The organism is Gracilimonas mengyeensis (assembly GCF_900182705.1).
Taxonomy (GTDB): domain Bacteria; phylum Bacteroidota; class Rhodothermia; order Balneolales; family Balneolaceae; genus Gracilimonas; species Gracilimonas mengyeensis.
This window is the reverse complement of record NZ_FXTP01000017.1, coordinates 57,672-110,060: the sequence shown is the minus strand read 5'-3', so window position 1 is coordinate 110,060 and position 52,389 is coordinate 57,672. Positions and strand designations below refer to the sequence as shown.

Genomic DNA, 52,389 nt, shown 5'->3' with positions numbered 1-52,389 from the left:
TAAACTACTTCGTCAGGCATTTGCCGTTGGAAAAAGCGGAGAGGGCTTTGACAAAGAAAAAGCGATGGCCGCTTGACTTTAAGCACAGTTCATTCTGAGGGTACTCCCGAAGAATCTTAGCCAGAAAATGATTATCAACCTACCATTGGCAACAGTGCTTGGGCCACTGGAAATAACGTTCAGGAAATTGGTTAAAGTTGCTCCGCAAAATGCAAGGTCCATCGGGGGTACCCTCTGAATGACCGGGATGATGGGGAGACCGGGACTTTCAGTCTCCAACCAAACCCCTGCACTTTCAGTGCAGGGTGGTTTAGTCACTCAAAGCATAACGGTACGCTGGTTTTCTCCCATCTTCAATAAAATCACGTCAAACAAAAAAGCCATCCAAAGGGATGGCTTTTTTTAATACTAAAATTTTATGCTCACATCAGAACCCGAACAGGCTTGGCAGCCACAGGGTAATTTGTGGGAAGAAGGTGATCAAGATCAAAGCCACAATCATCGCCAGGAACAGCGGCATGAGTGGTTTGATAATCTTGACGATGGTGGTTTGAGCCACCCCGACTCCAACAAATAAGATAGTTCCAACCGGTGGTGTACAAAGGCCGATAGAAAGGTTCAAAATCATAATAATACCGAAGTGAACCGGATCGATGCCCAACTCGGTCACAATAGGAAGGAATATCGGCGTAAAAATCAGTACGGCCGGCGTCATGTCCATAAAGGTACCTACAAACAGCAGGATCACATTTATCAATAACAAGATGATAATGGTATTGTCACTGACCGAAAGCAGGGCTGCGGTAACAGTTTGAGGTATTTCCTCGAAAGACATCACCCAAGACATGGCAATGGAAGTGGCAATCAACAACATCACCACTGAAGTGGTCATTACCGAATCGAAAAAGACTTTCGGCAGTTCTTTCACCGAAAGCTCGCGGTATATGAAGCCGAGCACCAGCGTGTAGATTACTGCGATGGCTGAAGCCTCGGTCGCCGTAAAGATACCAGCAATAATTCCTCCGATTACTACTACCAGCATAGAAAGAGCGGGCAGTGCACGCAGAAAGCTTTTAAAGAGATCTTTGAATTTGGTGCGCTCACCAACCGGGAATTTCTTCCATTTGGCCCAGATGGCGGCTACCGTCATCAACATCAAACCCGTTAAAATACCGGGCAGATAACCCGCGATAAAAAGTGCGGCAATGGAGACGCCTCCACTGGCCAGCGAGTATACAATTAAGATGTTTGAGGGTGGAATCAATAAGCCGGTAGTGGAAGAGGTGATATTCACCGCGGCAGAAAACTCTTTGGAATAGCCTTCTTTCTCCATGCGAGGCCCCAGGATGGAACCAATGGCTGAAGCTGCTGCAACGGCCGATCCTGCGATCGCGCCAAAAAGCATGGCGGCTACAATGTTTACGTGGGCCAGTCCGCCAGGGAGTGAACCCATCATGTCTTTGGCGAGCTTAATAAGCCTCTGGGCAAGCCCGCCTTTATTTATGAGCTGCCCTGCCAATATAAAGAAAGGGATGGCGAGCAGTGTAAAACTATCGAGCCCCGTGCCCATCCGTTGGGCCAGGGTTGTAAAGGCTGCAATTGAGTCTATACTGACCAGCAAGGTAAACAATCCCGAAAGACCGATACTCCACGCAATGGGAACCCCGATACCCAGCAAAACCACAAAACTTAATACTAATATCAATACTTCTGTTAAAACCATGAGATACCTTGTTTAGCTTAGTTATCAGTTTCGTTTGGAGCGGGATAAAGCTCGGCGTTATCGGGTTCCATCACGTTGATATCCCTGATTTTATAATAAATAATCAACAATCCGCTGATAGGCAGGATGGTGTATACAAAGGCTATGGGAATCTGCATAGCAGCTGATGTTTGCCCAAGGCTATAAGTGATGTACACTAACCGGCTTCCTCCAATCACTAAAGTCACCAGTGCGAAGAAGATGATCAGCAAATTAATAACAATAGCCAGCCGGTATTTTGATTTACCTTTGAGCTTGCTTGGCAGCAGGTCGATAGCCAGGTGCATTCGCTGGCCGGCGGCATAGGCGCCTCCCAGCATTCCAACCCAAATAAGCATGTATCGGGCCAATTCGTCGGTAAAGGAACTGGCATCGCCCAGCAGGTAACGAGAGATAACCTGCCAGCTAACACTGATAAGCATCACAGCCATCAGGAAAGCCAGAAAATATTCGAGAAAGCGGTCAAATTTTTTCATGATTCTTGATTCGGGTTTTCGTCTTTAATTCGTTGAATGAGCTCAAAGAACTCGGGTTCTGTTTCCCGGTACTGATCGTAAATCGGTTCGGTAAGCTCAATAAAAGGTTGTTTATCCGGATAGATCACTTCAACCCCGGCTTCCTTCACAATCTCCATCGCCTCTTCTTCGGCTTCGGCCCAAACCTGACGTTGATAGTTTGCTGAGGAGTCAGCGGCTTCCTGTATCCACTTTTGTTCCTGTTCTGATAGGTTGTCCCATTGGAGCGTGCTAATCAGCAACAGGTCGGGAAGCATGAGGTGTTCATCGAGGCTGTAATACTTGGCAACTTCGTAATGACGTGAGCTAAGAAAAGAGGGTGGGTTGTTTTCCGCACCATCCACCACGCCCTGTTGCAGGGCAGTGTAGAGCTCACCAAATGAAATGGGCGTTGGAGAACCGCCTAATTCCCGCACCATATTTACGGACATCTGGCTTTCCATTACACGAATCTTTTGTCCCTGCAGATCTTCTGGCGATTCAACAGGTTGATTTACCGTATAGAAGCTACGGTAGCCGGCATCATAGTAGGTGAGACCGCGCAGCCAGTATTCTTCTCCGGCCAATAACAGTTCCCGCCCGATTTCTCCATTTAGCACATTCAAAGCGTGCTCATCATTTTGAAATAAATAGGGCAGACTGTAAACCCGCAATTCCGGAACGAAATTTTCGAGTGCCGCAGAGGAAACTTTGGTCATCCCGATGCTGCCGATTTGAAGCAGCTCCAGGGTTTCCCGTTCTGAGCCTAACTGCTGGCTTGGGAAGATGGCAATTTCAAGCTGTCCGTTTGATTTTTCATCCACCAGCTTGGCCATGCGCTCCATCCCGATGTGCACGGGATGCGAGGTACTAAGAGCATGAGCCAGGCGAATGGTTTTTTTGTCGGTATTGCCTTCCGAACAGCCGGCAAAAATAAATACGGCGGCCAGTAGCAGACAACCCAACCAGTGGGTTCGTTTATGCATTTCTGATTTCCTTGATGAGTTCGAGCGTATTTTTAACATGCTTCTCTAATCCGCTGTAGTCTTTGTTTTTTAGAAATTCTTTGGTCACCAATTTAGAGCCCATTCCCACACAGGTTACGCCGGCATTGAACCAGCCTTCAAGGTTTTCGCGCTCGGCAGAAACACCGCCGGTAGGCATGATGCTGGTCCAGGGGCAGGGAGCTTTGATGGCTTTTACAAAACCAGGGCCGAGCTGGCTACCGGGGAATACCTTGATAATTTCAGCGCCCATTTCTTCCGCTTTGGCTATTTCGGTGAGCGAGCCACAACCGGGCGACCACAACACCTTACGGCGATTACATACAATGGCAATGTCTTCCCGGTATACTGGTGTTACCACGAAATTGGCTCCCAGCTGCATATATAGTGAAGCAGTTCCGCCATCGGTTACGGATCCTACACCAAGAATCATTTCGGGTAATTCCTTTTCGGCGAATTTGTTGAGCTCGCCAAATACCTCGTGGGCAAAGTCGCCACGATTGGTAAATTCCAGGATTCGGGCTCCGCCTTTATAGCAGGCAGTCAGCACTTCTTTACAGGTTTCAATATCGTTGTGATAGAAGAGAGGAACCAGGCCGGTTTCTTCCATCTTGGAGGCTACTTGTATGCGGGTAAATCTGGCCATGTGAGTAAGCTATTGGTTGGTTTTAAAGATTTGATGTAATCGATTGCATAAAGAAAATTAAGACGGTTTCAAATTTCAACTTAAAACCGCTTCCATAACATAAACTTTGTTAAAGCCGAATGCATGGGAATTTGTGAATTATGGAAAGACTTGTCAGGTTTTTTAAAACCTGACAGGTCTGTACTTCAAGTCTATGTCAAATTGAAGCGAAGTCCCTGCTCCAAACCTCGTAATTCACTGAGGCCTTTCATTCGGCCAATACAGGAATAGCCGGGATTGGTCTCTTTACCAATGTCATCCAGCATCTTGTGTCCGTGGTCGGGACGGACAGGAATTACATGATTGTTGTCCAGTTTATCTGAATTAATGATTGCATGCATTACTGCTGCAATTTGTGAATCTCCTTTAAGATGATCGGCTTCATAGAAACTCCCGTCTTGTTCACGCTGTACGCTTCTCAGGTGCAGAAAATGAATCCGATCGGCAAATTCAGCCGCCATTTTGGGTAACTTATTTTCTTTAAGGACTCCGTAGGATCCTGTACAAAAGGTGATGCCATTTACTTTGGAATCCACATCCTTAAGTAAACGTTTAATGTCTTTAGCGGTGCTCACCACTCGGGGCAATCCTAAAATAGGATAGGGGGGGTCATCCGGATGGATACACATTTTCACCCGCTGCTCTTCTGCAACCGGTATAACCTTAGACAGAAAGTATTTAAGATTCTTTTCGAGATGACTGGCAGAAATATGCTTATACGTATCCAGCATTTCTTTGAATTCCTCGATAGAATAGCCTTCGTGTCCACCAGGTAAACCTGCTATGATGGTATCAGTTAGTTTGTCCCGGGCAGTGCGGTTCATCGAGTTGTAATACAATTCGGCACGTTGTATTTCAGCATCTGAATAATCTTCTTCAGCCCCTTTTCTACGTAAGATAAACAGGTCAAAAGCTGCAAATGCGTTAGCCTCAAAGCGAAGGGCAAAACTGCCATTTTCAACCTGGTATTGCAGGTTAGTGCGTGTCCAGTCAAGAATAGGCATAAAGTTATAGCAGATAGTGTCAATCTCACATAGAGCAAGGTTACGTATGGTCTGCTGGTAATTCTCAATATACTCGAGGTACTGTCCCTTCCTTTTCTTAATATCTTCGTGTACCGGCACGCTCTCTACTACCGACCAGCGTAAACCGGCCGCTTCAATCTCCTTTTTCCGGTTTTGGATTTCATCAACCGACCAAACTTTCCCAACGGGAATATGATGCAAAGCAGTCACAATGCCGGTTGCTTCGGTCTGCCGGATGTATTTCAGGCTAATCGGGTCATCGGGACCGTACCACCGCCAGGTATATTCAAATTTCATAGTGCCTATATCTTAGAATTCTGTTTGATGTAAAGGTGTGTTTGTTGCAGGTAATTATCGACTCTTTGACCATAATTAGCCGCACTTTGCACTAGGATTTTATAAACCAAACGCCGCAGGGATTTACATTCCCTGCAGGTCTGGTATTCATTTAAGGTCAGGGTGATATCAACTTATCTTGATACACGTCCTGAAGCATCTCCGCCCATCAGCTTCTCCACTTCATCTACGGTAACCAGGTTGGCATCGCCGTAAATGGTGTGCTTCAGGCAAGAGGCCGCAACAGCAAAGTCGAGGGCTTTTTGGTCGTCGTCTTCGTAAGTGAGTAATCCGTAAATAAGGCCGCCCATGAAGGAATCACCGCCACCTACACGGTCTACAATATCTGTGATCTGGTAGGTGCGTGTATCCAGGAATTCATCCCCGTTATACAGAACGCCCGACCAGCTATTGTGCGAGGCGCTAATGGATCCGCGAAGGGTGGTGATTATCTTCTTGGCTCTTGGGAAACGCTCTTTCAGTTTCTTGCAAACCGACAGGTATGCCTGGCTATCCATAGATTCACCCTTAGTGATGTCTACGTTATCCGGCTCAATTCCAAAGTGCTTCTCGGCGTCTTCTTCATTACCAAGGATCACATCACAGCCCTCTACCAGGTCAGGCATCACTTCGCCGGGCTCTTTGCCATATTTCCACAGCTTGGCGCGGTAGTTCAGGTCAGTTGAAACTGTTACGCCCAATTCGTTAGCCGCTTTGATGGCTTCCAAGGTAACATCAGCCGCTCCTTGCGAAAGGGCAGGGGTGATGCCGGTCCAGTGGAACCAGCCGGCGCCGTCAAATACTTTTTCCCAGTCAATGTCTCCTTTTTTGATAGTGGAGATGGCAGAATGAGCGCGATCATACACAACTTTGCTTCCACGGCTAACTGCTCCGGTTTCAAGGAAGTAAATGCCCAGACGTTCGCCTCCGCGGACGATATGGTTAGTGCCCACATTGCGTTTGCGCATTTCCATCAAGGCGCATTCGCCAATATCATTTTGTGGCAGGCGTGTTACAAACTCTACGGGAACGCCGTAGTTTGCCAACGAAACGGCCACATTAGATTCGCCGCCTCCGTAAATAACATCAAAAGAATTGGCTTGAGAAAATCGTAAAAATCCAGGAGGAGATAATCGTAACATGATTTCTCCGAAAGTGACTACTTTTTTCATAATCAGTCAGGTTTTAGGTTGGTTTTAAATTGAAATTCAGTTCAGGCGTTAGTTGGCACCTTCTTTAAGGATGACTTCCGGATAATTAACTCCGGGTTTAAAACGGTTTTGGTCGGGGTATGCTCTTTGCCGCTCTCTTCCTTGTCTTTAATGCGTTCCAGGAAGAGGTTAGCTGTAAATTTCCCCATTTTTTTGCTGTGTTGGTCTACAGTGCTTAAAGCGGGATCTACCAGTTCGGTAAACGCTTCGTTACTAAAGCCGACCAGTGCAATATCTTCAGGAACTCGAATGTCGTGTTTTTTCAGGATTTCCATGGCGCCCATGGCTGCATAATCACTGGCAGAAAAGATGCCGTCCGGCAGTTCGTCCCATCCCGCAATTTCATTACCCAGTCTTTTGCCCGCTTCAAGCTTCAAGTCACTGCTAATGATAAATTCTTTATTGATAGGAATACCATGCTTTTTCAGGGCTTCTTCATAACCTCTTCGGCGATCCCGATAAATGCTAACGTTTTCAGGACCGGAGAAATGCACAATCTTTCGGCATCCCTGATCAATCAAATGCTCTGTGGCTTTGAAGGCTCCAAGATAGTCATCTATAACCACTGCATCCACGTCAAATGCATTTTGCATACGGTCAAATAAAATGAGCGGAATGCCGCTTTTTTGAACGTCTTCGTAGTGACTAAAATCTAGTGTTTCCTTGGCATAAGAAGCGAAAATCCCATCCACACGTGCTTCCAGGAGTGCTTGAATATTTTTCTTCTCCTTCCCTACGGAATCATTAGACTGGCAGATGATGACATTGTAGCTGGTATCATTGAGTACATCCTCAATGCCACGGATAACAGAAGCAAAAAAGTTACGGTCGGCGGTGGGGATAATTACCCCAATCAAGTTGCTGGTTCCACGACGTAATGCCGCGGCAATGCTATTGGGCTGATAGTTCATTTTCTCAGCCATTTCCAACACCGCTTTTTTGGTAGCATCACTAATGCGGGGATGATCTTTGAGCGCCCGCGATACCGTGGAAGCTGTAATATCCAGCTCCTTGGCAATGTCGTGGATGGTAGTTTTCTTGGTACTCATGGCAAAGAGATTTCTTAAAACCCGGGGTATGGTTTATTCGATGATTACAGGCGTGGCAACTTTGCGGGTTTCTTCTGCCATGAAGTTCCTGAAATAGCTGCTGTCGCGAAAGTTTTCATCGCTTACACCCCATCCTGCCACGGCTTCATATTCCAGGCTTTTTTCACCTTCCAGTTCAAACATGGTCAGGAAACTATTGGTTACGCCGGGGCCACTGTCAGGAGCTCTGCGATAGTCCAGATAGGAAGCATCAGGGAAAATCAAACCCATTCCAATATACCACTCGCGATCATAGCCCTGTTGGTCGTGAGTATAAAAAGCGGTGTAGTTTTCGGTCGCATCATCCAATACTACAGGATCTGTTTGATTATGGATATTTACGAGGCCTACTAAAAGCGTATCTACTGGATTCGAACTTTCAAGATGTACGGTATTTGTGTAACGGTATTGGCCGGCCCAAATGGTTACATCATTTACAAGATCTGCTTTGCCTGTACCGGTATTCCATCCTTCATAGCTTAAGCGAAAGGAAGAGCGTACAGGACCTTCGTATAAAAGTTCGTAAGTAGTGGTATCAATATTGCTGCGTTCGTCATCTATCCGGATTCCGAGGCGTACGGGTTTATTATTTCTTAAGATAGCCAGACCCCCAAGGCCAAGAGAATTACCCACGGCCAGGATGTCACGCCCCCAGGGCAACATTACGTGATAATTGTCTTCAAGTCCGCCTTCATCAGAAATGCCAACCGTATCCAGCGCCATTTGGGGTGATTTTTTACCGTAAAGATCGCGACCATTACGTCCATCAATATATTGGCGAAATCCTACTTTATCGTTTTCCCAGGCCGGACCGTCCATCTGAAATCGTTCAAACATACCTACGGGCAATTCATCGGCCGTCATGCTAAGCTGTTCGCGATTGGTAATTTCACCGTCATCCAGCACGCCAAAACGTACATTGGTGCGGGTGGTAAAATCCGGGTAAGCATCTTCTTCAACCAATTGCAGGGTGATGGTTTGTGATGACTCGGCATCAAGATTAACCAGAAAAGCTAATTCATCCCATTCGCCATCGCCGTCAATATCATCTACCTGAGACGAAAGCGCCTTGCCATTGAGGTATGGGACAGGGAGGAGGCCGTCATTGATCTGGGCCTCTCCAACTTTATCGATGATAGCATCTCGGGTAAGCACCACCGGTTCTTCTTCGCGATCAATAGATAAAGAGTTTGTGAGTGTAAATTCGGGATCAGGAGTATCGGTGCTGCATGCGCTGAATAAAAATCCGGCAAGCACAGCTGCAGAAAAGAACGTTCGGGAAAAGGAAGCTGGGATATTCATGGTAGTTGGTTTTTTTAACCGCAAGGGACGCGAAGAACGCTAAAGAGTTGAAATCTTTGCGCTCTTAGCGTCTTAGCGGTTAATTAATTTTATTCGTTAGCAGGTTTTCCAATAGTGGCCAGGATACCACCATCAACGTAAACGATCTGCCCGTTTACAAAATCACTTGCCTTGGATGACAGGAATACGGCGGTTCCGGCAAGGTCTTCAGGATCTCCCCAACGTCCGGCCGGAGTGCGTTGTATGATGAAATCATTAAATGGATGTCCATCTACGCGAATCGGTTCGGTTTGAGAAGTGGCAAAATAGCCGGGACCAATACCATTGGCCTGAATATTATGCTTGGCCCATTCCGTAGCCATATTTTGAGTAAGCATTTTAAGACCGCCTTTGGCTGCGGCATAGGCGCCAACGGTGTCGCGGCCCAATTCGGTCATCATAGAACAAATATTGATGATTTTGCCTTCGCCCCGGGGAATCATATGCTTAACCACCTGCTTAGCCATGATAAAAGGACCAACCAAATCGACATCAATTACTTTACGGTAGTCTTCCACATCCATGTCTTTTAGTGGTACCCGCTTTATAATACCGGCGTTATTCACCAGGATGTCGATGGGGCCTATTTCATCTTCGATTTTATCTACGTGCTGTTTAGCGGCCTCTTCATCGGTCACGTCAAATATATAACCGGTTACGTCATAACCTTCTTCCCGGTATTCTTTTAAGGCACGTTCCATTTTGTCTGGGGTAGTACCGTTGATAATTAGCTCGGCACCGGCATCCCCTAAACCCTTAGCCATCGCCATACCAAGACCGTGGGTTGCCCCGGTTACAAATGCCCGTTTTCCACTTAAATCAAATAAAGAACTCATAACTGACAATTATTTTAGAATTAAAAGAAAAACCTGCCAGGCCTTTTTCAGCGTAAAACGCTAAATAACCCTCAATCAGCGACCTGACAGGTAAAGTTGGTTGATTAGATTATTTCAGATCTTGAATTTCTACATGATCCATGTCTCCATAATCCAGGTTCTCGCCATTCATGGCCCAGATAAAGGTATAGTTGCTGGTTCCTGAACCGCAGTGGATAGACCATGGGGGAGAGAGTACCGCCTGGTTGTTCTTCATCCAGATGTGGCGGGTATTATCCGGTTCTCCCATAAAGTGGCAAACTGCTTGTTCATCGGGAACTTCAAAATAGAAGTAAGCCTCCATACGGCGGTTGTGCACGTGGGCCGGCATTGTATTCCAAACACTACCGGTTTCAAGCTGGGTCATTCCCATTTGTAGCTGGCAAGTATCTACGATACTGTTCACAATGAGCTTGCGGATTACGCGGTGATTGGCTGTTTCCAGCGAGCCAAGTTCAACGATTTCGGCTTCGTCTTGCGAAATCTTTTTGGTAGGATACGCTTGATGGGCAGGTGCGGAGTTGAAATAGAAAAGCGGCTGCTTGCCGTCTTTTTGGTGGAAACTTACTTCTTCTTCTCCACGACCTACATAGATGGCTTCTTTAAAATCAATTTCGTATTCAGTATCGCCGACTTTCACAATGCCGGGTTCACCAACATTAATGATCCCCAGCTCACGACGCTCCAGGAAAAAGTTGGCTTTCAACGGATCAATAGTTTCCAGTTCTAAAGCAGAAGAGCCAGGTTTGGCGCCCCCAACAATCTGGCGACCGTAAAAAGAATACACCATATTAATCTCTCCATCTTCAAACAGATTCTCGATAAGAAAATCTTCACGGAGTCGTTCGGTGCCGTAACTCTTTACGTCTTCTGGATTTGTAGCATATCTAACAGTGTAATTAACAGACATAATTAGTGGGCTTTTTAGTTTTATGTAATCGATTGCACTAAATATATAAAAAAAATCTATACATGCCATATAAAAAGGGAAAAGCGGTTACATTATCTTAATATGAAAATTTCGGTAATTTCCTCTATTAATTGTTAATTATAGGCTTATTAGAATGAAACAGAGAAATTGGATCGATTTGTGAAGCATGTAATTTACTTTGTGCAACCGATTGCTTTATGATAATACTAAAGCTCTGTGGATATCAACAGGGGACAGTCTTCTATGAATACATTAAATAAGTATTAAATGTTAACTTTTACTTTCAGATAATTTCAGGGGTAGGAGGTAAGATATTTGACGGTTGTTTATGTAATTTTTTGAAATGCATCTGTCATCTTCCCAAAGTCCGTCCTCGCGAGGAGAAAACTTGCTTATTCTCAAGCTTTCTGCTTATCGACGCGGCCCCGAGCAATCGGGGTTTGATCAGGCAACTCCTTTCCCAAAGCTTCGTTGATGAAGCTCCCAAGTGGTCTTAAGGAGATTGCTTCGTCGGTAGGCACTCCAATCCTATTTTAAGCATTATGAGTTCCTCGCAATGACCGGTTTTTAAGAGATAAGAGTGGTATTCAAGAATTCACCCAACGCCCGGTCTGCCGAACACAGAACTGTTACCTCCTCAATGATTTTGATCAAATACGGGCAAAATTAGCGGCTACCAATGACAGAGCCGTTTTTGAGACCATGATGATTTCCATATTCATCTCTCCGGCCTTAGAAAAAAGAGTGTTAAGAAGCGGACGAAATGCAGCGTTAAGAAAGAAATCATACCGCACGGGTGATAAATTACAGGCGAGCCCAGTGATGGAGCATTGATTTCTTTTAGCGTAATGGGGTCAGCTTTAGCTCTTTTTTCGCCCGCCTTGATCTTTTCTTACTTTTGTATCAAGACAAAAGTAAGAGGAATACGCTTCCAAAGGTTTAGAGGTCTATGGAATAGTTGGTAGGCATTTCTGTCATCTATAAAATGGTGTTGCCGCTTTTGGGCAAAATTAGCGGTTCGCAAAGACGGATTTTTATAAAATGGGGAATAGTTTTCATGATATTTCATTAATTATTGCTCTTACCTGCCTTATGCTCATGCTTTCAAAAAAGAGGATAATTTGAATTGTTAATAAAATTGGAAAATACCTGTTGAGGCGCTGTAATACGCTAAGTTACCGGTTAAAATAATCCTTGCTTTCTTTTTACAAATCCTGTTAATTGACAGAGCGCAAACGATTGCGCGAGGTTATTAATAAATGTTGGAAAAAGACCTATGAAAACCCTTAGCCTGACCTTTTTATTATTATTTACAGCTTGTTCTCCAATCATCAGTCAAAGCGTTTCCACAGACCTGAAGTGGTCGGAGCGTATGGCGTTATCTATTATAGAGCGCAATCCTGATCCGGTGTACATGGATTTTCGGGATGAGCCTAAATGGGAGTACACTTTTGGATTGGTATTGAAGTCTATCGAGCGGGTGCACAAAGCAACCGGTGACGATAAGTATTTGGATTACATCGATGCTTACTACGATTTCATGATTGAAGAAGACGGCACCATCAAAAAATACGATGTAACCCGTTTTAATATTGACCGCGTAGCTCCGGGACGTGCGCTTTTTCATTTATATGATGAGACCGGGAAAGAGAAGTATAAAGACGCTCTTGAACAACTTCGTTATCACCTAAAATATCAGCCCCGAAACCATTTAGACGGCTTTTGGCATAAATTACGGTATCCCTGGCAAATGTGGCTGGATGGGCTTTACATGGGATCACCTTTTTATGCCGAATGGGGTCAGCGCTACGATGAGTATGAAAATTTTGACGATGTAGCCCTTCAGGCAAAACTGATGTTTGAGTATATGCGTGATCCTGAAACCGGCTTGCTGTATCACGGTTGGGATCAAAGTAAAACCCAGAAATGGGCTGATCCTGAAACCGGGCTTTCTCCCAATTTCTGGGGACGTGCCATGGGTTGGTATGGAATGGCCATTGTTGATATTCTGGATTACTTCCCGGAAGATCATCCCCAGCGCGACGACCTTATTATAATACTGGAGAAATTTGCAGAAGCGGTGGTCGATTTTCAAGACGAAGAATCCGGTGTTTGGTACCAGGTGATAGACCAGGGCGACCGCGAAGGTAATTACCTGGAAGCCTCGGCCTCCATAATGTTTACCTACGCTATTAAGAAAGGGGCAAATAAAGGCTATTTGGATGAGAAATATCACGAAGTGGCGGAAGAAGCCTGGCAGGGGATACTGGATGAATTTATTGAAGTGGAAGACAATGGTTTAGTGAATATCCATCACGTATGCGCTGTGGCTGGTCTTGGCGGTGATCCCTATCGCGACGCTTCTTACGAGTATTATGTGAATGAGCGCATTCAGGTCAATGACACAAAGGCTACCGGTCCCTTTATCAAATTAAGCCTGGAGATGGATCGGTAAGTCCGAGATGCCACAGCAAATGAAGTGCAGAGGTACATATTATCGCATAAGAATATTTTTTGTGGCGATGGTATGTACTGCAATGAGCTTGCCTTTAGTGGCCCAGGTTCCTGCGTTTCCCGGAGCGGAAGGTTATGGAAAATACACAACCGGTGGCCGTGGGGGAGAAGTTGTGTATGTCACAAATCTGAATGATGACGGGCCGGGAAGTTTCAGGGAAGCCGTAACCCGCGAAGGCCCGCGTATTGTAGTTTTTGATACTTCCGGTACCATTACTCTTGAATCTTCCCTTACCATCGATTCCGGCGACCTCACCATTGCCGGACAAACAGCCCCCGGCGAAGGAATTACCATTCGCGATTACCCGGTTGGGCTGGATGCCGACAACATCATCGTGCGTTACCTGCGTTTTCGTTTGGGGGATGTGCACGGAATAGCCGGTGATGCTTTTAGTGGTTCCGATTTGCAGGATATTATAATTGACCATTGCACCATGAGTTGGGGTATTGATGAAGTCTCCTCATTTTATCGCAACCGGAATTTTACGATGCAATGGAGCATTATTTCGGAGTCGCTGGCTGATTCGGATCATCCCAAAGGTCGGCATGGTTATGGGGGGATCTGGGGCGGTAAAAAAGTCACCTTTCACCACAACCTGTTAGCCCATCATTCCAGCCGGAATCCCCGCCTGGCCGACTCAAATCCAATTCCATATCGGATAAACCGGCAACTGGACTTCTACAACAATGTGATTTACAACTGGCAGTTTAACAGCATGTACGGGGGAGAAAAAGGCGAGCAGAATATTGTAAACAATTACTTTAAGCCCGGTCCGGCTACGGATGATGATGTTTCGGATCGTATTGTAAATCCATCCAAACCGTATGGAAAGTTTTATGTGAAAGGGAATGTGGTTGAAGGTGCTCCTGAAATCACCCAAAACAACTGGGCTGGTGGCGTGCAAACTGAAAACCCTCAAACCACCAAAGCTGCATCCTCTTTTAGTTTCAATCCTGAATTTGTCCAGCCGGCTAATGAAGCCTTTAAAGCGGTGTTAGCCAATGCCGGTGCCAGCTTAAACCGCGATGCTGTAGATGAGCGAATCATCAAAGAAGTAAAAACCGGAACGGCAACCTATCGAGGTTCTGTGGGAAATTTACCGGGCATTATTGATTCCCAGGAAGATGTAGGCGGCTGGCCGGAACTGGCTTCAGGTGAAGCCCCAAAAGACACCGACCGGGATGGGATGCCGGATGTCTGGGAAGTAGAGAAAGGTTTAGATCCTCAAAATAAATCAGATGCAAAGCAATATACGCTGGACGAAGACTATACGAATATAGAAGTGTACCTGGACAGCCTGGTTGAACCCAAAATCATCAAATAGATTTTACATGGGAAGATTTTCAAAATATATACTCATTGTAGCTACTTTACTTGGACTAATTGTTGGTATTGGGCATCCTGACCTGGCTTTGGCACAAGAACAAAATGTTTCTGACGTTTGGGTGGCAGATAACGGGGACGGCACCTACACCAATCCTATCCTGCACGCCGATTACTCCGATCCGGATGTGGTGAAGGTGGGCGATGATTTTTATATGACTTCCTCCAGTTTTAACGCCGTGCCGGCGCTGCCCATTTTGCATTCCAAAGATTTGGTGAACTGGGAGCTGATTAATCACGCCGTAGACGAATTGCCGCCGGTAGAACATTTTCGCAGTCCCCAGCATGGAAATGGTGTGTGGGCTCCCAGTATCCGCTATCATGAGGGGGAGTTCTACATTTATTGGGGCGATCCTGATTTTGGTATTTATATGGTGAAAACAGACGATCCTGCCGGAGACTGGGAAGAACCGGTGTTGGTCAAGCCCGGAAAAGGATTGATAGATCCTTCGCCGTTGTGGGATGATGACGGCCGCGCATACCTCGTTCATGCTTTTGCAAGAAGTCGTTCTGGTATAAATACGGTACTGGTGGTTCAGGAAATGAAGTCCGACGGCACGGAAATGATCGGCGATCCCATTTTAGTTTTTGACGGACATGAAAACGGCAATCGCGTAGTAGAAGGACCCAAATTTAAAAAAAGAGGTGATTGGTATTACATCCTTGCTCCAGCCGGAGGTGTTACGGAAGGCTGGCAGCTGGCCATGCGTTCGAAAAATCCTTTTGGTCCTTATGAAGCCAGGCGCGTGTTGCAGCAGGGCAATACAGATATCAATGGCCCGCATCAGGGTGGTTTAGTGGAGCTGGACTCCGGGGAATCGTGGTTTGTACATTTCCAGGATAAAGGGGTATATGGCCGCATTGTGCACCTAAACCCCGTGGAATGGCGAAATGGATGGCCGATGATGGGCGAAGACCAGAATGATGATGGCGTGGGAGAACCGGTCATCACCCATAAAAAGCCCGATGTTGGTGAAAGCTATCCCATTCAAACGCCACCCGAATCTGATGAGTTTAACAGCAAAGAACTGGGCAAACAGTGGCAATGGCACGGCAATCCGGAAAATACCTGGGCCCTGACCTCCAATTTTGGTTTCATACGACTGTATGGGAAACCATGGCCTGAAGGCTATCGGAACCTGTGGGATGTTCCCAATTTGTTGCTCCAGAAATTCCCTGCACCTGAATTCCAGGCTACCGCCAAACTCAAATTCACGCCCCACATGATTGGCGAGAAAGCCGGTTTAGTGGTGATGGGAGAAGATTACGGCTATGTGGCTATCCAACGAAATGAGAATGGATTTCAACTGGTACAAGTAAATACTTACGGCGCTGATGCGGGTGAACCGGAAGAAATTATAGAAACAGTGGAGACCGATGCCCGGGAAGTTTGGTTTCGGGCCCAGGTCCGGGAAGGTGGTGCAACCACTTTTAGCTACAGCACTAATGGCAAGGAATACAACGAAATTGGGAAGACTTTTCAAGCCAAAGAAGGGCGATGGATTGGTGCCAAAATCGGCTTGTTTGCCCTACAGCCCCGTGATGGAGCTTCCGAAGATTATCTTGATTACAGCAGCCAGCATTCCGGTTTTGCGAATGTTGACTGGTTCAGAATTTCAGCATTGGAGAATTAAATTATGAAGGGCGACAAGATAATATTAGGACTTATTTCTGGTAGCTTTTTGGTGGTTGGGGCGGTTATACTCAGCCTCATGGCCTTCACCCCAAATGAAAAACCGGTGGTGTATTTGGTCGGGGATTCCACGATGTCGGATAAACGCATTTCCTCTTATCCTGAAACCGGCTGGGGCATGCCTTTCCCTTATTATCTGAATGATGAAATCGAAGTAGAAAATCATGCCCGGAACGGCCGTAGCACCCGCACCTTTATAGAAGAGGGGCGTTGGGATACCATCAAAGAAACCCTGAAAGCCGGAGATTTTGTGTTGGTGCAATTTGGGCATAACGACGAGGTTCCAACCAAAACCCGTTATACGCCACCGGAGCAGTTTCAGCAGTTTTTGCGGCAATATATTGCGGAAACGCGGGAGCATGGAGCCCATCCGATTTTGCTGACGCCCATCACCCGCCGGCAGTTTGATGAAAACGGGCAGGTGAAAGAAACACACGAACAGTATTCCGCCCTGATGCGAGAAGTAGCCGAGAGCGAAAACGTGCCGATGATTGACATGGACCGTAAAAGTCAGGCTATGCTGACAGAAATTGGAGAAGAAAAATCTACCCTATTGTTTTTGCAGCTGGAACCGGGACAAAATCCCAACTATCCGGAAGGTGTGACCGACAACACGCATTTCAGCGAAACCGGAGCCCGCATGATGGCTGAGTTGGTGCTGGAAGGATTGAAGGAGTTGGATCACGAACTGGCGACTTACATTGTAGAGCCGGAGGAAGAATAACAGCCCCGTACTTCATCTGACGGCTCCAAGCCCGTCCGATGAATGAATTAATTAGGGCAATGAGTCAGAGTTAATTCGTCAGACCGCTTGGATCGGTCGGACGAAGTACGAAATAGTAAATGTTTAAGAATGAGCAAAAGAAAATTACATAATGCAACACACCCAGAACTTCATCCGACGGCTACAGCCCGTCTGATGAATGGATTAGGGCAGTGGGGTAGAAATCATTCGTCAGACCGGCTTAGAGCGGTCAGACAAAGTGCGAGTATTTTTTTAGTGATGATTTTGTTTGTTTTACCGGCACCCCTGCAAGCTCAAATACAAACCGAATATACGGTAGCAAAAGATGGCAGCGGTGATTTTACCTCCATACAAGCCGCTGTGGATGCCAGTAAATCCTTTCCTCCCGAACGCATCACCATCTACATAAAAAACGGGGTGTATAAAGAGAAAGTGAAAGTGCATTCCTGGAATACTTACCTGACTTTTGAAGGGGAAAGCAGGGATTCCACCATCATTACCTGGGATGACTATTTTGATAAGATAGACCGTGGACGAAACAGCACTTTTCATACGTACACCTTGCTGGTGGAAGGCAATGATTTTCGCGCCAAAAACCTCACCATAGAAAATACAGCCGGCGAAGTTGGGCAAGCGGTAGCCCTTCACCTGGATGCCGACCGCGTATCCATCCAAAACTGCAAGCTGCTGGGGAATCAGGATACGGTATACCTGGCCGGCGAAGGCAAACGCCAATACTTCAACGATTGTTATATAGAAGGTACTACGGATTTCATTTTTGGCGGGGCCACGGCGTGGTTTGAAGATTGCCGGATTCACAGCAAAAGAGATTCCTACATCACGGCGGCGTCAACCCATCAGAATCAGGAATATGGCTTTGTGTTTAACAACTGTCGGTTGACGGCCGAGGAAAACGTTGATAAAGTGTACCTGGGTCGCCCCTGGAGAGATCACGCCAAAACGGTGTTTATGCGTTGCGAGATGGGATCTCATGTTCAACCTACCGGCTGGCACAACTGGGATAAACCGGAAGCCGAAGAAACAGTTTTTTATGCTGAATACGAGAATTCCGGCCCGGGATATCAACCCATGATGCGCGTGAACTGGAGCCGCCAGCTAAGTTTTGAAGAAGCCCAAAAATACACCATTGGGAATGTGTTTGACGGCTGGATGCCCCCGATGAATGAATGACAAACGATCTTAATAATTTCACTAATTAAATCCTTGAATGATGAGCACTGAACAACAAGTAACAGACCAGACAGTGATTGATAAAGTTAAAGATACAGTAGAGAAACTGGATGGTTTTAGTTTGTATGAGGATTCTATTCATGAGGACGGGAACCATCTTTTATGTATTGCCCGCAAAGGCATCGACAAGTTTTTATTAGTGATTCCGGAGGATGGGAAGAATACAGATACTGAATTTTCAGGAGAAACCCTGGATGCCGGTTCTGCTACAATTTTGAAGTGTTACCTTTCCCACAAAAATGCAGAAGTGCTTCGCTCAAAATTCGACTTTACCAATGCCGTGTTGGTTGGTAAGACCGATTCTTATGGTTTTGGAGATCGCTTGGGAAATGCGGGGCCAGCTCACCTGAGAGCCGTAAAAGGAACGGGGTTTAAGCCGGTATTGGCGCAACAATCTATTCGTGAATTGGAGCGTACCAACCGGACGCCGGCAGATGTAATGGACGCGGCTTCGTGGTCGGTATTTCAGGAAGGCTTTCATGAGGGCTTCGGTGCGGATGGCGATCATCTGAAAACCACGGAAAACATAGATCGCATGGTGAAAGCCGGCTACACCATGTTTACCATCGACCCCAGCGATTATGTAGTGAATGAAGTCACAGATATGAGCAGGGAGGAGCTTGAAAAAGATTATGATAAATTGCCATGGGCCGATCTGGATGACGAGCCGGAGGATTTCCTGGAGCGTGTAAAAAATGAGAAAGCAGAATTACGGACGGGATATAAAATTGAGCCTACCGAAGAGGAAATCCTGCAAGGGATGGTGAAATATGGCCGTGTAATTGCCCATACCAGAATGATGGCCGAATACCTGGATACCACTTATCCCGATCACCCCGCAGAACTGGAATTATCCGTGGATGAAACCGATGCACCGACCACGCTTTTTGAACATTACCTGGTGGCTTCCGAACTCAGCCGGTTAGGCGTAGAGCTGGTAAGCCTGGCTCCACGTTTTTGTGGTGATTTTGAAAAGGGTATCGACTTTAAGGGAGATCTGGAGCAGTTCCGCACTGAGTACGTGGAACACCTTGCCATAGCTGATAAATTTGGTGGTTATAAACTAAGTGTGCACTCCGGAAGCGATAAATTTTCGGTGTACGAAGTGGTTGGATCTCTGAACCTCGGTGCAGTGCATGTGAAAACGGCCGGTACCAGCTATTTGGAAGCACTGCGCACCATCGCTGAATGTGAACCGGACTTTTTCCGGGAAATTATGGCCTTTTCACTAAAGCGGTTCAACGAAGACAAGAAAACCTACCACATTTCTGCGGAGCTGGATAAGGTAGAAGACCCTATGAAGGTATCAGAAGGGGAACTTACCAAGTACCTCGATGATAATCATGCCCGTCAGGTTTTGCATGTGGCGTATGGTTCGGTACTTTCGGGGGATTTTGAGGAGTCCAAAGACTTCAAACAGCGGCTGATGAAAGCCCTGGAAGAGAACGAAGACTTGCACTATCAGAACCTGGAGAAGCACTTTGACAAGCATTTGAGTCCTTTCGCTCAATAGAGAACCCATTCTGGTTACGGTTAAACCGAGCCAAAGCCGTGATTTATAAAAGCTGAAAAACCGGGTAAATTTATGTTGATTTCTTCTAACAATAAGCGTTATTTACACTGCAGTTTAACCGGTTAAGTATTTGTTGTTGGAGTCGCTGATACGGTTTTGTTTTTTTTAGTCTGCAGCCTGAAAGCGCTTCTTAAAAAATTAAGAATTACTACTTAAAAGCGGATTTAGATTAAGTAATTGGATGTCATGAAAAACTACAGAGCACAACATAAATCAGGTGAAAAAGCAGCCCGGGCGAGAGAGGGTGCCGGACAGGCAGACACGCACAAGTGGTCCTGGATTCTCCGGGTCTCTTTTGTGATGGTTCTTTTTGGGCTGGCCGTTCCTGTTCAAGCCCAGTCTCAGCTTATTGATAAAGACAGTACGTATATCCAAACGGAAGAATGGGAATTTGGGCTCGGATTTCTGGAGAAATTAGATGTTTCACAAATTAGGGCTTTTGGAGACTATTCCCTGAAAGAAGCATTGGTGCGGGTTCCCGGTGTGCAGGTATCGCGGGATCAGCAAATTAACATGAGAGGAATTGGTTATCAGAATTTAGCCCTTGAGTTTAACGGACAGCGTGTAGCTAATTCAGGTTTAGGTACCCGGAATAACGATCTGGGTGCGTTCTCTACGGATGCATTTCAATCCATCGAAATTATAAAAGTACTGGATCCATCCATGGATGCAGATGCCTTAGCCGGAGTTATCAATGTAAATAGCAGAGAGCCGGTTGCTGAAGGACGTGAAGTACATGCCATAGCAGGCGGCGGCGCTAACCCCGAATATATCAGTCGAACCGGACCAAGTACACGGGGATGGCTGAACTATTCTGAGCGATACACCGATGCTTTTGGTGTAAATATAAATCTCAGCTATCAGCAGGAAATGAGTGGCCTAGAAGAGCTCGGTATTGGATATGGATTAGCTGATATAGGAAACGGGCCGATTGATGTGGTGAATAGTTTATCACCCTCTTTGAGAACCAATGAAAGAGGCCGTTTTGCTACTACCGTTGAAGCTCACTTTGATCCCACTGAGCAGACAAGCTATTACTTTAAAGGACTTCTGAATGTACAAGACCGGGACCTGACTTCTCACCGGGATACCTGGGCGCCCAACGACGGATGGACTTCCCCTGATTCTGCTAATGGAGAAGAAGGAGCTTTCACGCATACCGCCTCCATGCAGGACATCAATACAACCACTTTTGCATTTCAGTTGGGTGGTGAAAATGATATGGATAATATGATCCTGAGTTACCAGGCCGGGTGGACCCAAAGCAATGTGGAGAATCAAAGCTATGAGTTTCCCTTTATGCTGGAAGGGCTTGATTACTCTTTGGACTGGCAAGACCGTAAATATCCGCAATTGTCCATCACCAACCGTGAAACTCAGGTACTGGATGATGGAACCGTGGATCGACAGTTTTTGATTGGGCAGGATTTTAACCGCGTTATTGAAGATCACACCCAGAATGAATTTTCTGCCCGTGTAGATTTAGAGTATCCAATTGATGCCGGTTCCATTAAAACCGGGGCCAGTGCCCGTCTTTCCACTAAAGATGGCGAGTACGATGAGAACGATTTTGAGTATAACCGAACCCTTCGGATGATCAGCTTTAACATGTTGCGGGAGCCCAATCGCAATGTGGATGTTATTAACGGGGAGTATCAAATACCCTGGTTTGTAAACACAGGCAATGCACGGGCGTTTCTGGAAGATCAGCGTCCGCTGTTTACCGGGAATGAGAACCTGAATGCATATCAATCACAAATCCGAAATTACGAAGTGGGTGAGCAAATCTATGCGGCCTATGCCATGACCGATCTGAGCTTTGGAAAATTGGGCATTAAAGGCGGTCTTCGGGTTGAATACGATCAGGCTGATTATACCGGCAACGAGGTTCTTTTTGATGAAGACGGCGACTTTGTGGTTAGCCAAAAGGCAGAAGAGTCAGAGAGTCAATTCCGGCTTTTCCCCAACGCCCAGTTTCTTTTCAGTATCACCGAAGGTAGTCAGTTACGAGCCGCTTACTCCAGGTCTATTGACCGACCCGACTATTACCAGCTGGTACCATTCGAGCGAATCCACAATCTGGATTCAACCATATTCAGGGGCAACCCCGGCTTAAAACCTGTGACTGCCGATAATATTGACCTGATGGTAGAACAGAAAATTGCAACAAGTGGTATGATTTCCATTGGAGGTTTTTATAAGGAGTTGTCTGATTTCACCGTGTTGCGTGAACAGGTACAGGGTGATGGCTTTTTACTCAGAGAATATGCAAACAGCAGCAACACAGCCACCGTGTATGGGTTGGAAGTAGAGTTAGCGCAGCAGCTCAGTTTTCTGCCAGGTTTACTGCGGAATTTTGATGTGTATGGCAACTACACATGGTCGCAATCCGATTATGATACCGATCGTGGAGAACTGGCTTTTCCCGGCCAAAGTCCCCATGTGGTAAATGCAGCCATGGGTTATACCTTGCAGCGTTTCTCTGCACGGGTTGCCTACCACTGGACCGATGAAATTTTGGCTAACATTGATGAAGAGCAAGAACTTGCCCCTTCCATCTCCTCAGCCCCAGTATATATGGATCGTTATGAAGAGGGCTACCAGGATTTATCGGTTACGGCAGAATATCAGCTATCCGACCGGTTCCGGGCCTGGGCAAACGTACAGAATATTCTTGGGTTTGATCAGGAAGCCTACCAGAACAGCCAGCAATATTATACAAACAGCATTTACATGCGCAGCGGGCTCGAGATTAGAGTAGGAGTGCGGTTTGATTTATAAACAGAAAACTATTCGGAGTCACTGGATCAGTATGTTGGTAAAAAGAACTTCAAAATGTACAGGCGAGATGAAAGATCTACTTTCAAATAATATAAAAGCACGAAATCATTTTATGCGGCTTTCAGCGCTGATGTTTATGGCAGTGGCTATATTTTCAACAGCTGTTGTTGCTCAGCAGCATAGCTCTCCAGCTAACACGTTAACGGCGGAACAGATTAAGCAATTTGGAGATTTCTCGGTACAGGAAGCACTGATGCGGTTGCCGGGGGTACAGGTAAACCGTGATGGCACCATTAATTTACGCGGGGCTGGGCAGGATGCATTTTATGTGACCATCAACGGCCAGAGATTAGGCAATACTGGCCTAGGTGATCGCCAAACAGATCTGAGTGCTATCTCGGTAGATTTGATCGATCGTATTGAAATTATAAAAGTGCTCAGCCCGGATATGGCCGCGGATGGTTTGGCCGGCGCCATCAATCTGGTGACTTATCAACCCAATAAAGAAGAAATAGAATTTAAAGGCGCCCTGGGTGCCGGACTAAATCCCGAATACAGCGATCGGCTTGGAGCTACAGGACGTTCTTGGGTACAATTTTCAGGTCCGGTGGCAGACAAGCTTGATATGAGCGTGGCCCTAAGCTATCAGCGGCAACAGCAAGCGTGGGAATCATTGGAATTGGGCTATGGCGTTCAGGAGTTTGAGATCGGGCCAGTGAATGTGCTGGAGCGATTTGGAACAGGATTAAATATCAAAGGAAGCAACCGTTTTGGCGGGAGTTTCCATCTGGATTTTGATCATTCTGAGCAATCAAACTTTTTTGTTCGCGGATTGGTAAACGTGGACAATCGGGAACAGGCTCATCATCAAAACCTATGGATAGCAAATGAAAGCTGGGAAAATCAAACCTTGACCGGTTCTCAGGGTAGCTTCAATCATCACATGACTATTGAACACCGGGATATCACCCAATATACCTTTCAGGTGGGCGGTGAACACCAGTTATCTGCTTTTAATGTAGACTATGATGCCGGTTGGTCGAGAAGCAGTATCACCCGGGATGAAAACCTGTTTCCGTTTCAGGCTACCGGCGTGCAATACCAAACCATCACCAACAACAGAAAGCGTCCGATGATAGAGCTTGCTGAAGATGAGGAGATGCCCTTGCCGGAAGACATGAATTTGCGGGAGATGGAATACATCGTGGATGATCACATCGATGAAAATATCACAGCCAACATAAATGTGAGTTTCCCGGTAAGGCTGGGTACTATGAAGTTCGGAGGCAGTACAAGGTTCAGTGACAAAGATGCCAACGAGCAAGGTGCTTTTAGTGAATACCATTACACCTACCAGGGATTTGTAGATCTCAGTGGATTTGAATCCAGTGATGCCGGGGGGGAATCGCTATTTGGAAATCGCTATCGTCTGGGACGGGTGATTGATATGGAAGAAGCTTTGGCCTTTTTTAATTCCAGTATCCCCAACATGCGCCTGGATGCTCCTGCCTATTACCGGGACTCAGAAATATTCAACTACTTTGCCAGCGAGAATATCTACTCCGGATATGCAATGGGTGTATTTGAATTCGGCAAAGCATCACTGACTGCCGGCGCCCGGGCGGAGCATACAGCTATTGACTACGAGGGGCGAAAGGTGGCCTACAATCGTTTTGATCAGTTTGAGGAAGCTTCGGATACAAGTAGCCATTCCTCCTATTCAAATATAATTCCATTTGCCAAGCTGGATGTAGGGCTGACTGAAAAAGCTAACCTTCGTGCTTCCTACTCCCGCAGTCTTCAGCGTCCCGATTACAACCTTGCGGCCCCATTTGAGCTTAGCACCCCTGGGGATACCACCATTTTCCAGGGCAATAGCCGTTTGGAACCCATCGTTTCAGACAATGTAGATCTTTATGCTGATCTCGAAATTTTTGAAGGTGGGCTTTTATCCATTGGTGGGTTCTACAAAAATCTGTCTAATTTTGTGATGCACCAGCAAAGCTCGATGGTTATTCAGGAAGGAGAATACCCGAATTTTTCCGATTACTTTGAAGAAGATGTTACAGAAATTACAACCAATTACCGCACCTACGTAAACAGTGATCGGTCAGCCACATTGTACGGAGCTGAGGTTGCGCTTCAGCAAGGCTTCGTGTTTCTGCCTGGTGCGCTCAGCAATTTGGGTGTGTATGCCAATTACACCTGGTCACAATCTGATTTTGAGACCGAGCGGGGTGATGAAACAGCCTTACTGGGTCAAAGTCCCCATGTAGTTAATGTGGCGCTGAATTATCAGGGAGAGAAGCTATCTGCACAGCTCGGTTATCATTGGAGTGATGAATTTTTATCGGCTCGTGGCAACGAGCAGGAAGCAGCCCCAAGACTCAGCATGAGTTCGGTTTACCTGGATCGATACGAAGATGGTTATGAACAACTTACTGCTACCGTACGCTATCATGTGTCCGATCAGTTTCAGCTGTGGGCCAACATGTATCAGTTACTGGCTAATGAGCAAGAGGCGTACATCAATAACCGTAGCGCCTATCCGACAAGTATTTATAACAGAACCGGTGTTGAATTCAATATTGGTATACAAGTGAATCTATAAGCATTCGTATCATTTTATTTTTTACTCACATTCATTCTTAATTATTATTTGAAGGTCTTTACATGAAGCAGTTTTCTATTATTTCACATAGGCAAATATTCAAGAGAGCTCGCAAGCTGGCAATGCTTGGTTTTGCAGTGTTGCTATCGGTGTTTATGGTGGGTGAAAGCTCGGCTCAACAGCTGGCTTTTCCCGGAGCTGAAGGTTTTGGTAAGTATACATCTGGCGGACGTGGTGGAGAGGTATATATCGTAACCAATCTGGATGATTCTGGTCCCGGCAGTTTACGCCATGGAGTGGAAATGGAAGGCGCGCGGACGATTGTATTTGCACTATCCGGCACCATTGAATTACGTACCGATTTGAAAATAGACAACGATAATATTTCCATTTTTGGACAGACAGCTCCCGGAGATGGTATCGCCTTAAGCGGCCGTTCTACGGTGATTGATGCCGATAATGTAATTATTCAATACGTGCGGTTTCGTCCCGGAGATATCAGTACGCAAGATGCAGATGGTCTGGATGCATTGTGGGGGCGTCAAAACTCAGACATTATGATTGATCATGTGTCTATGAGTTGGTCGGTAGATGAGACAGGCAGTTTTTACGACAACGAAAACTTTACGCTGCAGTGGAGTATTCTAAGTGAAAGTATGTATGATTCCCAGCATGGCAAAGGCACTCATGGCTACGGCGGTATTTGGGGCGGAGCCGGCGCTACTTTTCACCATAATTTATTGGCACATCACACCAGCCGAAACCCACGTTTTAACGGGGCCAGATATACGACCAGTCCAGAAACCGAACTGGCCGACTTCCGCAACAACGTAATCTACAATTGGGGTGGAAACAGTTCTTATGGCGGAGAAGAAGGTAATTACAATATGGTAGCTAATTACTACAAGTCAGGTCCGGCCACGGATGACGGCAGCAAAGAACACCGGATTTTGGACGGAGGGTATGGTCCCTTTGGTAAATGGTATATTGAAGATAATTACGTAGATGGATATCCTGATGTAACCGCGAATAACTGGGATGGTGGTATACAAGGGGTACCTTCAAGCTTTGAAGATGATTTAAGGGTACGTGAACCATTTGAAGCTCCGGAACTGGAATCATTTGAAACAGCGGAAGAGGCCTTTGAAAACGTACTGGCCTATGCCGGAGCTATTTTGCCCCGACGCGATACCGTAGACGCCCGTGTTGTCATGGAAACACGCACTGGTACAGCTACTTACGGAGGCGTGTACGGTGCTGGAACCGGGATCATAGACAGCCAGGAAGATGTAGGCGGTTGGCCGGAATTACTGAGTGCCCCGGCTCCTGAAGATAGTGACCAGGATGGAATTCCAGATGAATGGGAAACTGAAAATGATTTAGATCCATCCAACCCGAATGATTCTCGCCAAATTACCGAGAATGGTTATTCAAACCTGGAGAACTACATTCACACCATTCAGGCCCAGTCTGAATTCAGCCCGGCACCAGGTACATTATCGCTGTTAAGTCCTGTCGGTGAAACAGGCATTTCTATACAGCCCGACTTCAGTTGGGAGAGCGCAAGCTTTGCTAAGGAATATCAGCTGCAGATCAGAGACGGAGCGGGTGATTTTGGAACCATTATTTTTGAAGATACCGTAGAAACGACTACTTACAGTTTTCCAGAGGATAGCAGTCTGTCTGGTAAGTCTACCTACTTCTGGAGAGTTCGAGGTCTCAATGATTCCGGCGAAGGCTTGTGGACCAATTATGCCTTCTTTGAAACTGAAATGACGGTATCCACTGATCCGGTTACGGGTTTGCCTTCAGCGTTTGCGCTTCAGCAAAACTATCCTAATCCTTTCAACCCCACTACAAACATTGAATATGCCCTGCCACAGAGTGCACGGGTTGATTTGGCGGTGTATGATCTCACCGGGCGTAAAGTTGCCGACCTGGTACAGAGAAACCAGCAGGCGGGTTTACATTCAGTCGCTTTTGATGCCAGTAACTTGTCATCGGGCGTATATATTTATCGCTTAAATGCGACCGCTTCCAATGGTTCAGGAGAGGCGGTATTTAATCTGACCCGCAAAATGACCTTGATAAAATAAGTCAGCAAATCCGGCTCCCTCAAATTTAGCCTGAGAAGAGCTGGAGTCTGATTTCAGGCCAAATATTTTTGATTCTTTAGTGAATAAATTGTTAATTACAGTTGTTAGTTTAACCGGTTAAGTTGTTGGATAATATGTTAAAAAAAGACAGCACATTGCAGAGATCTGGTAGTATTTTTACCAAAGATTTTGGAAGCGCTTTGAGATTAATAGGCCGTTCATTCTTTAGCATACAGTTTGTTGGAGCGGTTTTATTCGTGATGATGCTTTGCACTGCCAGTGTGTTTGCCCAAAACGGGACCATCCGTGGAGAAGTTAAAGAGGCAGAAACCGGCGAGGCCCTGATTGGAGCCAACGTAATTCTGCAGGGAACGAGCAAAGGTGCGTCAACAGATATTGATGGCCGGTATGTAATCCGAAATGTTTCTCCCGAAGAATACACGCTGATTTTCCGGTATCTTGGTTTTGAATCTAAAGACGTTCAGATTACAGTTGAAGCCGGTCAAACCCTGACACAGAATATGGAGATGTCGGCTACCACGGTTCAGGGAGAAGAAATTCAGATTACCGCCCAGCAGCGTGGTCAGGCTCGGGCCCTTAGCGAGCAGCGTAAATCGGTAAACATAAAGAATGTAATCTCTTCCGAACAGATTGAGTCCTTTGCCGATAACACCGTAACCGATGCCCTTTCCCGCATTTCTGGCATGGGACACGGCGGCACCAATATTCGTGGTGTTGGAGCCGGCTCAGCCAATGTAACCATGGACGGCCAGCGAATGGGAGCCACCGGAGGCAACCGTAGCGTAGATTTAAGCACTATTTCTTCCGACATGGTTCAGGATCTTGAAGTGATCAAAGTAATCACCCCGGATATGGATGCCGATGCTCTCGCCGGTGTGATTAACATCAATACCCGTCGGCCGGTAGGTGGCGAACGCGATCTGAATATTCGCCTTGGAGGCGGACTGCAAGACCGTTACGTACGGCACATGGGAACCAACCGAAGAGCATCTATCAGTTATGGCGACTCTCCCAGTGACACTTATTCTTTTGGGTTGAATTTCAGTTATCAGCGAGATCCTTCTGCCAATGAAGTGCTACGCACAGAGTGGGGCGGGCAGAAATCTTTTGAGGGATATGGCCCGATGGATCGTCTGGCAAATTTAGGAACTGAATTAAATTTCAGCGTTCCACAGCGTATAGGAACGGGGCTGCAGTTCACCTTTCAGCCTAGTGAAGTTTCAACCTACCATGTACAGGGGATGTTCAACGTTCAGAACCGTACCCGTTATCAATATGCGCTAAGCTACAACCCACGATTGGAGAACTATATCGAAAATCCATTCTACACCGGTTTCCCGGATGGAGGAGGCGGACCCGATGCCGAAAACCAGGGCACCATGAGCTATTCTCCGCGGATGGACGAAGCCACCATCCATCAGTACACGGTGCAAGCGGGTGGCCGTCATCGTTTAGATAATATGGATATTGAATACAAACTGGGTTGGGGGCACGGCCGCTTTAACGACGACCAGTACCGAATGAGCTTCGAAACCCGTTCGCGGCAGGAGTTTATTTTTGATTTGGAAGACCGGTGGAATCCTTCAGTAGAGATCGCTCCCTGGAGCCGAAATCCCAGTTATCCTGAGCCCAGTCAAATGGTTTTTCAGGATATGGATCATCGCATCAACAGCAATGTGGATAATGATTTTGAAGCTTCCATCGATTTTGAAGTCCCTCACCGTTGGGGTGAGTTCAAATTTGGCTCCAGTTCATCCCTCACGTACAAGCGGGGAATTGGCGAGCGTTTACTTCGGGAATACAGTTCAAACCTGGATGTATCCAAGTTCCAGCAGATTGAAAATGGCTCCTGGCAGATATTTAACCGTGCAGGATCTACTTACCAGATTCCATGGCTGATTGACCTGGAAAAGGCTCGTGATTTTTACATCACACAAACACCACGATTCCAAACCGACCTGGAGGAGTGGGCCCTGAGTACCGAAACTTCCGATTATTTTGCCAACGAAAATACCTATGCCGCTTACGTAATGGGTAATTTTGAAGTGGAATGGTTTACGGTATTAGGCGGATTGCGGGTTGAGCACACCTTCAATAAATATGAAGGCCGTGAAAGTGAAATCAGCCAGTCTGGTATTTTCCGGGGAGCCAGTGATATAAGTAATTCCAACAGCTACACCAACTTTTTCCCCAATCTGCAAACAGTGTTTAGCCTGGGTGATTTAACCAATGTCCGTTTCGCCTACTCGCGGTCGATTGGTCGGCCAAGTTTTAGTCAGTTGAATCCTTACATCCAGCGTAACTATTCAACCCGAACCATACAGCGCGGAAACCCGGACTTGGACCCGATGCTTTCCAATAACTTTGACATCCTTTTTGAGCACTACTTCATGAATGTAGGGCAGTTTACCGTGGGGCTTTTTTACAAAGACATGAAAGACTTTGTGTTCTCTTCAACAGAGATCGTGGATTATACCGGGGATAATGAGGAAGGCCTTACCGGTCGTTGGACCGTAGACGGATTTAAGAATGGCGAGGAAGCTAAAGTATATGGAGCTGAAATCAGCTGGCAGCAAAAGCTGGAATTTTTACCCGGCCGTCTTGGTAACCTGGCTACCTACTCAAATTATTCTTATGCCCAGTCTATAGCAGATGTAGGCCGACAAGAAGAACAGTCAACTCATGGGTTGGCTGAATTCAAAGAACTGCTGGGCATGAAGGTAGATCCGGAATATAAATATGTGACTCCACTTGAGGGACAGCGTCCGCATGTTATCAATGCCGGTTTGGAATACAGTGAAGGCGATTTCTTTGCCCAGGTTTCTTACCAGTGGGCTGCAAACGCACTGTCTTCTTATGCCGGGGAACAGACGGCTATTGCATTGCCACAACCGGAAGAAGTGTATTTGGATCAATACAATGATGCAGCGCAGGATTTATCTCTGACGGTTCGCTACTGGATTAATTCAAGTTTCCAGATTTGGTTTGATGCGTCTAACATCCTGAATAACAAAGAATTTAATTATTACTACGACGCCGACTATTACCCATATACCACAGAATTAGACGGAAGGGAGATAACGCTGGGGCTGCGTTACCGGCTGTAATTTTTTTATGAGTGGATGGATTTGTGATCCTATCCAAAGTCCTTTTGACAATAATTTAGCATGAAATCATAAGTAGAATGATAACCCATAACAGGATCAACATATGTTTAGACACGATACGATAAAACAATATTTGGACGGTTCGCCGGGGAGGAAATCAAGCCCCTTGTCGAAACCGGTGCAATGGATAACAACGTTTTCAGTACTGGTAGCAACCTTAGTAGCTGGTACATTTACCGCAATGGCTCAGGATTCGCCGGGTGAAGGTTATGCCATCAACGAGGCCGACTCTTTGGCGCTGGTAGCTTATTACCATTCTACCAATGGTGACCAGTGGAATAACAATGATGGATGGCTTACCAGTGATCCTGTGTTTACCTGGGTTGGGATTGAAGAAGTAGAGAACGTAGCCGGAGATGATGAGCCTGCCGACTGGCGCGTAACCGTTATTGATATGCCGCGCAACAATATGACCGTGCCAGGCCCTATCCCTCCAGAAATTGAAAACATGGAGTTCCTGGAAGACTTTAAGGCTGATGTGAATCTTCACAGCGGAAACCTTCCTCCCGAAATTGCGAACCTTGACCGGTTGTTATATCTGCTGGTTCGCACCAACCTGTTTACTGGAGAGGTAGACTGGAACGCTTTTGGTTCGATGCCCGCTATGGATCAGTTCCGTATCCGCCAAAACTATTTCTCAGGTCCGCTTCCTGAAACGCTGGGCGGCAACGGCACGTGGCCATCACTTACCCGTTTTTATGTAGATGACAACCGTTTTACCGGTTCTATCCCACAGGTACACGAAGATCTTACTACGCTAAACCGGGTGTATTTCCACAACAATCAGCTTACAGGCCCTATTCCTGACTGGTCACAGCTGGAAGGTATGGAATACTACCGTATAGCGAATAACGATTTAGAGCCAGGTCCTATCCCGCAGTGGATTTTTGAAGCATGGGGAGAAACTCTGATTCGCTTCCAAATCCAGAACACCAACCGCACCGGTTCGCTGCCACAAGAAATTGCCCAGATGGAAGCTCTTGAGCAGTTCACAATCGGAGGTCCCGGCGACACCATTGGTGAAGGAGAAACAACCGCTGATATTCCCAACATGTCATTTATGCCCAGTTTACGCCGCATCAACTTTTACGGTGGCGGCTGGACTGGTCCACTGCCAGAGTGGGTAGGCGAAGTTGCCAATCTCGAAGATGTGCATTTTGAAAATCTTGAAGTGACCGGAGAGATCCCGGCTTCCTGGGCTAATGCTGATCTCGTATCTCTCCACCTGGAGAACCTGGACATTGAAGGCGGTATCCCCGCTGCATTTTCTGTAGTAAATAGTCTTCAGGAAATCACCCTTATTGACAACGAGAACATGACAGTAGGTGAAATTCCAGCCTGGATTGGCGGAAGCATCGGTAGTATTGAAATTCTACAGCTTGAAAATGTTGGAGTTACAGGAGATATCGGAGACAACAACCTGCTTAACCTGCCACTTGAAGTACTCGACCTTAGCGATAATCCCGAGCTGACCGGCAGCCTGCCTACCTGGTTCCAGACTAAAAACTGGAGTACCCTGGAGCTTTCCCGTACAGGTATAGAACTGGATGAAATTCCTACCTGGTTAGCCGACATGGATAACTTGTCTTACCTCGGTCTGGCCGGACTTGGTCTTGAAGGTGAAATCCCAAGCTTCTTTGGTGAAGGCGATATAGCTGTTAACCTGAATGTACTGGCACTGAACGACAATAACCTTACAGGAGGTATTCCTGCTTCTCTTGGTAACGCGTTATTATTGGATTCCTTGAATCTGTCCAACAACAATCTATCAAGAAGCATACCTGCTGAACTGGCCAATGCCGGGCGTGCAACCAACGAACTTAGCTTGCTGAGTGCATTACAGCTTTCCGGTAACCCTGAGCTGACGGGAGAGATTCCCCTGGCCTTCACGGATGCGGATTTCATGCGCGTGCTGGAATATGACGGAACGGATCTCTGTGAGCCTGACGATGCTTCTTTTGAAGAATGGATTGCCGGTATTCCCGATTATGCCGCAGAAAGCTATCCGATTGCTTATTACAATGTGAGCCGGACCAACGTTTCCTGCGCAGATGTATCCAACGAGCTTACGGATAATCCAAACCGTTTCCGCCTGCAGCAAAATTACCCGAACCCTTTCAACCCAAGTACTACCATTAAGTACGAAATTCCGGAAGCGACGAATGTTACGCTGACGGTCTATAACATGCTGGGACAAAAGGTAGGCACCCTGGTAAATACACGTCAAACTGCTGGTTTGCATGAAGTTCAGTTTGATGCATCTTCGCTTGCCAGTGGCAGCTACATGTACCGCCTGGAAGCGGGTGATCGTGTAAGCGTACAGCAAATGATGCTGATTAAGTAAGCAATAGGGTATGTATGTACCACTATTTCTTCAGAATAGATTGATCATTTTTTAACACAATCCACCATAAATAACCCATACAGCGTGAAACACTGTATGGGTTTTCTTTTTCATAAACCTGAATGGTATTTTAACCTGACTTCGAGATAAGAGTAATTGTAAACCTAACGAACAATAGATTTAAGGTCATCCCTGCGCAGGCAGGGATCTAATTGTTGTCAGAAAGTGAGAGCTTGATACTGAAAAGCTATTAGATTTCGCACCGTTGCCGCGAAATGACTACTTGGATTATTTTAACAGAACTTTTTATCTCGTACTCAGGCTAAATAAGGGAATCAAAATTCGAAACCATTACACTATAATCAGATAAAACTATGCGTTTTAAATATTTGGTAGTTGGTATGGCAGTGATCATTGCCGGGGCAGGAGTCTATCTTTTGATGCAAAATACAAACCAGCACGGCCTGCAAGAGGGTCGCATTGTTTCCTGGGGTGATGATAGCCGAAGACAAGTTTCTGATACACCTTCAGGACAAGATTTTGTGGATATTTCGGCCGGATATCGCCACAGTATCGCACTTCGGGCGGATGGCACTATAGCGGCCTGGGGAACCGATGGAGACGGACAGGTAAGGGATGTTCCCGAGGGTGATGACTTCATTGCAGTAGATGCCGGAAACGAGCATAATATTGCCTTAAGAAACGACGGCACTATTGCGTATTGGGGATGGGATTATATGATTGAGGATGAGTTTGCCGAGGGAATGATCCCCAGAACAGACGGCTTTGTAGAAATCTCGGCAGCGGGTACTCATAGCCTGGCTCTGCATCAGGATGGAAGTATCACTGCCTGGGGCTGGGACTTGAACGGTTTGGTGAGTGATACGCCGGAAGGAAATGATTTTATAGCCATTTCGGCGGGAGCAAATCATAACCTTGCGCTCCGCGAAGACGGCAGTATCGTAGCATGGGGAGATGATATGCTGGGTTCGGTGAATGATACCCCACAGGATTCTGGTTATATAGCTATTGCCGCCGGGGCCCGTCACAGTTTGGCCCTGCGTGAGGATGGCAGCATTGCTGCATGGGGTTGGGATCTTCAAAATGAGATAAGCGATACGCCCGAAGGCACCGGTTTCAAAGCCATTTCGGCCGGCTACACCCACAGCCTGGCCATCAGAGAGGATGGAAGCATCGTAGCCTGGGGCTGGGAACGTAATGATGCCGGTCAGATAGCCGAAGTACCGGAAGGCACGGGCTTCTACCAAATTGATGCGGGCTTCTTCCACAACATGGCGCTAAAAGCTCCGGACAAACCCAGCGAATAAGCACGTAGGTCGGGCAGCTTGCCCGACTATTTTTGGATTGCTGCCCCTGTTAGACTCCGTCAGATTTGCTATTATAGGAGGCAGAACCTTGCCGAATTACTCGGAAGTATGGTGCAGCGGAGCAAGGCAACGAGAGGAAAAATATCGAACATTAGCCTGTTTCGAGATATTCGGGGAACATTCCATATTGAATGCAGAATTTTTGTGATAAATCACTCTGAATTCCGGCCAGACAATTAAAAGAGAGGAACTAAACATGAAACGAACACCGCTAATACTATTCCTGCTGCTTGCCCCGGTTGTATTACTGCTACAAAATTGCAGCCAATCCGGCCCCTGCAAAGGCTCACTCACCCTGGAAAACCCCATTCCCGATACCACGGTGGCCGTGGGGGATACCTTGTTTATTGACTTAACCGATCCACCAGTGTTTGTGAGTTCCAAAGGAAGGGTCTCCTACTCATTTGACGTAATATCGGGATTGAGAAATATAGACTTGAATCGCTTGGCTAATCCTAATGATAGAGGGGATTATACTCTTTTTATAATAATAGGAGAATCAGTAGGAGAGGCAATCGCAGAATTAAGAGCAGGATCTGGATGCTTAGAAAACGAAACAACCTTTAACGTTAATGTAAAAGAACAATGAAGATAAAATTCGGAGTACAATTAATAATTACATTTATAATAGCAACGGGTACATTATTTGCCCAAAGTGTGACAACCGTACCACCGGATATGGCCAATGATCGGTTTCTGACGGAATAACTCTAGCTATGAGAAATTTATGTATCTCAATATTATTGATTTGCCTAATAGTAATGTTTGAATCTTGTGGGGTACCGGACCCGGAACCTACTTATGATTACCAAACAGAAATTTTAGAGGTTAACGTTACTCCTGATACTGTTGTAGTAGGCGATACCGTATTGTTTCATTGTGTTATTGAAGATAGTCTGGATCCCAGCTTTAAATTTAATTGGATTTCAATACCCGAAGAAGATCTAATACCAGTGAATGGAAAAGTAAATGGCCCAAAAGTGAAATGGCAAGCTGAACCTTATGCTGGTAGTCCCGGTGAAAATGTAAGAGTTAGATTTACTGTCATAGTAGACAATGGAGATGAAAGCAAAGATCAACCAACTGAAACATTTTATTTTTATATCCAACATTGAACAAACTGCACTATTGACTAACTCTTAGAATACGCAACGAGTATTGATACTAGCATAAAATTCGTTATTCGATATTGAATATTCATTATTCACAATTAAAAAAGCCCCCGGCTGATGCCAGGGGCTTCTACTTAACCCACATCATAAAGATGATGATTGTTACCAGGCTTGTTCAGCCGGTGCTTCCATTACAATTTCTTCAGTAAGCCCATCTGAAAATTCCATTTGATCCAGCGGGAAATCATCGGTGAAGATAGCCCCGGTGTGTCGCCCAGTGAACAGCAGAGGTTTCTCATCTACCTGATCCTCAAGTGTTACACTGTCAAGGAACAGCTCATACGCATCCTCCACGATCATAGCGCGCTGTTCGGAATGAATTTCTACATTCTTCATGGTCATGTTTTTTACACGTGTGATGCGGGCGCCCTGCTCAGAGTTCTTAACGGTGATATTTTCCAGGGTGATGTTTTCAATCCATTTCTCAGGCAGGCCAACCAGTTCAATGGCTATCGGAACGCCGTCAATCTCTACATCTTTGATGCTGATGTTTCGGAGCAGGGGCGAAGGTCCGGTGGCTTCGGGGCCCGTGTAGAAGGTATTAAAATTGATTGCCTGGTAGGTGATATTGCGCATTATCACATCATGGATATAAATGTTTTCAACCACGTTACCACGACCCCGTTCGGTTTTAAAACGGATGCCGCGGTCACTGCCGTCAAACAGCGCATTATGTACATACACATTTCGGATCCCGCCGGAGGTCTCGCTTCCGAACACGACACCGCCACTGCCGGTGCGTACTTTACGGGCTTCGAAATTGCGAACCACCACATTCTCCGTGGGGATGTTGATCTCCAGGGCTTCTTCATTCAGGCCGGATTTAAGCACCACGGCATCATCCCCGGTTTCAAAATGGTTGTATTCCACCAGCACCTCACTGGAAGAATCAAGCACCACACCATCCCCATTGGGTGCTTGTAGGCTGTTTATGGTAACCCCGCGGATGATGATTCGCTTGCTGTAAATCATATGCAGATTCCACATGGGGCTATCGTTCAGGGTGATATCCTCAATCAGGATATCCTCTGATTTCCAGAACACCACAAAACTCGGACGCATCCCTTCATGACCGGCGCCTTTGCCCCAGTCGCGGCGGGAGAGAGGTACTTTGGTAGCTGAAGCTCTTGGTGGCGCTCCATGTTCTTCAAACCATTCCCACCAGTGATCACCCTGCGCATTCAACACACCTTTTCCGGTGATGGATACATTATTCACCTTGTAGGCATAAATCATGGGCGAATAGTTGTAAGCTTCCACGCCCTCATGACGCTGGCGAACCACCGGCAGATAATCCTGCTTGTCTTCACTAAATACAATTTCAGCGCCATCGGCCAGGTGCAGGTTCAGGTTGCTTTTAAGATGGATGGGCCCGGTGAACCATTTCCCTTTGGGCACCAGGATGCGTCCGCCTCCATCGGCCGCAGCCGTTTCGATGGCCCTATGAAAGGCACCGGTGTTTTTAAAGTCTTCATCTTCCGACATGGGAACCGCTCCGAAATCCCTAATATCATAAGTACGATCAGGAATGGATGACCGATCCAACTGCTCCATCTCGAATGGTGCATTGATGGGGGCAATGTCTTCGGTTTTGTCGGCAACTTGTGCCTGGGTGTTTATTGTAATAGCAAATAAAGCCAGCATAAAAGAAAGAACAATAGCCGGGACTTTTGTGGCCGGTTGTGAGTGTGAAAAGGAGGTCATGTTGAGATGGTTAGGATTTAAAGCGATTTAATTGATTCAGCAGATAACGTAAAAAATGAGGTAGAATTTCAGTGACTTTTGAAAGCAAAATTTGCTGCTTTATCATTTTAAAGTTACCGGTTAATTATATATATTTAAAAGCGCTTTTGCAACAAAGTGTGCCTGACTAAAATAGTTGGAGTCTGGAATAAAAACGGGTGCAGCGCTACCAAGATGCATCACTTAATATGGAGTGAATTATGCAGCCTATTGATAACCTTTTTTCTAATTCAAATGTTGGGATATTCATATCCCAAACGGGAAGTTGGGGAAGAGTTTTTAGCTTAGCTCTATTACTTATGTTTATTTCTTTTGATGTGAAGGCCCAGGCTTCCACGAAAAGCTCGCCCTATCTGGATGCCGTAAAAACCTTTGCTGACAATGTTTTAACTCAGGGCAAAGATACCTATGGAGACGTTCATTCTTCCCTTTTTGTAGATGGGATCAATGTCAGAACCCGGGAACCGGTCCGGTGGGGATATGATGATCAAAGCTGGATCATTTCCAATTTTGGCAGTCAGCAAAACCTCATGAGGACTTTGGTGGGATTAAGTGAACTAACGGGGGACAAAGCATATCGCAAAGCCGGGGAAGCTGCGGTGAAAGAGATGTTTGCCAATCACTCGGATGAAACGGGACTACTGTACTGGGGTGGACATCAATTTGTGGACCTGGAAACCATGGAGAACCAATTCAAGGGACGACCTCATGAATTGAAGAATAATTACCCATTTTATGAATTCATGTGGGAAGTAGACTCGGCAGCTACCCGGAAAATGCTGCACGCCATGTGGAATGCACATATCCTGGAATGGGAGAAACTGGATTTGAATCGCCATGGGGAATATGACCTGGAGATGGGGCCGCTGTGGGAGCATAAATTTCATCACCCCAAACCATTTTTTGAAGGAGAAGGACTTACTTTTATTAATGCCGGAACGGATATGATCCAATCTGCACTTAGTTTGTATTTGCTGGGAGGAGAAGACAAAGCGAAGACCTGGGGGATAAGGCTATATAAACAATACGTGCAGGCCAGACATCCCAATACCGGACTTGGAGTGTATCAGTACAGTCAACCTAAGAGACATGAAATGCCTCCAGCTGAAGGTCCGCTAACCGGAGAACTCACTTTTTCAAGATACGGAGACCGGGCCGCCAATCAGTTTGGGGAAGTTTACGGCGATGTAGCTCTGGAAGGCAATGTGCTTTGGGGCGGACGCATGGAAACACTGTATGGCCGAAGTCCTGTTATGCTGTTGTATCTTGCCGAAAAGCTGGAAGGCACTGAAGCCGGCGATTACCTTTTGAATCACAGCTTGGAGGGATTGATCGCTTACACGCAACAAGCATATGTTCCGGAGGAAAATCATTTTAAACCCATGTGGGCAGATGGCACCGATTTGACGGGAAAGCTAATGCCCCGGACAGGATATTACGGAAAAAAGGGTACGCCCTTCAGGGCTTTTGAACCAACTGGGCCCGTTATATTAGCCGCTGCCAAAGCGGTTCGGCTTAGTGGAGGCAATTCCGCTTTATGGCAAAAAGTACGTCATATGTTTATCAACGAAGGATTAGGGGATCCCGGTGTGGAATATGGGGAACAACCCGATTTGAATATGGGGACGGAGGTTTCTAATGCTACTTTATTAGCGGCTGTCCTGGAATTGCATAAGTCATTAGACGAACCATCATTTTTGGAGTTGGCAGAGCGCATAGGGGATAACATTCTATCGGTTAAATTTCATCACGGCTTTTTCATGGATACAGCTAACCACAAGTATGCAAAATTTGACCGTCCTGAGCCGGTAGTATTGCTTATGCTGGAAGCGGCCAGACAAGGAAAACCGGATATCGTGCCACCTTATTTAACAGGGTATGGTTCGACCGACGGGGAGCCGGAAAAGGGTGGTCGTCCCACGGATGAAACCTTTTATGAAGAAACTTTTAAATGATCTTTAGGGGCGTCTAAACACTTTTAATTACTGTTTCAGTTTTGTACATTGGCGTAGCTTAACCGGTAAAGACTTTTGAAATTGCTCATTTATAATAACTATTAGGAGTCAAATAATACATGGATTATATCAACAATCTTTTCTCACTAAATGGTAAAGTAGCAATTGTTGTAGGAGGAAGCGGGGTACTGGGAGGAGAGATGGCAAAGACACTGGCCAAAGCCGGAGCCAAAACCGCTGTATTCTACAGTGGAAACCGTGAAGGAGCTGAAGAGCAAGCCGCTGAAATTGAAAAAGAAGGTGGGGAGGCGATGATTTGCCAGGCCAATGTACGTGAGCAGGATTCCCTTCAGCAGGCCATCGATAAAGTGGAAGAAAACTGGGGAGGGATTGATATCCTTGTGAATGCCCCGGGGGTCAACTCTACCACGCCGGTGATGGAAATCACCGAAGAAGAATGGAATAAGATATTAGATATCAATCTTAAAGGTGCATTTCTGGCCAGCCGGATGGTTGCCGAAAAGATGAAGGCACAAGGTAAGGGTGGAAGCATCATTAATATATCTTCAGCTTCATCTGAAATCCCTCTTTCCAAGGTGTTTACCTACAGTATTTCAAAAGCGGGAATGAATAACATGACGCGTTTTCTGGCGCGTGAGTGGGCTCCTGACAACATCAGGGTGAATGCACTGATGCCAGGATTTTTCCCGGCAGAACAGAACCGAAAAATTTTGACAGAAGAGCGTCGCAAGTCTATTTTTGGACACACTCCAATGAATCGTTACGGAGAGCCTGAAGAACTATCCGGCGCTATTCTTTGGTTAGCTTCTGAAAAAGCCGCTTCTTTTGTGACAGGAGCCGTTATACCAGTTGATGGTGGCTTTACAGCCCAGACTATTTAATAGTTTGGTTGGCTTGTATTGCTAAAACGAATTTATTTTGAATATGGACCAATAGCAGAAACATGAAGAAACCTTTTATAGACGACGATTTTTTATTGCAAAGTGAGTCAGCCCGTAAGCTGTATCACGAATATTCCGAAGATGAACCCATCGTAGATTATCACTGCCACTTATCGCCTAAGCAGATTGCTGAGGATATCAACTTTAGAAACCTTACTCACATTTGGTTAGATGGCGACCATTACAAATGGCGGGCCATGCGTACCTGCGGGGTTGATGAAAAATATATTACCGGTGATGCCTCCGATAAAGAGAAGTTTCTGGCTTGGGCAAAAACGGTTCCCAAAACCCTAAAGAATCCTCTGTATCACTGGACCCACATGGAACTGAAGAATCCATTTGGTATTACTGATCGTCTGCTGAACGGCGAGACGGCGGAGGAAATCTGGGAGAAATGTAATCAGATGTTATCACTTCCCGAGTTTTCGACTCGGGCTCTGCTACGTAGAAATAAGGTGAAGGTAGTGGGTACTACAGATGATCCTACCGACAATCTGGAGTATCATCAACAATTAAAAGATGAAGGCGAAACCGATTTTATAGTTGCTCCTACTTTCCGCCCCGATCGTGGCATGGAGATTGAAAACGGCGATGAATATCGTGAATGGGTGAAGAAGCTGGAAGCAGCTGCAGACACAAGCATTTCCAATTTCAAAGAGTTTCTGGAAGCTCTGCAAAGCCGCCACGATGCTTTTCATGAATTAGGTTGCCGGGCCTCTGATCACGGCGTTGAAGTGCCGCACAGCGAAGAGTTTAGCGATGCCCAGGTGGATACCATCTTCCAAAAAGTACTGGATGGAAAAGCCCCAACCGAGGATGAAGTGAAAATGTTTAAGTCGGCATTTTTGTATTACTGTGGAGTGATGGATGCTGAAAAAGGCTGGGTGTACCAGTTACACATGGGAGCTATTCGTAACAACAACACCCGCATGCTGAAAAAGCTGGGCCGGGATACCGGATTTGATTCCATTGGTGATTTTGAGTTGGCTATTCCACTCTCACGATTGTTGAATCGCCTGGATAGCGAAGACAATTTACCCAAGACGATATTATACAATAACAATCCCCGCGATAATGAACTGATGGCCACGATGCTTGGAAACTTCCAGGATGGTTCGGTTCCTGGAAAACTACAACATGGTCCGCCATGGTGGTTCCTTGACCAAAAGAATGGCATTGAGGAACAACTTGAATCGCTGTCTAACATGGGCGTGATTAGTGAGTTTATCGGAATGACTACTGATTCCAGAAGCTTTCTCTCTTATCCGCGGCATGAGTATTATCGCCGCGTGCTATGTAATGTTATAGGCGATGATATCGAGAAGGGATTGATTCCTGCTGATTTTGAGTTAGTTGGAAAAACCGTAAAAGATATTAGTTTTGCCAATGCCAAGAATTACTTTGGCTTCGATATTTAGCAATACCAGACAGGTTATTGCTAGAACAGTTGTAGATACAGGGATGGTTTTGCTGTGAAAGGCAAAACCTTATACCTGCTTTCAAAAGAACCTGGTTTAGACAGGTTTTCCTTGTAGGGTTGATGATCGGTATGTTGGTTAAACAAAAAAGTGTTGTCATTAAATATCCCAAAAACAGAGCTCATAAAATTAGGGGCCTTTATCATTAGTATGAAAAAATGAAAAATATAACACTGCAGGACATTGCCGATGAACTCGGTTTAACTAAAGTTAGCATCTCAAAGGCTTTACGGGATCATCCTGATATTTCGGAGGAGACTCGGAAGAAGGTAAAGAAGATGGCTAAAAAGTTGGGATATCGCCCAAACCTGGTAGCCCGTTCCCTAACTTCTTCCAAGTCTAAAACCATAGGATTGATCATCCCCAAAATAGCGCATTACTTTTTTGCCTCGGTGGTGGAATCTATTTATAAAACGGCTTTTGAGCATGGTTACGAAGTAATCATTGGTGTTTCTTTGGAGGATGATGAACTCGAGAAAACCCACCTTGAAACGATGATGCAGATGCGCGTGGATGGCTTGCTGGTATCTATCACTGAGAAGACCAAGGATATTGAGCGTTTCGAAGAAGTCAGGGATATGGGCATTGACCTGGTATTTTTTGATCGCGGCTTTAAGGATAAAGGCTTTAGTTACCTGAAAGCTGAAGACCGCAAAAGTGCGTATGAAGGTGTGAAGCACCTTATAGATGAGGGGTATGAAGAAATTGCACACCTGGCGGGTTATGGTTCTGTTGAAATTGGGAAGAACCGTACAATTGGTTATTTAGATGCACTTAAGGAAGCCGGAATTACACCTAATGATAACTTGATCGTAGAGGGAGGATTTAGTGAAGAGGATGGCTACAAAAGTTTTAAAAAGCTATTGAATGACTACGGTTTGCCAAAAGCAATTTTTGCGGTAACTTATCCGGTGGGGCTTGGGGCTTTAAAATGCATGAAAGAAAATGATATTGACCCAAGAGAAGTTAAGGTCCTTACCTTCGGGAAGAGCGATTTTAACGAATACCTGATTTCTCCTTTTATCTGTATAGACCAACCTACGGGCCTACTAGGGGTGAAAGCGGTGAAAAAACTGCTGGCTGAGATTGAAGCAGATGATCATAAGCCGGTGGTCGAAGAGCTGTCTTCGGGTATATCTACGTAATTATTTGGCTGAGATATTTTTTTGCTGTCAGTCAGTCTTTATTGGTTCTAACCGGGGGGTTTACAACCCTACACTTTTGCATTCCGAAAAAATCTAATGGCTAAGATCATGGGGTCATTCAGAAGCTACCGCTGAAGAACCTTAGCCAAGAAATGATTGCCAACCAACCAATGGCAACAGCGCTTGAGCCACTGGAAATATGGTTCAGGAAATTGGTTAAAGATGCTCCGCTAGATGCAAGGTCCGTCGGGAGTACCCTCTGGATGACCGCGATGGTGTGGAGTCTGGGGTTTTCAGTTTCCAACCAAACCCCTGCACTTTTATTTCAGTGATTTAGTTAAAACATAATACTAAGATTAAATGAGGGCTGAAATCCAAGGTCGTAGACATCTACTGATCTGGGCAACAACCGCCGGCGCTCAGCTGGTACCGACCGGTCTATTACCAAATTCATTTCACGATACCAGGGATTGTCCCGGTCCAAAAGATTGAATACAGAAAAGCTGGCTTCAATTTCAGCATCCTCTAAAGTAGTTCTATATTCCAGGCCTACATCAATCCGTTGATAATTATCCAGACGCTCCTGCTCTTCAAGTTGCAAAAAATAGAGGCGGTTAGGGGCACCGGAGGTATAACTGAAGCTGGCAAAGGTTGTCAAAGTTGAGAACAGCCGGTATTTGGCTGTAGTGTTATAGCTATGGGTTCGGTCCCACTGGGCAAAAAAAGTTTCACCATCCATGAGGGCCGGGTTGGTAAAAGTGGCTTCCGATAAGGTGTAGGAATTCGTAAGGCTCAATTCTTCAAAGTAGAGACGCAACATAAATTCCAATCCCCGGGAAACTCCATTATTATTGTACAGCCAGGGGGGAGCATCAAAAGTACCGGTTAATGATTGGGCGTTTATTTCAAAAAGGCGGGCGTTGTCCAGTCTCTTGTGATATCCTTCTATCTGGAACAGAATACTTGAGAAGGGGCGAAGATAAAGTCCTGCGGTAAAATTGTCAGAGACCGTAGGGGGCTGTTCGTCGGTACTTATAATCCAGACATCCGGGCTGCTCACATTGTAAAAAGACAGGCGGTGGGTGAATTGATAGTTCCTGCTGTAACCCGCACTGATGGAGACAGGTCGGTTTTGGAATAGTTGCATTTTCAGCCTTGGTGAAGCATAAAGATAGTTACCATTGGTGTAATAGTGCAGTCTCGATCCCGCATGTATATCCAGGATGTTATAAAGGTTAAATTCGGTTTGGATATATAAGTCGAACAATCCGGTTTCAAAGGAAGTGAAGAATCCGGGCCGGTCAAACGATTCTTCAAAGTATTCGCCCATGAAATACTGGAAAGAGGTGCCAAGTGTCCATCTTGAATGATCAGGGTTCCAGTCGATAGATTGATTCAGCTTAATTTCATTAAATACGCTTTCATTGCTCAGTGGAAAGGTAAATACTTCTACTTTGCCCCCGCCTTGTTCCGTGCGGTTGTACACAAAATCGTCTTTGCTGAAGCGGCTGTTGTAGATGCTTATGGCAGCAAGACTGTTGCTGTATATCGAGGGAGAAAGTGGAACCCGATAAGAAATACTGCTGCTGAAATTTCCCCAGTTGTTGTCGGTTTCAACCTGTTCACGGGTAAAACGCTGGCCAGGGTTATCTGAATTGAATCGTCGAACCAGGCGTTGTGCCTGCTGAGATACGTCATCAGCCCCGTAATAAGAGCCAGCCATAAGGCGCCCCCCGTTTTCAAATTCAAAGTATAATTTACTGTGTAGATCGAAGAAAGCAGCATCATAATCACCGGGAGTTGTCAGCCTGGAGTTGAGACCGGGTAAATTACCTGAACTTACTTCAGCCGGACGATCTATATCAAGCCCGAAAGCAATGAGTTTATCGTTTTGAAACCAGTTGAATTGATTTAAATAGGAGCTTCTTCCTGAAAAAAACCAGCTGCTTTGGCCTTTAATCAAAGGGCCGTGAATACTGGCATTAAAGGCTGTATTGCTCAATCCGGCTGCGTATTCAAGCTGATTTAATGAACCGGTTTTAGTGAGCATGGACAGGGTACCGCCCGGCGGGGATTGAAAATCGGCTGGGGCTACATCATAGAAAAAGCCGGCATTTTGTAAAGCATTGGGATTAAAACTATCGAGCAGGCCAAAGAGATGACTTTGGTTGTAAATGGTGATCCCGTCTAGAAGGATATTGGTTGCATCAGAAGAACTGCCGCGAATATTTATACCGTTGTTAACGGCCGTGGTAATGTTGACAGAGGGGAGGGATTGCAAAGCCCGGGTGGTGTTGTTTTCGCCAAAAGGATTTAGCACTCCGGTATTAACGAAGTTCCTGTAAATGGTATCAGAATTGGCCGGCAAGTAGGTACTGCCTGTGACAATAATTTCGCTGGATTGAAGGGCGGTGGGCTGAAGCCGTACGGTGACATCCCGGTAGGTATTGCCATTATTTTTTTTAAGTGATACCGTCCGGTTCTGGTAGCCCAGGTAGGAAACTTCAAAGGTGAATTCGCTATCCCTGGGAACGGCCGAGAAATTGAAAACCCCGGATGCATTGCCTGATACGCCCTTTTTGCCTTTGGGAGTGTTCCAAAAAATGGTTGCAAAGGGAAGACGTTCTCCGGTTTGGGCATCCACCACCTGCCCGCTTACTTCCATATCTTTAGAAGAAGCCTTCACGTTTTTGAAGATCACAATTTGTTTGCGGGAAGTGTCGGCCTGCAGGGAAAGCCCGTAAGGACTAATCCGGGTTTCAAGGACAGGAATCAGGTCTTCTTGAGCAGCTTCAAAGCTTAGTTTAACCGATGCAAGCTGGGACTCACGATACAAAAACCGGTAGCCGGTTTGCTGCTCTACAACCTCTATGATTTGCAGCAGAGGCGTGTTTTGAAAAGTGAATTGGGCGGCCGTTTGGGAGTATAATCCCAAAGAAAATAAGGCCGTTAAGAATATTGCCGCTGCCTGTTTTAGCATCAATTATTGAACTTAAACTCGAAGGAGTTGTTTCCGGTTTGTGTAAAACGGCCGTTTAGTACCAATTCCAGGTCCCGAAGCACAGCGGGTAAATCAGCCAGCTGCAACGATCCGCTTATCTTTTCTCCAACAAGGTTTTCTGATGTGCTGATGCGGATATTATAATGCTGTTCCAGCTCTTCAAAAACCAGCAGTGCCGATTCATCCTGGAAGACCAATTCGTTGTTGAGCCAATCCTTGTAAACGTTCTGGTTATTTTGAGTGACAACGGGAGCGGTTGCCTTATCATCAATGCGGGAGGATTGCCCGGGTTCCAAAACTATATCAGATGCTTTCTCCCGGGCTGATGAGTAGCGGATGCTTCCTTCTTCCAGGTACACCAGTGAGGCCTTGCCCCAGTCACTTAGCACAAACTTGGTGCCAAGAACCTGTACGATGGCACGACTGGTTTCTACCCTAAAAACGCGGTCTGGATTTGGTGTAACCTCAAAGTAGGCTTCTCCTTCCAGTAGGTAATTGGGTTGGCTTAAGACAGAACGGCTTTTGTACAGTTTTGTGTAGGGGCGCAGGGTGATGGTAGAGCCATCCGTAAGTTGAATTGTTTCTATGGAAGCATGGCTTTCTTTGATAAGAGCAGGTCCCGAAAGCTGATACATCATCAAACCAATAAAGCCTGCAATTAGAATGGCGGCAGCCACAGCATATCGTTTGAGGGCCGGGTTAAACTTAAATATCCGGGCATTAGAGTCAGGTTTTCGGTCATGAAGAGCCGGCTCAATAGCATTCCATATCTTTTCAGAATCGGGCTTATGCTTAGCCTGTGTTTTGGCATGAATTTCTTTGAAATGGAGCAGGCCGGCGAGAAAAGGATCATCTGTTTCTTTTTTTAGATCATCGACAAAAGGTAAAGCACGACCAATCTTCTGGGCAAGAATAAGATCCGGATTCTGGGGTGATATGTCGTTTTTTTTGGTCATTAATCAGTATAAAGTATAAATAAACCAGACAGATTGTATGTTAGCAATCTGCCTGGCAGAGAGTTGAGATCAGAACTCAGGTGTTTTAGTCATCGTCATTCTGATCATCATCCTGGTCGTCGTCTTCTTCATCTTCGTCTTCATCATCCTCCTCGTCGTCATCGTTTTCCTCTTCATCCTCATCTTCATCAAAACCGTCATCATCGGTTTCAAATTCAATTTTATCGGCGATCAGCTCGTTACGATTTTGAGGATTATGATAACCTTCGGCTTCAGCTTCCACAACAAAACCGGCAGCTATAGCACTAGCGACATCTGCCAGGGTTACCAGCCCGTCATCGCCTTCTATTTCGGTACGTTCATTCACGGATATCAGGGTGCCATTATCCAAAATGACCTTGCCATTCTCAACATCCACAGAGTCAACGATTCCCTCTTCTTCAGCTTCGTTATCAGAAACAAATCCGGTACCCAGGTCTACTTCAAACAGCTTGGTGAAGTTTTTGAAGCGGAGAAGGGCGGTGCCGTCACCATCCATTTCAATAGTACCAGTAATATTTTTGGTGGATTCGTCGCCATTGTTGTTTTTGTAGAGGGTCATCTCGTAATTAAGTACGCCGGTTACTCCTTCTTGCAGCGAGCCGTTCTCATCAACAAGGGCTTTGTCAATTTGTATATCCAGGAAATTGATTTCATTTACATAGTTGCGTTCAAAGGTATTTCCATTGCCACGAACGCCACTGTAAAATCCGTTGCCATAGTGTTTGCCGTCAATGGTCATAACGGGAGTAGCATCGCTTACGCCGGTAATGGCAAAAGTATCGGCCCGGCTAAACTCAGACTCTTTATAAAGGCTGGTCATGGTTCCCGTCTTCAGGGAAGTAAAGTCAATGTTTTCAACCAGCTCATAGTTTTCACGTGGCTGCTCGATAAATTCCCCTGAGTCATCTGTGAAGATATAGGTCATTTGGGCGGATACTGTTTTTTGGAAGTTCTCAGTATCTATAGAGCGGTCAAAGCTGATGGAGTGGATTCCAGTTACCGGGTCGTAGCTGTATTCATAATCATTTTCATTGCCGCGGCCTGAATGTCCGTGGCCATTACCATTACCATGATGGCCGTTGCCGTTTTCCGGACCAGATTTAAAACGCGCATTTGCCCTGAAGTCGCTGGATGAGATATCAGTAAGCGCATCGTTCAGGCTGGCAAAAACGCCGTCGTTATCATCGGATAAAGCCTGTCCCATAATCTGGCTGGCGGCTTCAATTTCTTCCGCATCCAGCTGATCCTGGTCCATATTTTCGGAGACATCTCCGAGGGTACAGCCTGCAGCTAAAGTAACAGTGAATACGAATACAAGTAATCTAAAAAAGTGGTTGGTTAGTGTTTTCATGGGAGTATCGGTTAAATAATTCATGGTGTATTTACTGTTAGTACACATCAAAACAGAGATACCCCTAAAGCGATTATAAAAAATTTTCGGCTTCCCAGGCCAGTGCATTCCTGAGATCTTTCAAGGCCAGCCTCATGTGGTTTTCTATGGTCTTTACGGAAACCTCCATAGTGTTGGCTGCTTCTTTGTAGGTAAACTCTTCCAGGAAACACAGCCTGAATACATGTTGACGTTTTTCAGGCATGGCCTCAATAGCTTTTTCTATGGCTTGATGAAGTTCCCGGCGGTTCAGTTTCTCATCGGTGCTAAACTGGGATGATTCCAGCTCTGAGACCTCGCTGTCATCTTTATACTTCTCTTCATCCCGAAAATGATTTAGCATGCGTGTGTAGGCAATGCGGAATAAATAGGATCGCAGGGATTTATCAGGATCAATTTTGGACCGGTTTTCCCAAATGTAAACATAAGCTTGCTGAATCAGGTCTTCGGCACTTTCACTGGAAACACCCCGGCTTACCAAATAACGAAACAGGCGCTGATGATGAGCTTCAAAAAAAGTTTTAAAGGCTTTGTGATCCCCATTTTTGATTTTTGTATATAACTCGGCCTCTACATACTTTTCATTAAGTGAGGTTGCCAAAAATATTAGTAAGTGAGCAATGCCAAAATCCATATATAAATATAGCTATCTGTTAGCTGCCTTCTGCAAAAAATATATAGGGGTATGGTATCTGCAGAAGCTTAGTTTGGTAGCTTTTATGCTTATGCCTTTGATGTTGTTCCAGGGCAATGAACCTGTTTCGGTTTTTAAGGTTGAAGGCGAAGATGAAATTTATGTATATGTTCGAAATCGGCATATTTACCCCATCACTATCGAAGTACAGTTTGAGCTGGAGAATTTGACATCGCAGGATCAATTTCCTTTTAATGGGGTAATTGATGCGAATGACCAACAAAAAATAGCTACGCTCAGCTATCAAAATAAAAGTGAAAGCTGGAAGTATGGCTCCAGGTACCGGTATTTCATGGGAGATATTCATGCAAAGCATGATAGTTTTTATGCCTACCGGTTGCCATTCAAAAAAGGGCTGGCTTACAGGGTGAATCAAGGCTACAACAGCACTTTTACCCACAAGGACAATCTGAGTTACTCCCTTGATTTTGACATGCCTGAAGGAGGAGAAGTATATGCTGCGCGGGATGGATTGGTGGTGGAATTTGAAGAGTCCAACAATCTTGGAGGACCTTTAGATAAATATATGGACAAGGCCAATTATCTCACCATTATGCACAGTGATGGCACTTTTGCCGATTACATTCATCTTAAGAAAGATGGCGTACTGGTAGAAACAGGGCAGGAGATCAGAAGAGGACAGCTTATCGGTTATTCCGGAAATACCGGTTTTACCACAGGACCTCATCTACATTTTACCGTCAAAAAAACAAAACAGGGAGGCGGTTTTGTTTCACTTCCGGTCCGCTTTCATACTATAGACGGAGTGATGAAACTGGAAGAGGGGGCGCTCTATACCGCGTATTAATTTAGTCTGCCTTGGGTTTGAATAGCTCATTTAACATGTTAAATGTAGGCACCAATGCCCAATCGAACGTATCCATCACCCCGTTTCACGTCTGAGACGATCAAGGCGTTGCCTAAGAGAAACGGAATGATGGAATGGGCCAAAGACGCCCAGGGGAAATCGAACCCACGTAAATGAATGACTAAAATTAATTATCACCGTCACTGAAATAATCATTTACCAAAACGGGCTCACCAAAACCAAGTTCATTCAATCGATCGAGTTGCGTTTCGGCATCACCGGTTACCAGCCAGATCATTTTATCAGGATTGGCATATTTCCGGGCGAGTTCTGAAATTTCTTCTTTGGTGATATTCCGCACCTGCTCTTCCCGCTCTTTGATGTAATCTACATCCCAGCCATACGCGCTGATATCAGACAAGAGGTTGAGCTTGGCACCCAAAGTTTCAAACCGGCGTGCGTTGCTCTTCAGAAGGTAGCTCTTGGTATTTTCGAGATCTTCATCAGAAAAGGTATCGGGATATTCTTCGAGAATTTCTTTCACAAGGGCAGCGGATTCGTAGGTTACGTTGGTACGAACGCCACTGGCTATGGTAAACGGACCGGCTATGTCGGTGCCTGAGAAGTTGGAGTAGATGCCATAGGTGTATCCCTTGCCTTCACGTAGTTCCTGGGTTAGACGAGAAGCAAAGCCGCCACCGCCCAGTTTGTAGTTCATGATGGTAGCCGGATAGAAATCGGGATGGGTTTCAGGCATTGCGAGGTATCCAAAGCGCAATACCGATTGCTTGGCCCCGGGCACATCATAAAAGTACACGGTAGATTCTGATGGAGGTTCCGGCGTGTCAATGATGGGAAGATCAACGGGTTTCTGAGCCCAGTTTTGCTCCAGGCTGGCCAGCGAAGATTCTACCTGGCTTTGATCTACGGCTCCAACCACATGCATGTCTGCGATGGTAGGAGAAAATGCCATATCGTAATAATCTTTCAAATCCTGCAGGGTTACGGCTTCAATGTTGTTGGTGGTCCCGATAGGATTGTAGGATAAAATGTGATCATCCCCGTAAAGCAACTTGTAGTAAGTATTGGTGGCAATGCTATTCGGGCTGGCGCTCTGTTGGGCAATTTGGCTAAGAACATTTTGACGGGCTAACTCAAATTCACGTTCATCCCAGCGGGGTTCAAGCAACATTTCTTCTACCAGCGCCAGGGTGGCTTCGTAGTTACGGGCCAGCGAGTTTCCACTTACGGTGATATACTGCCGGTCGGCATAGATATTGATCTCAGCACCCAGCATGGCAATGGCTTCTTCCAGTTCTTCCGGGGTTTTATTGGCGGTTCCTCGAGTCATTAACTCAGCTACCAGGTTTGATATGCCTGTTTTTCCAGGTTCTTCCAGCATCAATCCGCCCTGCAGTACAATCTCAAACTCTACCAGCGGGAGTTCCGTGTTTTTGATGCCGTACACTTCCAGGCCATTAGCCAGTTTAGTGGTCCATATATCAGGGGTTTTCAGCTCGGGACTCTCGCCATAAGGAGGCTCTACAGAGCGATCAAAAGAAGATGGGGTTTTCTCATATGCAGTTTCTTCGGGCAAAGTAAACTCTTCGCCTTCTCCATTTTGAACAATTTCTTCTTCAACCACTTCGGCCGGTTCAGAGCCTTCCACCATCAGTTCTGCTTCTCCTTGAGGCACAAAGCTGGTGGCTACATAGTCTTTACCTTTGATGTATTGCTCATAAACACGCATCACATCTTCTTTGGTAACCGCCAATGTCTTTTCGATGTCGCGGTTGATATATCCGGGATCACCCGCAAATATATTGTATTGGGCCAGCTGAAATGCTTTACCCAGTACACTGGATAAGCCATTGTAGAAATCGGTTTCGATTCCAGCTTTGATTCGGTCAAGATCAGCCTGAGTAAAACCATCTTCCTCAAAACGGCGGAAGGCTTCGTCCACACCCATAGCCACAGAGTCCAGATCGGTTCCAGGATAAGCGCGTACAATCAGCGACACTTCACCGGCCAGTTCGGAGTTGCTGCTGTACATATACGCATTGGAAGTCAGCTCTTCTTCTTCAACCAGTACCTGGTAGAGTGGCGCTTTCTTGCCTTCAGCCAATAATTCTGTCATGATTTCAAGGGCATAAGCATCATCGTGATACAGATGAGTACCGGGCCATACCATGCGAAGCTCAGGCAGGCGGGCAAAGTTATCTTCGTAATATTTCTTCTTGGTTTGATCGAGCGAGGCAGGCATATCGGGAAGCGGCTCAATTTCTTCACCGCGGGGAATTTCATCGAAATACTTATGCACCCATTCCTTAGCTTGTTCACTGTCAAAATCACCGGCAATTACCAGGGTGGCGTTATTGGGTACGTACCAGCGGTTGTAGAACTCTTTAACATCGGCAAGGGTGGCATTCTGTAAATCTTCCAGTGAGCCAATCACCTGCCAGCTGTAGGGGTGGCCATCGGGATAGAGGTTCTTTCCAACTACATAATTGGCATGTCCGTAAGGCTGATTATCCACGCCCTGACGTTTTTCGTTTTTTACTACTTGTTTTTCTTTGGCCAGTACGGCTTCGGTCACGGTATTAATGAAGAAGCCCATTTTATCGGCTTCAGCCCAAATCATTTTCTCAAGGGCATCATTGGGAACAGTTTGGAAGTAGTTGGTGCGGTCGCGACTGGTGGAGCCGTTGGCGCCTGAGCCACCG

The 52,389-nt window shown here is 45.9% G+C and carries 35 protein-coding genes (1 of these 35 cut by a window edge); 19 read left to right on the top strand and 16 right to left on the bottom strand.

Annotation, left to right across the window (positions count from 1 at the left end):
* Positions 1–427 precede the first annotated feature (427 nt).
* From FN815_RS16990 to kduI, 10 genes are all read right to left on the bottom strand, one after another.
* The gene (locus tag FN815_RS16990) at positions 428–1,723 is read right to left on the bottom strand and encodes a TRAP transporter large permease (RefSeq protein WP_142455958.1); all 1,296 of its coding nucleotides are present in this window, start codon (positions 1,721–1,723) and stop codon (positions 428–430) included.
* Between the two features lie 17 nt (positions 1,724–1,740).
* A complete protein-coding gene (locus FN815_RS16985) occupies positions 1,741–2,238 on the bottom strand; it encodes a TRAP transporter small permease (protein ID WP_142455957.1) in 498 nt (165 codons plus the stop codon).
* Complete coding sequence (locus FN815_RS16980; protein ID WP_142455955.1) at positions 2,235–3,242, bottom strand: TRAP transporter substrate-binding protein; 1,008 nt, start codon at positions 3,240–3,242, stop codon at positions 2,235–2,237. The genes FN815_RS16985 and FN815_RS16980 overlap by 4 nt, the downstream gene beginning before the upstream one ends.
* Complete coding sequence (locus FN815_RS16975; RefSeq protein ID WP_142455954.1) at positions 3,235–3,906, bottom strand: bifunctional 4-hydroxy-2-oxoglutarate aldolase/2-dehydro-3-deoxy-phosphogluconate aldolase; 672 nt, start codon at positions 3,904–3,906, stop codon at positions 3,235–3,237. Before FN815_RS16975 ends, FN815_RS16980 begins: the two co-directional genes overlap by 8 nt.
* A gap of 191 nt (positions 3,907–4,097) precedes the next feature.
* Complete coding sequence (gene uxuA, locus FN815_RS16970; protein ID WP_142455952.1) at positions 4,098–5,267, bottom strand: mannonate dehydratase; 1,170 nt, start codon at positions 5,265–5,267, stop codon at positions 4,098–4,100.
* Between the two features lie 173 nt (positions 5,268–5,440).
* Positions 5,441–6,478 carry a sugar kinase gene (locus tag FN815_RS16965; protein ID WP_142455950.1) on the bottom strand — a complete coding sequence of 346 codons (1,038 nt, stop codon included), beginning with the start codon at positions 6,476–6,478 and terminating at the stop codon, positions 5,441–5,443.
* Positions 6,479–6,519: 41 nt separating this feature from the next.
* Positions 6,520–7,566: a LacI family DNA-binding transcriptional regulator gene (locus FN815_RS16960; protein ID WP_142455948.1), complete on the bottom strand. Its 1,047-nt coding sequence runs from the start codon at positions 7,564–7,566 to the stop codon at positions 6,520–6,522.
* 33 nt (positions 7,567–7,599) lie between these two features.
* Positions 7,600–8,907 carry a DUF4861 domain-containing protein gene (locus FN815_RS16955; RefSeq protein WP_142455946.1) on the bottom strand — a complete coding sequence of 436 codons (1,308 nt, stop codon included), beginning with the start codon at positions 8,905–8,907 and terminating at the stop codon, positions 7,600–7,602.
* Between the two features lie 89 nt (positions 8,908–8,996).
* Positions 8,997–9,782 carry a gluconate 5-dehydrogenase gene (locus FN815_RS16950; protein WP_142455944.1) on the bottom strand — a complete coding sequence of 262 codons (786 nt, stop codon included), beginning with the start codon at positions 9,780–9,782 and terminating at the stop codon, positions 8,997–8,999.
* Positions 9,783–9,891: 109 nt separating this feature from the next.
* A complete protein-coding gene (kduI, locus tag FN815_RS16945) occupies positions 9,892–10,731 on the bottom strand; it encodes a 5-dehydro-4-deoxy-D-glucuronate isomerase (RefSeq protein ID WP_142455942.1) in 840 nt (279 codons plus the stop codon).
* 1,297 nt (positions 10,732–12,028) lie between these two features.
* Between kduI and FN815_RS16940 the strand changes: the two genes are divergently transcribed.
* From FN815_RS16940 to FN815_RS16875, 14 genes are all read left to right on the top strand, one after another.
* The gene (locus FN815_RS16940) at positions 12,029–13,207 is read left to right on the top strand and encodes a glycoside hydrolase family 88/105 protein (protein ID WP_142455941.1); all 1,179 of its coding nucleotides are present in this window, start codon (positions 12,029–12,031) and stop codon (positions 13,205–13,207) included.
* A gap of 82 nt (positions 13,208–13,289) precedes the next feature.
* The gene (locus FN815_RS16935; RefSeq protein ID WP_142455939.1) at positions 13,290–14,591 is read left to right on the top strand and encodes a pectate lyase family protein; all 1,302 of its coding nucleotides are present in this window, start codon (positions 13,290–13,292) and stop codon (positions 14,589–14,591) included.
* A gap of 7 nt (positions 14,592–14,598) precedes the next feature.
* Positions 14,599–16,284 carry a glycoside hydrolase family 43 protein gene (locus FN815_RS16930; RefSeq protein ID WP_142455937.1) on the top strand — a complete coding sequence of 562 codons (1,686 nt, stop codon included), beginning with the start codon at positions 14,599–14,601 and terminating at the stop codon, positions 16,282–16,284.
* 3 nt (positions 16,285–16,287) lie between these two features.
* Positions 16,288–17,067 (top strand): rhamnogalacturonan acetylesterase, encoded by a 780-nt coding sequence (locus tag FN815_RS16925; RefSeq protein ID WP_221930352.1) that lies wholly within the window; start codon positions 16,288–16,290, stop codon positions 17,065–17,067.
* Positions 17,068–17,346: 279 nt separating this feature from the next.
* A complete protein-coding gene (locus FN815_RS16920; protein WP_185957354.1) occupies positions 17,347–18,279 on the top strand; it encodes a pectinesterase family protein in 933 nt (310 codons plus the stop codon).
* A 40-nt stretch (positions 18,280–18,319) separates the two neighbouring features.
* Positions 18,320–19,852 (top strand): tagaturonate epimerase family protein, encoded by a 1,533-nt coding sequence (locus tag FN815_RS16915; protein ID WP_185957353.1) that lies wholly within the window; start codon positions 18,320–18,322, stop codon positions 19,850–19,852.
* 246 nt (positions 19,853–20,098) lie between these two features.
* Positions 20,099–22,693: a TonB-dependent receptor gene (locus FN815_RS16910; protein ID WP_142455932.1), complete on the top strand. Its 2,595-nt coding sequence runs from the start codon at positions 20,099–20,101 to the stop codon at positions 22,691–22,693.
* Between the two features lie 67 nt (positions 22,694–22,760).
* Positions 22,761–25,304: a TonB-dependent receptor gene (locus FN815_RS16905; protein ID WP_185957352.1), complete on the top strand. Its 2,544-nt coding sequence runs from the start codon at positions 22,761–22,763 to the stop codon at positions 25,302–25,304.
* Between the two features lie 62 nt (positions 25,305–25,366).
* Positions 25,367–27,400 (top strand): T9SS type A sorting domain-containing protein, encoded by a 2,034-nt coding sequence (locus FN815_RS16900; protein WP_142455929.1) that lies wholly within the window; start codon positions 25,367–25,369, stop codon positions 27,398–27,400.
* A 155-nt stretch (positions 27,401–27,555) separates the two neighbouring features.
* Positions 27,556–30,528, top strand: a complete 2,973-nt coding sequence (locus FN815_RS16895; protein ID WP_221930350.1) for a TonB-dependent receptor — start codon at positions 27,556–27,558, stop codon at positions 30,526–30,528.
* A gap of 103 nt (positions 30,529–30,631) precedes the next feature.
* Positions 30,632–32,932 (top strand): T9SS type A sorting domain-containing protein, encoded by a 2,301-nt coding sequence (locus FN815_RS16890; protein ID WP_142455925.1) that lies wholly within the window; start codon positions 30,632–30,634, stop codon positions 32,930–32,932.
* Positions 32,933–33,306: 374 nt separating this feature from the next.
* Complete coding sequence (locus tag FN815_RS16885; protein WP_142455923.1) at positions 33,307–34,260, top strand: RCC1 domain-containing protein; 954 nt, start codon at positions 33,307–33,309, stop codon at positions 34,258–34,260.
* Positions 34,261–34,516: 256 nt separating this feature from the next.
* Entirely contained in the window at positions 34,517–34,909 is a 393-nt protein-coding gene (locus FN815_RS16880; protein WP_142455921.1) for a hypothetical protein, read from the top strand.
* A 172-nt stretch (positions 34,910–35,081) separates the two neighbouring features.
* Positions 35,082–35,435, top strand: coding sequence for a hypothetical protein (locus tag FN815_RS16875; protein ID WP_185957349.1), 354 nt, complete (start codon positions 35,082–35,084; stop codon positions 35,433–35,435).
* A 159-nt stretch (positions 35,436–35,594) separates the two neighbouring features.
* Here FN815_RS16875 and FN815_RS16870 read toward each other — a convergent pair whose 3' ends face one another.
* Complete coding sequence (locus tag FN815_RS16870; protein WP_142455918.1) at positions 35,595–37,196, bottom strand: glycosyl hydrolase family 28 protein; 1,602 nt, start codon at positions 37,194–37,196, stop codon at positions 35,595–35,597.
* A gap of 338 nt (positions 37,197–37,534) precedes the next feature.
* On the opposite strand from FN815_RS16870, the gene FN815_RS16865 reads away from it, so the two are divergent.
* From FN815_RS16865 to FN815_RS16850, 4 genes are all read left to right on the top strand, one after another.
* Positions 37,535–39,190 (top strand): pectate lyase, encoded by a 1,656-nt coding sequence (locus FN815_RS16865; protein WP_185957348.1) that lies wholly within the window; start codon positions 37,535–37,537, stop codon positions 39,188–39,190.
* A 119-nt stretch (positions 39,191–39,309) separates the two neighbouring features.
* Positions 39,310–40,092, top strand: a complete 783-nt coding sequence (locus FN815_RS16860) for an SDR family oxidoreductase (protein ID WP_221930349.1) — start codon at positions 39,310–39,312, stop codon at positions 40,090–40,092.
* Between the two features lie 62 nt (positions 40,093–40,154).
* Positions 40,155–41,570 carry a glucuronate isomerase gene (gene uxaC / locus FN815_RS16855; protein WP_142455914.1) on the top strand — a complete coding sequence of 472 codons (1,416 nt, stop codon included), beginning with the start codon at positions 40,155–40,157 and terminating at the stop codon, positions 41,568–41,570.
* Positions 41,571–41,788: 218 nt separating this feature from the next.
* Positions 41,789–42,775, top strand: a complete 987-nt coding sequence (locus tag FN815_RS16850; protein ID WP_142455913.1) for a LacI family DNA-binding transcriptional regulator — start codon at positions 41,789–41,791, stop codon at positions 42,773–42,775.
* 337 nt (positions 42,776–43,112) lie between these two features.
* Here the strand turns inward: FN815_RS16850 and FN815_RS16845 are convergent, their stop codons facing one another.
* From FN815_RS16845 to FN815_RS16835, 4 genes are all read right to left on the bottom strand, one after another.
* Complete coding sequence (locus FN815_RS16845) at positions 43,113–45,755, bottom strand: TonB-dependent receptor (protein WP_142455912.1); 2,643 nt, start codon at positions 45,753–45,755, stop codon at positions 43,113–43,115.
* The gene (locus tag FN815_RS16840) at positions 45,755–46,732 is read right to left on the bottom strand and encodes a FecR family protein (protein WP_142455910.1); all 978 of its coding nucleotides are present in this window, start codon (positions 46,730–46,732) and stop codon (positions 45,755–45,757) included. The genes FN815_RS16845 and FN815_RS16840 overlap by 1 nt, the downstream gene beginning before the upstream one ends.
* 85 nt (positions 46,733–46,817) lie before the next feature.
* Complete coding sequence (locus FN815_RS18975; RefSeq protein ID WP_221930348.1) at positions 46,818–48,125, bottom strand: hypothetical protein; 1,308 nt, start codon at positions 48,123–48,125, stop codon at positions 46,818–46,820.
* A 73-nt stretch (positions 48,126–48,198) separates the two neighbouring features.
* Complete coding sequence (locus FN815_RS16835) at positions 48,199–48,765, bottom strand: RNA polymerase sigma factor (RefSeq protein ID WP_246075341.1); 567 nt, start codon at positions 48,763–48,765, stop codon at positions 48,199–48,201.
* Positions 48,766–48,784: 19 nt separating this feature from the next.
* Between FN815_RS16835 and FN815_RS19265 the strand changes: the two genes are divergently transcribed.
* On the top strand, positions 48,785–49,666 hold the full coding sequence (locus tag FN815_RS19265; protein WP_142455907.1) for a M23 family metallopeptidase: 882 nt from the start codon (positions 48,785–48,787) through the stop codon (positions 49,664–49,666).
* 187 nt (positions 49,667–49,853) lie between these two features.
* Here FN815_RS19265 and FN815_RS16825 read toward each other — a convergent pair whose 3' ends face one another.
* A protein-coding gene (locus tag FN815_RS16825; RefSeq protein WP_142455905.1) for a M16 family metallopeptidase crosses the window boundary here: on the bottom strand, positions 49,854–52,389 show its 3' portion. The gene runs 320 nt beyond the window's last position; only the last 2,536 of its 2,856 coding nucleotides appear in the window; the start codon falls outside the window, past its right edge; the stop codon is at positions 49,854–49,856.

Bases quoted from the DNA above. Each gene is read 5' to 3' on its own strand.
- FN815_RS16990 (WP_142455958.1), bottom strand. From the start codon at position 1,723: ATGGTTTTAACAGAAGTATTGATATTAGTATTAAGTTTTGTGGTTTTG.
- FN815_RS16985 (WP_142455957.1), bottom strand. From the start codon at position 2,238: ATGAAAAAATTTGACCGCTTTCTCGAATATTTTCTGGCTTTCCTGATG.
- FN815_RS16980 (WP_142455955.1), bottom strand. From the start codon at position 3,242: ATGCATAAACGAACCCACTGGTTGGGTTGTCTGCTACTGGCCGCCGTA.
- FN815_RS16975 (WP_142455954.1), bottom strand. From the start codon at position 3,906: ATGGCCAGATTTACCCGCATACAAGTAGCCTCCAAGATGGAAGAAACC.
- uxuA (WP_142455952.1), bottom strand. From the start codon at position 5,267: ATGAAATTTGAATATACCTGGCGGTGGTACGGTCCCGATGACCCGATT.
- FN815_RS16965 (WP_142455950.1), bottom strand. From the start codon at position 6,478: ATGAAAAAAGTAGTCACTTTCGGAGAAATCATGTTACGATTATCTCCT.
- FN815_RS16960 (WP_142455948.1), bottom strand. From the start codon at position 7,566: ATGAGTACCAAGAAAACTACCATCCACGACATTGCCAAGGAGCTGGAT.
- FN815_RS16955 (WP_142455946.1), bottom strand. From the start codon at position 8,907: ATGAATATCCCAGCTTCCTTTTCCCGAACGTTCTTTTCTGCAGCTGTG.
- FN815_RS16950 (WP_142455944.1), bottom strand. From the start codon at position 9,782: ATGAGTTCTTTATTTGATTTAAGTGGAAAACGGGCATTTGTAACCGGG.
- kduI (WP_142455942.1), bottom strand. From the start codon at position 10,731: ATGTCTGTTAATTACACTGTTAGATATGCTACAAATCCAGAAGACGTA.
- FN815_RS16940 (WP_142455941.1), top strand. From the start codon at position 12,029: ATGAAAACCCTTAGCCTGACCTTTTTATTATTATTTACAGCTTGTTCT.
- FN815_RS16935 (WP_142455939.1), top strand. From the start codon at position 13,290: ATGAGCTTGCCTTTAGTGGCCCAGGTTCCTGCGTTTCCCGGAGCGGAA.
- FN815_RS16930 (WP_142455937.1), top strand. From the start codon at position 14,599: ATGGGAAGATTTTCAAAATATATACTCATTGTAGCTACTTTACTTGGA.
- FN815_RS16925 (WP_221930352.1), top strand. From the start codon at position 16,288: ATGAAGGGCGACAAGATAATATTAGGACTTATTTCTGGTAGCTTTTTG.
- FN815_RS16920 (WP_185957354.1), top strand. From the start codon at position 17,347: ATGATTTTGTTTGTTTTACCGGCACCCCTGCAAGCTCAAATACAAACC.
- FN815_RS16915 (WP_185957353.1), top strand. From the start codon at position 18,320: ATGAGCACTGAACAACAAGTAACAGACCAGACAGTGATTGATAAAGTT.
- FN815_RS16910 (WP_142455932.1), top strand. From the start codon at position 20,099: ATGAAAAACTACAGAGCACAACATAAATCAGGTGAAAAAGCAGCCCGG.
- FN815_RS16905 (WP_185957352.1), top strand. From the start codon at position 22,761: ATGAAAGATCTACTTTCAAATAATATAAAAGCACGAAATCATTTTATG.
- FN815_RS16900 (WP_142455929.1), top strand. From the start codon at position 25,367: ATGAAGCAGTTTTCTATTATTTCACATAGGCAAATATTCAAGAGAGCT.
- FN815_RS16890 (WP_142455925.1), top strand. From the start codon at position 30,632: ATGTTTAGACACGATACGATAAAACAATATTTGGACGGTTCGCCGGGG.
- FN815_RS16885 (WP_142455923.1), top strand. From the start codon at position 33,307: ATGCGTTTTAAATATTTGGTAGTTGGTATGGCAGTGATCATTGCCGGG.
- FN815_RS16880 (WP_142455921.1), top strand. From the start codon at position 34,517: ATGAAACGAACACCGCTAATACTATTCCTGCTGCTTGCCCCGGTTGTA.
- FN815_RS16875 (WP_185957349.1), top strand. From the start codon at position 35,082: ATGTTTGAATCTTGTGGGGTACCGGACCCGGAACCTACTTATGATTAC.
- FN815_RS16870 (WP_142455918.1), bottom strand. From the start codon at position 37,196: ATGACCTCCTTTTCACACTCACAACCGGCCACAAAAGTCCCGGCTATT.
- FN815_RS16865 (WP_185957348.1), top strand. From the start codon at position 37,535: ATGTTTATTTCTTTTGATGTGAAGGCCCAGGCTTCCACGAAAAGCTCG.
- FN815_RS16860 (WP_221930349.1), top strand. From the start codon at position 39,310: ATGGATTATATCAACAATCTTTTCTCACTAAATGGTAAAGTAGCAATT.
- uxaC (WP_142455914.1), top strand. From the start codon at position 40,155: ATGAAGAAACCTTTTATAGACGACGATTTTTTATTGCAAAGTGAGTCA.
- FN815_RS16850 (WP_142455913.1), top strand. From the start codon at position 41,789: ATGAAAAATATAACACTGCAGGACATTGCCGATGAACTCGGTTTAACT.
- FN815_RS16845 (WP_142455912.1), bottom strand. From the start codon at position 45,755: ATGCTAAAACAGGCAGCGGCAATATTCTTAACGGCCTTATTTTCTTTG.
- FN815_RS16840 (WP_142455910.1), bottom strand. From the start codon at position 46,732: ATGACCAAAAAAAACGACATATCACCCCAGAATCCGGATCTTATTCTT.
- FN815_RS18975 (WP_221930348.1), bottom strand. From the start codon at position 48,125: ATGAAAACACTAACCAACCACTTTTTTAGATTACTTGTATTCGTATTC.
- FN815_RS19265 (WP_142455907.1), top strand. From the start codon at position 48,785: ATGCCAAAATCCATATATAAATATAGCTATCTGTTAGCTGCCTTCTGC.